Genomic DNA, 41,447 nt, shown 5'->3' with positions numbered 1-41,447 from the left:
TCCAGATTCTCAGTATCCTGGTCGGTAGAAAATTTTATTATTTGGGAATTATTCTTTCCGTTGCTAATTTCAAAATCCTGTAACGGGCCGTTATAAATTATGCCGCCTTCATTATTATGACCACCGCCAGAAAAACGTTCACCAAAAAATGGCAGAAATAAATTCACAGAATCTTTTTTAAAGCGTATAAAATTAGGATTTCCTATCAGGTTAATTCTACCACCAGACATCGGGTTGAGCCAATCGTGCTCAATTTCAAATTCCATACTTTCAATTAAAACTTTGGTTTCTGCAATTTTAGTAGTATTAGCACTACTACCGCAGCTTTGCAGTAATATTATCGTAAGAATGATTGTTAAATATTTGATTGTAAGGTTCATAACCAACTTTATAAGATTCTTAGCTTAAGATACAATCTTTAACTTTTTATTACTCTTAAAAGACTTTTAAATTCGTAGTTCACGAATTTTTCCAAGCCATTTTATTGATAAATATAGATCTAATTTATCTTCAACTAAAAAATAAGTTTATGCACTTAAAAATATTCTTAAACCTTTGCTAAGAATCACTTAATTGATTTGGGTACTTAGAGAATTATGGGTTTATTGGTACTACTAAAATAAACTTATTTATGGAAGCAATATATCAGTTCGTAAAACTCGATAAAAGCGAATCACTACAGGAGTTCGCTCAAAAAAAATTAGATAAACTGGAGACAAAATATGACTGGATCGTGAAAGCCCAGGTGTATTTTAAAAAGGAAGAAGCCCAGGATCCTAAAGGTTATATTTGTAATATTAAATTGAGTGCTCCCGGGCCTCAAATTTTTGCCGAATCTAACGAAAACTCTTTTGAAGCTGCAACCTCTGAAACTATTAGAGATTTGGAACGGCAGTTATCAAAAAGAAAAGGCCAAATGAAAACACATTCAAACTAAGAATATTTTCAGTTTAATTCATAAAAAACCCTGATGTAACTCACATCAGGGTTTTTTTTATCCTACACTTGTTTTAAAAACCAGGTAGATAATAATCAGAATATGGATCCCGAAGTGAATTCGGGATAAAAATTATTTCTCCCGAAGCTTCGAGAATATCAATTTTTATTTTGTTTCGGCTTCTTCAGCATCTTTGGCTTGATCTTCACCAAGTTCGTTTGCTTCAATACGTTCTTTAAACTCATTAATAATTCCACCTTTTAGTAAAATATTAATTTGCCTGTCGCTCATACTGTGTTTTGTTTCAAACTCCAGTTTATCACCATTTGCTTTTCTAACAATTACCTTAATATTATTTCGGTTTATGATGTCTTCCCGCAGGTTTCTAAAAATTATTTGATCGTCCTGATCTATTTTATCATAATCTGCGATATCTAAAAATTCCAACGGAAGAATACCAAAATTCACCAGGTTTTGCCAGGCAATTCTTGCATAACTATTTGCAATTACCGCCACCTGTCCTAAATATTTTGGTGCAATTGCAGCGTGCTCCCTACTGGAACCTTGCGCATAATTATCTTTAGCAACTACAATATGGCCGCCGTGTTCTCCTTTAGCTTTCATTGCACGATCATAAAAACTTTCGTCAATGACTGTGTAAGAAAATTTACTAATTTCTGGCAGGTTACTTCTAAATGGTAGTACCTCTGCTCCTGCTTTTAAAATTTCATCGGTAGAAATATTATCACCCATTTTCAGCATAACCGGAACGCTGTATTTATCCTGCATAGGCTCAATATATGGGAGCGATTTAATGTTTGGGCCTTTTTGAAGTTCAACTTTAGAACCATCTTCTGGAGGAGCAACCAACATATCTTCTTTAATAATCTGAAATTCGGGATATTCAAATTTAGGATACTTCATATTATAAAGCTTTTCCATATCCCTTGGATCGGTAATTTTTCCTGTTAAAGCTGAAGCTGCTGCAGTTTCAGGGCTACATAAATGTACCTGGTCATCTTTTGTACCGGAACGATCGGGGAAGTTTCTGGGCATAGTACGCAAACTAATAGTACCAGATGCCGGTGCCTGTCCCATTCCTATACAACCCATACATCCTGACTGGTGAAAACGCGCTCCTGCCTTGATTAAATTGGCAAAAGCTCTATTCTCTATCATATTCTGAATAATTTGCCTTGAAGTTGGGTTAATATCAAAAGAAACATCACTACTAACCGATTTATCTTCTACTATAGCACCTGCCACCCAGAAATCTCTTAAACCGGGATTGGCAGAAGAACCAATAACTACCTGGCTAATTGATTTTCCTGCAACCTCACTCACTGGAACAACATTTCCAGGACTGGTTGGTAAGGCAATTAAGGGAACCAGTTCATCTAAAATTATTTCTTCGTGAAGATCGTATTCACAACCTTCATCGGCTACCAATTCTCTCCAATCGTCTTCACGTTCTTGAGATTTTAGGAATCTTTTTGTTTCGTTATCACTTGGGAAAACGGTGGTGGTAGCACCAAGTTCAGCACCCATATTGGCAATCACGTGACGATCCATAGCACTTAAATTCTTAAGTCCGTCGCCATAATATTCTATTACTTTCCCAACTCCGCCTTTTACATCGTGGCGGCGCAACATTTCAAGAATAACATCTTTAGCACTTACCCAGTCTGGTAAATTTCCGGTAAGTTTTACACCCCAAACCTTTGGCATTTTTACAAAATATGGTTGCCCTGCAATCGCTGCCGCAACGTCAAGTCCGCCAGTACCAATGGCCAGCATTCCTAAAGAACCTGCAGCCGGAGTGTGGCTATCTGAACCTACCATAGTTTTCCCCGGTTTCCCAAAGCGTTCCATATGTACAGGGTGGCTCACCCCGTTACCTGGCCTACTATACCAAAGCCCGAATTTTTGCGCTGCCGAAAGTAAAAACAAGTGGTCATCGGCATTTTTAAAATCGGTTTGTAGCAGGTTGTGATCTACATATTGCACCCCTACCTCGGTTTGAGCTTTTTCGAGGCCCATAGCTTCAAGCTCTAATTGTACCAGTGTTCCCGTAGCATCTTGCAGTAATGCCTGATCTATTTTTATTCCTATTTCCTTTCCGGGAATCATTTCTCCCTTGAGCAAATGTTCTTTAATTAATTTTTGAGTTACGTTTAATTTAGACATAGTTGGTTATTTTTAAGCTTTAAAATATTACAATTTATAGGAACAAAGGGTGCGTTTAACAATATCTTATATCTTCTACCCTACCCTAACTACTTAATGTTTAGCGGATATTGAAAACTTTAAACATTAAAAAAGCCACAAATAGAGAAGGTTCTCTTCTTTATTTATGGCTTCAAAAAAAGCTGTTTGAAAAATAGCTGTTGTAATATTCTGAACCTAAGTTGTAAATATTCAACGGGCTACTTTCGAAACAGCTTAATTATATTTTTAACTTCTGCTTAAAGCGTTTAAAATATCGTTTTGCTGGCCTTCTTCAATGTTGAAACCGGGTTTTCCTTTTCTTGGGAATAAATAGGCAAATTCTTCATCAAAAGCACTCCAGCTTCCTGCCAATCCAAAATCGTCGTTAGATTTATCCATTTTTGGCCTTTTAAAGGTATTCAAATCTGAATTGTATGGAGAGCCTTCGGCATCTTCACCCGGGAATAACATTCCATCGTTTACTTCAGAATAAATAACTACTGAAGCGCCACCGTTTCCGGGAAGATCAAAAACTTTTAGACCAAAATCCTTTAAAACTCCTTTGCGTTCAGTTATATCTTTGGTTTTAAAACTGTCTTTAAAATTGTTGCGTGGATGTGCAAAAATTGGTGCGCCACCGGCATCTTCAGAAATTGTCTTTAGATCGGCATAAGCATCTTTTAAAATAGCATCGCAGGTAATTAAAATACCTTTTATTTTATACCCATCGGTTACCAGCTTTTTTATCGCATCTTTAGAAGATTTTTCAACTACATCAATAAGCAGTATATCCTGCCTGTTTATATGTCTAATAGCGTAACCCTGGTTAAAAACGCCATCTTTTTCTTCACCTTTAATAATAAATGTGTCTGGGATTAACTTTAAAAATTTACCGGTTTCACCTTTTTCAACAAATTCGGCACTTTGGCTGTGCAGCACTTCCATCTTATCAACAGTCTTCATAATCAAAATCGTTTTAAATTAGTTGTTTCAAGATACAAATAAGGCTATGTTTTCACAATGCTGAAATCGGGTTTTAGGACAGATTTAACGAGACAGCGTAAGCTGAAAAATTACCGTGGTGGGAAAGGCTAAACGGAATTTGCAGATTATCACCCCCGTAGCTCACAAATGGCACTCCCTGCTGGTCTTTACTTATGTTAAGGGATTCTAATGGAATTCCTCTCTGCTCAGCAATTTTTTGAAGCAACCTGAGCCTGGAATTTTTATTTTCTGAAATAAGGGAAAACTCGGTGTTTCCGGTCACGGTATGAATCATATTTGGAAAAAGAATCGAATTTATTACAAAAACATCTTCTTTATAGCACACCACTCCCCTTGCCTTACCAGGATTAATTTTAACCTGTTCGCAAACAAATTGCTTCGGATTATAAAATCGCTTCAACTGATATTTACGTTGAATCGCTTTATAAACTGCCTCTTTCATACTCCATAATAGCCAAACATTCAATTCAGGATCTTCTGAATTCTGAATAAAAGTTTGTTCTTCTTCCGAAAATAATTTCTGAAGAAAGCCTTCTCTTTGCCAGTTACTTTGAGCCCGAATCAGGTTTAAGTCTATGATATCATTTCCAATCACGCTGAAGCCAGTTTTTGCTCGATAATATTTTTAGCATCGCCTACGGTAAGCATTCCTTCCATAGATTCGTTGTCTATTTCAATATTAAACTCGTCTTCCACGTCTAAAATAACATCTACCAGGTTAGCCGAATTTACTTCCAGGTCTTTAATAAAATCGGTTTCTTCATTAAAGTTTTCCAAACCTTTGAGTCTTTGTGTATAGGGAGTTACAATCTTTTTTATAGCTTCCAGAATATCTTTTTCTTTCATTTTTTGTAATAAATAGCTTTATAATTTTTTAAAAATAACTACGGAATTTACATCCCCAAATCCAAAACTGGATTTTGCCAGAATATTAATTGGTATCTCTAAAGTTTTCCTTGGAATTTTCTCTTCTGAAACCAGATTTACTATTTCAGGGTTCAGGTCTTCGCAATTCACATTTCCGAAGATAAAGTTTTTATCCATTTGCAACACACTTGCAACACATTCTATACTTCCCGAAGCGGCCAGACAATGCCCGGTCATTCCTTTTAAAGAATTTATATACGGGAAATCACTTCTTTTCAATGCTTTCTTCCAATTCTCAATCTCCAGCGCATCTTTAGTGGTTGCGGTAAGATGCCCATTAATCACGTCAATTTCTTCAGTTGAAATGTTCGAAAAATGAATAGCTTCCTTAATACAACGAATAACTGCGTCGCTATTAGCAGCCGTCATACTGCCACCACCGCGCTGGCCACCACTATTGACTGCACCACCCAAAACTTCGGCGTAAATTTTCGCGCCACGCTCTTTAGCCGATTCGTATTCTTCCAGAACCACGGCCCCTGCTCCACTTCCCGGCACAAAACCTGCTGCCGAAGCGCTCATTGGCCTGGAAGCTTCAGTAGGATTTTCGTTATATTTTGAAGGTAAAATACGCATCGCATCAAAACCGCCCCAAATATAAGGGCCGTGATCGCTGCAGCTTCCAACTAACATTCGCTTTGTTTTTCCGGCAGCAATTCTTTCAAATCCCATTAGTAAAGCTTCGGTGCCCGTGGTGCAAGCCGAAGAGTTTGTAGTTACCTGGTTTCCGCAACCTAAAATACCACCCAAATAAGCGCTAATTCCACTGGCCATAGTTTGCATAACGCTGGTACTTCCCAACCTTCTGGTTTTCCCGGCATCTATTAAATGAATCGCTTCCCGAAATTTATCTACACCCAGAATCCCGGTGCCAAAAACAATTCCGCTGTCCCAATCTGGTTGATCGTTGTCTTCAATTTTAAGTCCTGCATCCTGCCAGGCATCGGTTCCGGCAATTACCCCGTAAACAATCCCGCTGGAATTTAGTCCGCGTAGTTGTAAAGGCGTAAAATATTCAGCTATTTTTTCTTCGGAAAGTTGTGGTTTTCCGGCAATCTGGCAACTAAATTTTAAACGTTCCAGTTCCTCTTCAAACCTAATCCCACTTTCGCCTTTTCTAATTGCATCTTCAAAATTAGCCAGCCCTACACCATTTGGTGCAACCACATCCATTCCTGTAATGACCACGCGTTTTTTCATTTAAATAAATTTCTAAACAGGTTCGTTTTTAATCATTCCGGCAATCTTTCCGTGGCAAATTAGCTTATTTTCCTTGCTATACATTCTTACTTCACATTTCAATTTATTAAACCTATAAAACAATTTTTCTGAAACTACTTTTACCGTTTCCCCGGGAAAAACCGGGAGGTAAAAATCTACTTCAGAAGAACTCAAAGCAAGTTTTATATTTTTAGAAGTTTCCTTGCTGTTTTCAAGAAGGAAAATCCCGAGGCATACCACGCCAATTTGCGCCATACATTCGGTTAAAATTACGCCGGGTGTTACCGGGTTATTTTTAAAATGGCCTTTATAAAAAAAAGAATCTTCGGAAAAAGTATAAATCCCTTCGGCAGATTTTTCGTTGATTTTTAGCAATTCATCTACAAAAAGGAATGGCGATGAATAAGGTAGTTTTTCGAGTATATTTTTATAATCCAACCGCCGTTTATTTTAAATGTTCCCCACCATTTACCGGAATAATAGTCCCCGTAATCCAACCGGCTTCGTCTTTACTTAATAAATAAACCACATTCGCCACATCGTTTGGAACAGTAAGCCTTTTAAACGGATTATGTTTTAGGGCGTGCATGCGTAAAGTTTCATTCCCGGGAATCATTTGGAAAGAGCGAGTCACGGTAACACCCGCCTGAATACAATTAGCTCGAATACCGTGCGGCGCAAATTCTAGCGCAATATTTCGGGTTATAGATTCTAAGGCTACTTTTGCTGCAGAAACCGCGGCGTAATTGGCCCAGGCTTTTTTATTGCCTTCACTGGTAAAAGAAATTATACGGGCATCTTTTGCAAAAAGATTAGCTTTGAAAATAGCTTTTGTCCAATCGTAAAGGCTAATAGCCATCGCATCTATAGTAATTTGAAAATCTACATTATCTAAAGTAGGTTCATCACCAGTCATTGGTTTTAGGTTTCCCTTTGCAATACTATGTACCAAACTTCTAATTTTACCTTCTTTTCCTAATATCTTAGCAATTTCTTCAATTAAATTTGCTCGCTTTTCAGCGTTTGTAGCATCAATATTAAAGCTTTCAAACTTAACATCCTGTTCTCTAATATCTTCAAAAGCTTCTTCTATTTCGGCTATATCGGTTCTTCTATCCCGGTGTACTATAATTATATTCATCCCGTGATGGGCGAGTTTTCTGGCGGTGGCAAAGCCAAGGCCTGTACTTCCGCCTAAAATAATTGCCCAGTAATTACGATCTTTAAACTCTGTTACCATTCCAATAAAATTCTTTGTGCCGAAAAGCCGGGACCAAAGCTTAACATTAAGCCCTGTTCGCCAGGTTTTGGCTGATTTTTCATAAATTCTTCTAACACATACAACACCGTAGCACTGCTCATGTTCCCGTATTGCCTAAGCACTTCCCGGGTTTCGTCTATATTCTTCCCTAAGTTACCAAAAAGATCTTCAACTGTTTGTACAATTTTCTTTCCCCCGGGATGAAATATAAGATGATCTACCTTTTCAATATTAGAATTAAATTTCTTTAAAAATGGATGAACAATTTCTGGGAAATGAGATGCTATGGTTTGTGGCACGCTTTCATCTAAAATCATTTTGAGTCCGTGGTTGGTGAGATCAAAACCCATTAAATGTGTAGCTTCATAAAAATGATACATTTCCTCACCTAAAATTTTAGGACCCGAAGCGTTTTCTTCTGAAGAAAGCAATACACAAGCGGCGCCATCCCCAAAAATAGCTGCACTTACCATATTGGCCATAGAAAAATCGTTTAACTGGAAAGTAGCCGTGGGACTTTCTACTGCGATTACCGCGGCACGTTTCCCGGGATTGGCTTTTAGGAAATTTGCTGCATAGATTATTCCTGAAATTCCCGCCGCACAGCCCATTTCGGTAACCGGCAGCCGGGTAATATTCTGTCGCAATTCCAATTCATTTATAAGATAAGCATCTAAAGAAGGAATCATTATGCCGGTACAACTCACGGTAATTATAAAATCAATTGAATCTGCTTCCCAGCTATTATTTTGTAAAGCTTTTTGTAGCACATTTTTACCAAGCTTCTTAACCTCCCGCACATAAATATCGTTTTTATCTTCAAAAGAAGTCGCGGTAAAAACTTCTTCAGGATCCATAATAGAATAACGCTTATCTACCCCGGCGCCTTCAAAGATTTTAAGAACCTTTCTCCAGTAGCGATCTTCCTGACCTTCAAGCCAGGTTTCTACCAGTGGTAAAATATCCCGGGTTTCCCGTGAATACTTAGGTAATTCTTTCTCTACACCTACAATTTTTATACTCATATTTTTTCTTTCTGAATAATCCACTGATAGCGAAATGCCCACTTCCAGCTAATTTGATGATAGGTTTGGGGAATTTTTTCGGCAAAACCTTTTAATTCTTCTCTTTTGAATCCTCTTAAAATAGATATTAAACCATCTTTCCGGGCAATTTCATTATTGATAAAAACAGCACAAAATGCCTGAAACAACCTATAAGCAATTTTTGAGCGATGTAAATCGTTAATAATCACACCCAGCCTGGATTGTTGATTAAACAGATTTAGTAAAGCAGAAATTTGAACGTTTTTAAAATGGTGTAATGTTAAAGTACACAAGATTATGTCGCAATGAAAATTTTTAAATTCTTCACTAAAAATATCTAAAGATTTAAAATCAATTTCCGGGAAATCTAAAGACATTTTTTCAGCGATTTTGATGGCGTGTGTGTTGGCATCAATACCGGTAAGTTTGAATTTATAGCCATTTTTTCTTTCCCATCTGGCGATTTCCCGAAGAACGGCACCATTGCCACAACCTACATCTGCAATATGGATTTCTTTTGTTTTTGGTTGCTTTCGTACAATGTTCTTTACTCCTTCTAAGGTAATTTTATTCCCACCCAGCCATTTATTGATAATGTCAAGATCACGTAAAGTTTTATCGAGTTCCTGGCCTTTTAGGTCAAAATCGTCCATAATTTCAACCGCGTTGGTTCTTTTAGAGGTATCTATGCTCATACTATAGGTTGCCCGTGGGTTTTACTTATGATCTTCTCTAACAAGTACGGAAATTTTTTAACGAGTTGCTGTGAAGTCGAAGCCAAAAAAGGATTGATTAATATTTTTTGAAGAATTCGCCCGGTTTTTAATCGATTTTTAAAATGTGTATTCCAGTTCCCCCGGTATTGATTTTCCAGATTTTTACGGTCTAAATTTTTTCCTTTGAAATTATTTAAAATTGCTTTTGAAGCAATTTTTCCCGAATGAATAGCCATTGCCATTCCATTTCCGCAAAGCGGATGAATTAGCCCTGCAGCATCTCCCAGCATCAAAATATGATTATTGATAACCGATTTTTCCTGGAATGAAATTTGGGCAATACTCAAATCTTTCTCAAATAAAGGTTTAGCATTCTTAAAGAAGCCTTTTAAATATGTGTTTTGAAATAAAACTTTTTGCTTGAATTCTTCGGTATTTCGGTATTTTTTGAAGCTTTTATAGGAAACCATAAAACAAGCATTTACCGCCCCGGTTTCCGTTTTTGATAATCCGCAATAGCCGCCTTCAAAATTATGTAGCGCCACTAAATCTTCAGGAAATTCTGGCTTTTCATGATGTGATTTTACAGCGAGCCAGGAAGATTTTTCCTGGATAAATTCCCGTCCCAGGCTTTTATCAAGATTAGCTCTTTTTCCAAAAGCGCCTAATACTATTGGGGCTTTTAGTTGTTTTCCGGAGGAAAGTTTCAGGGTAAATTCATCATTTTCAAAATTTATATTTTCAACTGATTCAATTAGAGTTTCTGCTCCATTTTCTTCAGCTTTTTTAAAAAGAAAATCATCTAAAGCATAACGGCTTAAGCCCATCCCGCCCAGGCTTAAAGAAGTTTCTATAGATTTTGCATTTTGAGTGCTGTAAAGGAGTTTATGAATTTTTACCGGGTTTAAATCTTTTTCGAGATCTATATCCAGAGAATGGAGATATGGAATTACTTCGTTAGAAAGGTATTCCCCGCAGACTTTATGTCTGGGATATGCTTTTTTCTCTATAAGCAAGACACGTTTTCCTGCTCGGGAAAGATGAATGGCAGCAGTTAATCCCGCCAGGCCTGCACCTACTATAATTACTTGAAAATCTGCCATTGGTTGAAGATAAATAAATACATAAAAAAATCCCGGAAATTTCCGGGATTTAATATTTGTTTGAAGAAATAGAACCTAGTTCTTCTGTTCAGCCTGTTTTCTGGCTTCTTCTTTTAATTCTTCGTTTGCAACAATAGCGAGCTCTACCCTACGGTTTTTAGCACGACCTTCCGCAGTTTCGTTATCATATTTTGGTTGGGATTCTCCATACCATTTAGTTTCAAACCTTCCGCTGCTCAACCCCTGGTTGGTTAAGTAATTAGTTACAGCCTGTGCTCTGTTTTTGGATAAAGTAAGGTTGTATGTTTCACTTCCGGTATCATCGGTATGTCCTTCAACTAAAATATTAGAATCTGGATACTCTTTAAAAATATCGGCAAGCTTATTCAGGGTTTGTTGTGATTTAGCGTTAATATTATACTTTTCAGTATCAAAATATACACCGCTGCTTTCATCAAAAGTCACGTTAATTCCTTCGCCTACTCTTTCAACTTCAGCGCCTGGAATTTCCTGTTCAATTTCCTTGGCTTGCTCGTCCATACGGTTACCAATAATTGCTCCGGCTGCTCCACCTACAACTCCGCCAATAATGGCGCCAAGTGCAGTATTCCCGTCTCCGGTATTGTTTCCAACAACCCCACCAATTACGGCTCCACCGGCAGATCCAATTACAGCTCCTTTTTGTTTATTATTCGCATTCTTAGTGGCTTCACAACTAAAAAGAAGTGTGGCAGCAAAAAGAATGGCAAACATTCTGTTTATAGTAGTCTTCATAGTAAATTAATTTAATTAAAGTTTAGAAAAATTCATTCTTATCACAAATGGAGAACCCTCAAGCATTACAGATTGTTCCCAAACCATTTGAGTTCCAGAAAGTGATTTTAAATTCATTCGGAAACCTTGATTTCCCGTTGTAGAGTTATAATCTTCATCGGTTGGTTTCAATAGAAAATCGAAAATTCCTTCTGGAGTATTTTCTTCATCTATAGACCAAACAAAATACCGCTGCCCTGCACTGCAATTAGGTCCCTGTACAGTATATGCGCCTCTGTTATTATTAGAGACAAAATTCCACGTACTGTTTTCAAAACAGGATGCATTGGCATCATTTAGTAGGGTAACATCAAACTCACCAGAACTGTTTGGGTAAGTTACACTGGTAAGCGTCCAGTTTCCATTAAAGGTTTTTCTGGCTTCTTTAGCGGTTTTGCTGGGTCCGCAAGCGGCAAGTAGTAACGCTACAAAGCCAAGTATAAATATTTTTTTCATTAGTTAGTTGTTTGGGTTATACATAAAAATCCAATGCTTGCCGATTGGTACCTGGCGCAATACATTGGATTTTATTCTTTATTTATTTGTTTTTATCTTCTAAATAATCTGCTCACTAAAGAAATTACTAATAGTACCAGGAAAATGTAAAAGATTATTTTAGCAATGTCTGCAAAACCTTCGGCGATTCCACCAAAGCCGAAAATAGCAGCTACCAAAGCAATGATTAAGAAAATAACGATTAGACGTATCATAATAAAAGATTTTTGATTAGTTGTAATCTAAATTACGGTAGGTGTAGAACGGAGACAAAAGATTATTAATACTTTAACAGCAGAACTGTTAAGGAATCTTAAAATATGAAATACTTGGGCTTCTTATTATTAATAGTCTATTAATTGCTGTAATTTTTCCTTCAATTTTTTCTTCGGAAGATATCCTTCTTCAAGTGCAGCGGCAAACGGAATTGGAGTTTCCCCACTGCCAAGTCGCATTACCGGTGCGTCTAAAAATTCAAAACATTCTTCTGAAATAATTGCTGAAATTTCTGAGGCTAAACTTCCAAAAAGCGAGTCTTCGGTAAGTATAAGTGCTTTTCCGGTCTTTTTAACCGAATTAATAATGGTCTCTTTATCTAAAGGTTGCAGGCTACGAAGATCTATTAATTCAATGTTTTCTAATTCTGCTCCCTCTAAGGTATCTAAAGCCCAGTGAACGGCTGCACCATAGGTGATAATTGTAAGTTTTTCCCCTTCTTTTAATATTGAAGCTTTTCCAAATGGTAAGGTGTAATAATCTACGGGAACTTCCTGCCGAATACTGCGGTATAAAGCCTTGTGTTCAAAGAACAACACAGGATTTGGGTCGTTAAAAGCTGTATTCAGCAAGCCTTTTGCTTCATATGGAAAAGCTGGGTAAACAACTTTTAAGCCTGGAATCTTGGTAAACCATGCCTCATTGGTTTGACTATGAAAAGGTCCTGCACCTACCCCGGCCCCGCAAGGCATTCTTATAACCACATCGGCATTTTGATTCCATCGGTAATTGCTTTTAGCGAGATAATTTACAATGGGATTAAAACCGGAACTCACAAAATCTCCAAACTGCATTTCTACCATAGCCTTCATTCCATTTATAGAAAGTCCCATTGCAGTTCCCACAATAGCCGACTCACAAATTGGAGTGTTTCTAACTCTTTCTTTACCAAATTCTTCCAGTAATCCTTCAGTAATTTTAAAAACCCCACCGTATTCTGCAATATCCTGTCCCATTAACACTAGGGAATTATGTCTTTGCATAGATTGTTTTACCGCTTGAGAAATAGCGTCAATAAATCTTATAGTTTCAGTTTCTGAATTTGTTTTAATCTCTTGATATATAAACTCCTGGTAAACATCATTTAATTCATTAATTTCAATGTATTCTGAAACCGGTTCTTCATTAGCTGCTTTTAAATTTTCATCAATTTCAGCTTTAATTTCATTTTTAAAGTGAACATCCTGCTCTTCAGAAAGTATATTTTCTTCTATGAGAAAACGTTTAAAATTCTCTACGGGATCTTTTTGTTGCCAGAAATTCATTAAATCTTCTGGAACGTATTTTGTTCCACTGGCTTCCTCGTGGCCGCGCATTCTAAAAGTTTTGAACTCCAGTAAAACCGGTCGGGGATTTTGTCTAATACTTTCAGCAACCTCAGAAACTTTAGAGTATACTTCAATTATATTATTTCCGTCTATAATATGAGATTCCATTCCGTAGCCCTGGGCCCGGTCGGCAAGATCTTTACATCTATATTGTTCATTTGTTGGAGTTGAAAGTCCGTAGCCATTGTTTTCTATGCAAAACAAAACCGGTAAATCCCAGACTGATGCAATATTTAGCGCTTCGTGAAAATCGCCTTCACTGGTGCCTCCCTCTCCGGTAAAAACCGCGGTAAGCTTATTTTCATTTTTCAATTTATGCGCTAAAGCAATCCCATCGGCCACGCCAAGCTGTGGGCCTAAATGAGAAATCATTCCAACAATTTTATACTCCTGGGTACCAAAATGAAAACTGCGGTCACGACCTTTTGTGAAACCGTTTTGTTTTCCCTGCCACTGGGAGAAAAGTCGGTTTAAAGGGACGTTTCTAGAAGTAAATACTCCTAAATTACGGTGCATTGGTAAAATATACTCATCGGCGTTAAGCGCTTTCGTAACTCCAATGGAAATAGCTTCCTGGCCTATCCCACTAAACCATTTAGAAATTTTGCCCTGTCTTAGCAAGATGAGCATTTTTTCTTCTATTAAACGTGGCTTTAATAAAGATGCATATAAGTCTAATAACTGGGTTGAGGAGAGATTTTTCTTCTCAAATTTTATAGCAGGCGGCTGGGAAGAATTTGGTTGCATAGTGTGTATTTGTTTACCAAATGTAACCAAAATTATAAATGCTAAGAAATTTAAAAAGCCTCGTTAGCTCCCGTATTTTTCTTTAACTTTGTGTGTTAAATTCTCAAAAAACTAAGCATATTATGGCAATGAATAATATTCCAAGCGTAGATCTTGCCGATTTTCTATCTGATGATCCAAACAGAAAACAAAAATTTGTTGAAGAGATTGGCAAAGCTTACGAAGAGATTGGTTTTGTAGCTTTAAAAAATCATTTTCTTGATAATGAGCTGGAAGAAAACCTATATAAAGAAGTAAAAAGTTTTTTTGCGCTTCCTTTAGAAATAAAGAAAAAATATGAAATTGAAGGTCTTGCAGGTCAGCGGGGCTATATTTCCTTCGGAAAAGAACACGCAAAAGGTAAAAAAGAAGGTGATTTAAAAGAATTTTGGCATTTTGGTCAGGAACCGGCTGAAGATGCTAATCTTACTGAAGAATACCCCGAAAATGTGCAGGTTTCTGAACTTAAAGATTTTAATAAGGTAGGTATGGAAGCTTACCGGATGCTGGAAAAAACCGGTATTTATGTATTACGGGCACTAGCTTTATACATTGGTTTGGAAGAACATTATTTTGATCACTGGGCCAGCAACGGAAATAGTATTTTAAGACCTATCCATTACCCTCCTATTACCGAAGAACCTAAAGGTGCGGTTAGAGCCGGCGCTCATGGAGATATAAATCTTATTACTTTACTTATGGGAGCCTCTACAGGAGGTTTACAGGTATTGCGAAAAGATGGTGAGTGGATAGATGCGGTACCCCAGGAAGATGAATTGGTAATTAATGTGGGAGATATGTTAGAGAGACATACCAATAATAAATTACGCTCTACAATTCACCGTGTGATCAACCCACCAAAGGAGCAATGGGATAAACCAAGATATTCAATTCCTTTCTTTATGCACCCCAGAAGTGAAATGCGCTTAGATTGTCTGGAAGAATGTATAGATGAAGAGAATCCAAAACAGTATGAAGATATAACTGCCGGCGAATTTTTACACCAGCGCCTGGTAGAAATTGGACTCCTAAAAAAGTAAGTTATGGCGAAGAAAAAACTCGGACTAGAAGATTTAGGCGGTTTTGTTTTTTCTACAAATGATGATTTTGAAGGAAACGAGCACGAAGAAACCGAAGAAACCTTAGCACCAGCAGATCAGCAACTGGAAGCGCATTTTAGCAGTAAAGGTCGCGGTGGAAAAACCGTTACTATAATTAAAGGCTTTGAAGGAACTAATGACGATTTAGTAATTCTTGGAAAGAAGCTAAAGAAAAAATGTGGAGTTGGCGGTTCGGCTAAAGATGGTGAGATTATTATCCAGGGTGACGACAGGGAAAAGATTATGGAACTGCTTAGAAAAGATGGTTATAATGTAAAACGGGTTGGCGGTTAATTTCCACCAACCTTTAAATTCTCCCAATGGAAAAAAAGGCCCTGCATATTGTTAATGGTGATAGCTTAACCGAACAGGTTGAAGAACTGGATCTACCCGGGCAAATTATTGTTTGGCGGGAATTGCTATGCGAAGGGCCGTGTGTTAAAGAAGTCGGTTCTTTGAAATTCATTAGAAAAAGAGAGAAATTTTTAAAAGAAGCCTACAATATTTCTTCTGAAGAATATAAAGAGCGTTTTGTATCCCAGCTTAAAAAACTGAAAAAAGCCAAAGATTATGACCACGTGGTACTCTGGTTTGAATTCGATCTTTTTTGCCATATAAATATGCTGGCGGCCATAAGTTTTTACAGGGAACACCAGCCAAAAGTTCCTTTTTACCTGGTATGTAGTAAACGCCAAAAAGGAGAGGATGAATTTCTACCGCTTTCCAGGCTGCCGCAAAAACATTTATTAAATCATTTTAATAAAAAAATCCAGTTAGAAGAAGAAGACCTGGAGATTGCTAATTTGGTTTGGGAGCTGTATTGCAGCAACGACCCCATGAAACTCAAGAAACAAATAAAAAAGACTTCAAATTTTGAATATCTTTCCAGTTGCATTAGGGCGCATATAGAACGTTTTCCCAATAGTAAAACCGGTATTAATTCGCTGGAGAGAAATGTACTTAAACTGGTAGAAAATCAGCAAATAACTTCATTTAACCAATTGTTGGGTTACGCCCTGCAGTACCAGGGCTATTATGGCTATAGTGATTCTCAAATGGAAAGGGTTCTCAGTAAATTATCTATTTTCTATACGCTGGAAGATAATCGCGTGGTGTTAACCTCAAAAGGTGAGGATGCCTTAAACCAGAAGAAAAATTTTTACCAGGAACTTAAAAACGAAGAATGTTTGGGAGGTGCAAGAGTTTTTGATTTTCTCTATGATGCCGACTCCCATAAAGTTTTAAAATTATAATATGCCAATAGAAGCTTCAGAATTTATACAAAACAGTGATGGTAGCGTTTACCATTTAAATTTATTGCCAAAACATCTCGCTAAGACTGTGATTTTAGTGGGCGATCCTAATCGGGTTGAGAGAATTACCAGGCATTTTGATAAAGTTGAATTCAAATTAAAAAAACGGGAATTTTATACTCAAACCGGTTATTATAAAGGAAAACGCATCAGTGTGATTTCTACGGGTATTGGCCCCGATAATATTGATATTGTACTTAACGAACTTGATGCGCTTGTAAATATAGATTTTGAAACCAGGGAGCTTAAAAAAGAAATTACGAGTTTAGATATTATAAGAATTGGAACTTCGGGCTCTATTCAAAAGGAAGTTCCGGTAGATTCCTTTTTAATTAGCGAAAGCGCAATTGGCTTTGACGGACTTTTACACTTCTATGAAAGCGAGCATATTCAAAATTCAGAATTTGCTGATGCTTTTAGTAAACACTTAGACTGGTTTAAAAAGAAAGCCGCACCCTATGTAGTAGATGGGAGTGAAAACCTAATATCCCGTATGGAGTCTCCTCGTGTACATAAAGGTGTTACCGCTACAAATATTGGATTTTATGGCCCACAGGGAAGGATTTTGCGCTTAGCGCTTCAGGATGATAAAATGAACGATAATCTGGCTTCATTTTCATTTAACCATAAAAAAATCACCAATCTTGAAATGGAAACATCGGCAATTTATGGCTTGTCTAAATTACTTGGGCATAATGCGATTTCTATGAATGCAATAATAGCCAACAGAGCCGCGGGAACCTTTTCAAAAGATCCTAAAAAAACCGTAGATGAGCTTATTCAATACAGTTTAGAGCAATTGGCAAAGTAATCTTATTACAAAATTATAGAAGCCTTAAAATCTTTCTAACTGCGCATTTAACAGAAAATTAAAAGCAAACCTCTGCCCTTATTTGTATTTTTGGTCAAACCACTAATCAATAATGCAGGAACCACAAGAAATTCCATTAAGGCATCGTGACCTTAACTGGCTGAGCTTTAACGCTAGAGTCTTACAGGAGGCAGAAGATAAACTCAATCCGCTTTACGAGCGGATTCGTTTTTTAGCTATTTTCTCTTCTAATTTAGATGAATACTTTAGGGTAAGGGTTGCGCAGCTTCGCCAAATGAAACGTGTGGAGAAAAGCATTCGTAAAAAACTCGCCTTAAAACCTACTAAAACTACCAAGGAAATCCTGGAGGAAGTAAAACGGCAGCAGCACAAATTTGGCGAGATTTACCAAAAACAAATTTTACCCGAGCTTGCTAAAAACGATATTCTTATTATAGATGCCGAGCATTTTGATACAGCCCAAAATGAATTTGCATCCAACTATTTTCAGCAAAAGGTAAAATCGCATATTAAGCCCGAGGTTATTGATCTTGAGGAAGAAAATGAACTTTTTCTTCAAAACGCCGAATTATATTTTGTGGTGAGCTTTACCGATAAAGAAAAACTTGGGATCGTAAATATTCCTGTGGATGCCTGCGGAAGATTTGTTAATCTTGAAGGCGATGGCGAAGATAATTCCATAACCTATTTAGATGAAATTATTAGAAGTCAGGTAAGTTCTATTTTTAAAGATCATAAGATTGAGGGCGTTTATGAAATTAAACTTTCCCGTGATGCCGAGCTTTATATTGAAGATATTTATGAAGGAGTTCTGGCTGAAAAGATCTACGATTCACTCGCTCAAAGAACGGATGGGCAGCCAACACGACTATTATATGATGCAGAAATGCCAAATTTTCTTCATAAAAGAATTAGAAAACTGCTGAAACTGGGAAAAATAGATATGATGCCCGGTGGGAAATATCATAATTTCAATGATTTCTTTTCCTTCCCCGATCCTACAAATAATCCAGATCTTCATTATAAAAAACTTCCTGCAATAGCGCATAAAGTACTCTCGGGATCAAAAAACTATTTTGAAACAATCTCAAAGAAAGACCAGGCAGTGCATTTTCCCTATATGTCTTTTGCTTATGTAGAGAATTTCCTGGAGCAGGCAGTGGACGATAAAGATGTAACCGCAATAAAGATTTCTTTATACCGCGTTGCAGATGAATCAAGATTAACAAGCCTTCTTTTAAAGGCTCTGGAAAACGGAAAACAGGTTACGGTATTTGTAGAAGCCAAAGCCAGGTTTGATGAAGAAAATAATATAATTTGGGGCCGAAAATTTGAGGAAAAAGGCGCCAATGTAATTTACTCCTATCCTAAGATCAAAGTACATTCCAAAATAATGCTGGTACAGCGTATGGAAGGGGACGATTTAGTCAACTATTCCTATATAGGTACGGGGAATTTTAATAGTGAAACTTCAGAAATATATTGCGATCACGCTATTTTTACTTCAAATAAACAAATAGCTAAAGAATTATCGCGTTTGTTTAAAGTTCTTGAAGGAGAATTAATTATTCCGCGGGAAAAAAACTTATTGATCTCTCCATTTTCTACACGACAGGAATTTATTAAACTTATCTACAACGAAATTGATAACGCACGGGAAGGAAAAAAGGCAAAAATCACCGCTAAAATGAACAGCCTTGAAGATCCCGAAATAATCGAGTTGCTTTATAAAGCCAGTAGTGCCGGTGTAGAAATAAGACTGCTGGTTCGCGGTTTTACCTGCCTAATTCCAGGAGTTAAAGGTTTAAGTGAAAATATTTATATTACCAGTATTGTAGATAGATATTTAGAACACGGGCGTATTTATATTTTTGAAAACGGTGGAGATGAAAAGATCTATTACGGTAGTGCCGACTGGATGGCGCGTAACCTTTCCCGCCGAATTGAAGTGCTCTCCCCTATTCTGGATAAAGATGTAGCACAGGAATTCAAAGAAATCCTTGAAATTCAACTAAACGATAATGTAAAAGCGAGAATTCAGGATGCTGATGAGAAAAATGAGTATGTTAAGAGAGCAAACGGTGAGCAGCCCGTGAGATCGCAATACGAAATCTATAATTATTTAAAAGAAAAACATAGCAAATGAAAACTATAAAAGTAGGTGGAGTTCCCGAGCATTTTAACCTTCCGTGGCATTTATGTATAGAAGAAAAATTATTTGAAACGCGTGGCATTAATGTTATTTGGAAAGATTTTCCAGGTGGAACCGGTGCTATGAACAAAGCCTTACGATCTGGAGAAATTGATGTCGCAGTAATTTTAACTGAAGGAATTTTAAAAGATATAATTTCGGGAAATGAAAGTAAGATTATTCAAACTTACATAGGTTCTCCTTTGGTTTGGGGAATTCACGTAGCGGCGGGTTCTAAGTATAAATCGGTTGAAGAACTTAAACACACGAAAGCGGCAATTAGCAGAAAAGGTAGCGGTTCACATCTTATGGCCTATGTTAATGCACAAAACCACGAATGGAATACTGAAGAATTACAGTTTGAAATAGTAAGAGACCTGGATGGAGCTGTAGAAGCGCTAAAAGAAGATAAAGCCCAGTATTTTATGTGGGAGCATTTTACCACCAAACCTTTGGTAGATAACCATACCTTTAGAAGACTTGCAGATTGCCCTACGCCCTGGCCATGTTTTGTGATTGCTGCCAGAAATGAGAGTTTAAAAAATGAACCAGAACGCCTTAAAACGATGTTGGAAATTTTAAACAGGGAGACTCAACGCTTTAAAAAACTACCAAAAATCGCCGAAAAATTAGCCGAAAGATACGATCAGCGCCTGGAAGATATTGAAAAATGGCTTGATATTACACATTGGAGTGCAGAGCAAATAGCTGAAGCTGAGGTAGAAAAAGTGCAGGAGAAATTATTGGAACTAAACTTAATTTCAAAAAAACAGCGATCATCCGAATTTATTCATAATTTGTAGCCGAATTAATCATCAATCATAACTCATCAATTTTACTTTAATGAAAAAACTATTACTACTATTTTTAGTACTTATTTCATCAGTTACTTTCGCGCAAGACTCGCAAAATACCCAAACTACCGAACCCGATAAAAGGGATATTACTCAAAATGAATTAAGTATTGGTGCGCTTAACCTCGTTGCCTTTGGCGCTTTAGATCTCACATACGAACGCATTATCGATAAGAATTCCAGTTGGGCAATTGAAGGTTTTTTAAAAGCTTTAGATCGCGACAACGAGAATATAGACGATGCATTCTATAAAGATTTTTCGCTAACCGGGAAATATAAATATTTCTTTGGCGACCGTTACGCTCGTGGCTTCTACGTTCACGGTTTCGGAATGCTTTCCAGTGGAGAATATGACGATAATTATGTTGTGGGACCAGACGGCTATGGTTATTACGAATATGAAAATTACACAGATTTTGCGCTTGGCTTTGGTGTTGGTGGCAAATTCGTTTCTACGGGAGGATTCTTTTTAGACCTCGGGGCAGGAATTGGTAGAAACCTACTTAGCGAAAACTCTCCAACTATCGTGGGTCAGTTTAACGTAAATCTTGGATTTAGATTTTAAGCTTACCAGTCTATTGGTTGTTTCCCGTTTTCTTTTAAGTAAGCATTTGCTTTGCTGAAATGCTTATTACCAAACCAGTAACCACGGTTTGCGCTTAAAGGAGATGGATGCCCACTGGTTAATATAAGATGTTTAGAGGAGTCAATTTTGGCTCCTTTCTTTTTTGCATAACCTCCCCAAAGTAAGAAAACTACATTTTCTTTTTCCTTAGAAATGAGCTCTATTACTCTATCGGTAAATTGTTCCCAGCCTTTCTTTTGGTGCGAACCTGCCTGGTGCGCTCTAACCGTTAATGTGGCATTCAGTAATAAGACACCCTGATCTGCCCAGCGTTCTAAATTTCCGGAATCTGGTACCGGTTTACCCAAATCATCTTTAATCTCTCTGAAAATATTTTGAAGCGATGGTGGTGATTGAATTCCATCATTAACTGAAAAACAGAGTCCATTAGCCTGTCCCGGCCCGTGGTATGGATCCTGGCCTAAAATTACAACTTTGGTATTGGGAAATGTAGCGTGTTCAAAAGCTGAGAAAATATCTTTGCCTTTTGGAAAGCATGTATGTTCGGTATATTCGGTTTTTACAAATTCTGTCAGGCTTCTAAAATAATCTTTTTCAAATTCTTCGGCCAGTTCTTTTTTCCAGCTGGGGTGTATATCTACCTTCATTTTAATTAAGTAAATTTGCAGAACCTCAAAAGTAGGGAAATTTATTTATGATTAAAATTGCACCAAAAAGCCTTATAGACCTCGAATTCCCTGTTGTTTGCCAGCAAATTTCAGATTTATGCATTACAGGACCGGGAAAAGAAAAAGCTTTAAAACTTCAGCCATATAAAACTGGAAAAAAGACACTCTTCGGACTTCATCAAACCAATGAGTATGTAAGTTCAAAAACCCGGGAAAGCCGCATTCCAAATCACGGCTTTGATGCTATTAAAAATGAATTACGTACTCTGGAAATTGAAGATTCTATTCTTGAAATTGGAAGTTTCAGAAAAATCGCCAGCCTTTCAGAAACCGTAAATACACACATCAAATTTTTTAGAAAATTCGAGGAGTATTACCCGAGTTTGTTTGAAACAACTTCTGAAGTAGAATATACTACCGAAATTGTAGATAGCATTGGCGCGGTAATCAACAAATTTGGCGAGTTAAAAGATGACGCCACGCCGCATTTACAACAAATTAGGCGATCAATTAACCAGGTAAAAGGTCAAATTAACTCCAGTTTTGCTAAAGCGCTTACCACTTATCATTCTTACGGTTATTTAGATGAAATTCGTGAAAGTGTGGTTGAAAACGTTAGGGTTTTAGCCGTTACCGCTATGCACCGCCGTAAGGTGAAAGGCGGAATTTTAGGAAACTCGAAAACCGGAAGTATTGTTTATATTCAGCCGGAAGCGACTTACCAGTATACTCGTGAGCTTAACAATCTTGAGTATGAAGAAAAAGAGGAAATTAAACGTATTTTAAAGGAGCTGACCAATAGAATAAAGCCGTTTAAACCACTTTTAATAGATTATCAGAATTTGCTTTGTGAAATAGATGTTATTGCGGCAAAAGCCAAATATGCCGAAATGACCAATGGGTTGCTGCCAAAAATTACGAAAGAGCGCGAGCTTCAGCTTAAAGATGCTTACCACCCACTACTCTATTTAAGCAATAAGAAAAAAGGCGATAAAACCTATCCGCAAAGTATTGAACTAGCAAAAGACAACAGAATTATTGTAATCTCCGGGCCTAATGCCGGCGGAAAAAGTATTACCTTAAAGACCGTAGGATTATTACAGTTAATGCTACAAAGTGGAATTTTAGTACCTGTTCATGAGTATAGCAGGATGTGCTTGTTTGAAAAAATTCTAACCGATATTGGCGATAATCAATCAATAGAAAATCACTTGAGTACCTATAGCTACCGCCTCAAGAATATGAATTATTTTCTGCGGAAATGCGATGATAAAACGCTCTTCTTAATTGATGAATTTGGAACAGGAAGTGATCCAGAACTTGGCGGCGCTTTAGCTGAAACTTTTTTAGAAGTTTTTTATGAAAAAGAATCATTTGGTATTTTAACCACGCATTATGCGAATTTAAAAAAGCTGGCCAACGAAATGCCTAATATGAGCAATGCCAATATGCTTTTTGATTCTAAAAGCCTGGAACCAATTTATAAGCTTCAGGTTGGGGAAGCCGGAAGCTCATTTACTTTTGAAGTTGCCCAAAAAAATGGAATTCCTTATAGCCTTATTAATCGGTCCAGAAAGAAAGTTGAAAAAGGAAAAATTAGGTTTGACAGGAGTATTGCAAAACTTCAGCAAGAACGTTCTAAACTTCAAAAAACTACCGATTCTCTAAAAACTAAGGAACAAAAGGCAGCTCTTGAAAAAGACAAATTGGAGGAAACCAATACCAGGATTCAGCAAAAGCTGGAAAGCTACCAGGAGTTGTACGATAGCAACCAGCGCCTCATTTATATGGGACAAAAGGTGAATGAGCTGAGTGAGAAATATTTTCAGAATAAAAAGAAAAAGGAGCTTATTGGGGAATTCCTGAAGTTTGTAGAAATTGAAAATTCCAAGCGAAAGAAAGAGTCGGCTAAACAGCGAAAAATTCAGAAAGAAAAGGAGAAAAAAGTTCAGCAGGAAGTTAAAAAGAAGGTTGAAGTAATTCGAAAAAAGAAGAAAGAAGAAAAGGATAAAACTACTGAGAAAGAACGCCAGGAAGCGAATAAGCCTAAGATTCCGCCTAAAATTGGAGACAGGGTGAGATTAGAAGACAGCCGATCTGTTGGTACTTTAGATAAAATTGAAAAAGGAAAAGCAACCGTAAACTACGGAATGTTCACCACACAGGTTGATGTGGAAAAACTGGAACTGGTGCAGGCAATGAAAAAGAAATAATATGAAACTTCCAAAAGATAAAAAAATCGTTCTTTTTGATGGCGTTTGCAACCTCTGTAATAGCGCTGTTACTTTTATAATTGAACACGATAAAAAAGATGTATTTCGATTTGCCTCTTTACAAAGCGAAATTGGCCGAAAACTGGTTGAAGAACGCGGTATGGATCCTGAAGAATTGGATTCTATTGTTTTAATAGATCCAGGAGTTGCTTATTACCGAAAATCTACCGCTGCACTGGAAATTTCCAGAGAACTTTCCGGCGGTTATTCTTTGCTGAAAAACTTCCTATTTATTCCCGAAAGTCTGCGGGATGGCATTTATAATTTTATAGCTAACAAACGTTATAAGTGGTACGGTAAAAAAGAAAGTTGTATGATCTCTACACCAGAATTAAAATCTAAATTCCTGGACTAAGCTTTCTCTTTTTTCTCCAGTTCAGTTTCTTCAACATCACTGTCAGGGTGGTAATCATCATCCCATTCTTTTACATTGGGTGGTCCCATCTTGTCTACAGATTTTGCAACCATTAGTGAAACTGCGGCATCACCGGTAACGTTTACCATAGTTCTACACATATCTAAAGGTCTGTCTACCGCAAAAATAAGAGCTAAACCGGCTTCTGGAATACCGGCCTGGGCCAGTACAATAACGAGCATCACCATTCCCGCACCGGGCACAGCAGCAGAACCAATAGAGGCTAAAGTAGCAGTAGCGATAATTCCCAGTTGGGCACCAATACTAAGGTCCATTCCAAAGGCCTGGGCAATAAAAACTGCCGCTACGGCCTGGTATAGACTGGTCCCATCCATATTAATAGTGGCTCCAATTGGCAATACAAAACTGGAAACTTCCCGGCTCACGCCCATATGTTCCTCTACCCTCTCCATAGTAACGGGTAAAGTAGCAGCGCTGGAACTTGTTGAAAATGCCAGTAATTGTGCCGGAGCAATTCCGTTTACAAAGAAAGAAGGTTTGTTTTTAGTTACAACCCAAACCAAAAGAATATAAAACCCTATCATTAAGGCAAGGCCAATTAGAACGGTTACTCCGTACATGGCAAGTGCTGCAAAAAGATCGGTGCTGGGAGATTCTACCACCAGGGCGGCAAGAAGTGCAAATACACCATATGGCGCCGTAAGCATAATTAAATCTATCATTTTTAGGATCACTTCATTGAATCCGTCAAAGAAATCTTTTACCGGTTTTGCTGTTTTTTCAGGAATAAGAATAAGCCCAATTCCAAAGAAAATAGCGAAGAAAATTACCTGAAGCATATTGGCATTATCGCCAGCAGCAGCAAAAATATTTTCGGGAACTATATCCTCTAAAGCCTGTAAAGGCCCAGATTCCCTTTGTTTATCGGCATTGGCTTTAATCCCGGATGCGTCTCCCTCATAACTTGCAATAAGATCTTGCTGGGTTTCTGCGGTAATTGCGTTCCCAGGTTTTATAAGGTTAACCATTCCAAGCCCTATACTTACCGCTACAATAGTAGTGAAAATGTAGATCCCTATGGTTCTCGCTCCCATTTTTGAAAGCTTCGAAATATCTTTAAGGTCGGAAATTCCTTTTACCAAAGATGCCAGAATAAGAGGCACTGCAATAAGTTTCAAGGCATTGATAAAAATGTTCCCAAAAGGTTTTATCCAATCTGCAATAAATTCTGATCCCCAGCTAAAATTTGTAAGAATTAAGGCAAAAATAACCCCGGCAGCCATTCCAAGTAAAATCTGCCAGTGCAGTGCAAGTTTTTTCATGCTAAGTAAATTTCAGGATTTAAATCAATTAAATTTTTGAACTTTTATTCTGAAGTAAATAATCGGCGATCACTAGGGCGGCCATTGCCTCAACTATTGGGACAGCACGAGGTACTACACAAGGGTCGTGTCTTCCTTTTCCCTGCATTTCAACATTTTCGCCCTGTTTATTTATGGTTTCCTGTTTTTGCATAATTGTAGCTACAGGTTTAAAAGCTACATTAAAATAAATATCCATTCCGTTAGAAATACCACCCTGTATACCACCGCTTAAATTGGTTTTAGTGGAGCCGTCTTCATTAAAAAGGTCGTTATGTTCGCTACCTTTCATTTTAGTTCCTTCAAAACCACTACCGTATTCAAAACCTTTTACGGCATTTATAGAAAGCATAGCTTTACCCAATTCGGCGTGAAGTTTATCAAAAACCGGTTCTCCAAGGCCTTTTGGCATATTTCTAATTACACATTGCACGGTTCCACCCACGGTATCCCCTTCTTTTCTAATTTGCTTTATGTAATCTTCCATTTTTCCTGCGGAAGCTGGATCAGGACAACGTACTGCATTGGTTTCAATTAAACTAAAGTCAAGTTCTTTGATATTTTTATCCAGTTCAATTTTTCCAACTGAAGCTGTATAGGCATTAAACTGAATATCCTTTAGAAATTGTTTTGCGACCGCACCGGCTACTACCCTGCAGGCAGTTTCACGGGCAGAAGACCTACCGCCGCCGCGATAATCGCGCACACCATATTTTTCATCGTACGTATAATCGGCGTGGCTGGGACGATACGTGTCTTTTATATGCGAATAATCTTTGGATTTCTGGTTGGCATTTTTAATTACAAACCCAATAGGAGTTCCCGTAGTTTCTCCTTCAAAAATTCCTGAATAAAACTCTACGGTATCAGGTTCCTTTCGTTGAGTAACAATCGATGATTGACCGGGTTTTCTACGGTTGAGTTCGGTTTGAATTTTTTCAAGATCCAACTTTATTCCGGCCGGGCAACCGTCTATAATTCCTCCAATGGCCTGCCCGTGGGATTCTCCAAAAGTGGTTAGTTTAAAAAGTTTTCCGAAGGAATTTCCTGCCATTTTATTGATTTTGAACAAATGTAATTTTTTCAGTCAATATTTGAAAATGTAAGTTGATTTAATATTCCGTTAACAAATGGAAATGAATTTAATGATTTGATAAATATTCAATAAGGCAGATTAAAGGTTTTAATTCTGCTGATTTCTGTTATTTGTAATGAAAAGAAATTCAAGCATTTGACAAGTAAGAGAAAGCCGGAAATAGTTGTTATTTCAGATATTCATTTAGGCACATTTGGCGCTCACACTAAAGAACTTCTGGAATATTTGGAGAGTATTCAGCCCAAAAAACTGGTGTTGAATGGAGATATTATTGATATTTGGCAGTTTAGAAAAAGTTATTTCCCAAAATCTCATCTTGAAGTTATTAAAAAGATCATTGATCTTAGTACTACTGGAACCGAAGTAATTTATATTACCGGAAACCACGATGAATTCCTTAGAAAATTTAGCGATACCCAACTAGGTGATTTAACAATTACCAATAAATTAGTGCTAGAGCTGGATGGCAAAAAAGCCTGGTTCTTTCACGGGGATGTATTTGATGTTGGAATTCACAAAGCGAAGTGGATCGCTAAACTGGGCGGTTGGGGTTACGATGTGTTGATCCTCATTAATCGTCTACTCAACCAAATACTGGTTAAAATGGGAAGAAACAAATATTCGTTTTCTAAAAAGATAAAAAACAGTGTAAAAAATGCCGGGAAATTTATCTCGGCATTTGAAAAAACCGTTTCAGATCTTGCTATAGAAAGGGGCTATAAATATGTGATTTGTGGCCATATTCACCAGCCCAAAATGATAAGAAAAACCAATAAAAAAGGAACCTGTTTATATTTAAATTCTGGAGATTGGGTAGAAAACCTGAGCGCACTGGAGTATGAAGATAAAAAGTGGAACATCACTTATTACCATCAACTTCAAAAACAACCTGAAAAAGGCCTGCTTGCAGCTATAACCGTAATAAAATAAAGATTAGTCTGGCAATTCTTCAGCATAAAAACCTTTTTCAGCAATTAGATTAATAATAGCTTCCCGGCAAATTTCATTATTAAAAGATTCAATTCTCAGGATATTATCACAATCTTCTAAATCAAAATTAGCTATATAATTGCTGAAATTTAAGTGAATAGAATCTACAAATTCTTCTGCCAGGGCTGTATCTGTAATATTGGTTTTAAATACTCTAACCATTTTTTTTCATTTTTTGGTTAAGGATTTTTTATCAAACTTATTTTAAGTTTCCAGTTAGTAGCAGTCTACTTAATAAGTTACAGAACCTAAGGTTAATTTATAGTTAACAAATTAGGTGGTTCTATTCCGGAAAATCTTCTGAAGCTTTTACCTCTTCAATCTGTAACGTATGTCTACCGGTATGGCCGGCGATAAATAGCATAGATTGATAGGCATCTACTGCGCCAAAAGGGGAATCACTAATATGATTTCTGAAAGTTTCTACCGGCGTTTTCTCTATAAAATCCAGGATTATTTGCCGTTGTTCATTAAAAGCTGCCATAGCTGTTTCAGGATTGTTGTACTGTCCATCCCCCGTTAATTCATCAGTGGCCTGGGCTTTTTTACTTCTGTCTTTTATTCCTTCAATTAAATCTTCGTCTTTAAATTTCACTTCTCCTTTTCGTTCCGGATTTTCGGGTTTTTTTAGCTCGCTTTTAGCCATTTCAAACAGCATTTTTTCAGTTAAAATAATGTGTTCTATACATTGACTAATTGACCATTCATTTTCAGAAGGTTTAAAATGCATTTGTTCTTCTGAAAGTCCGGAGATTTCGTCTTGCAGGTTCTCTGTGGTTTCTTCAAAATAATTTAAAAGAAACTCATTGTTGTTTGTATTTTGCTGTGCTGTAATTGGCAAACCTGCTATAAAGAACAAGATGCCTAAAATTGAATTTTTCATAATTGAATTTTATATTGATTGTTTTTGATGGTATAAATTTTATTTTTCTATTGGATAATTCAGATTCCATTTGATTCCGAATTTATCTGTAAAACTCGCAAAAAGATCACCCCAGAACATTTCTTCCAGCGGCATTTCTACATCTCCGCCAGCCGAAAGTTCTATGAAAAGTCGGCGGGTTTCTTCTTCACTTGCGGGAGTTACCGAAATATAATTACTGCTTCCAAAAACAGCTTTCTGCCCAAAGGCTTCAATACAATCAGATCCCATTAAAACGCTGTCACCAATTGGTAGAGAAACATGCAGAATTTGATTTTCATATTCCTTCGGAATTTTATCTGCACCTTCTTCTCCCGGAGGCATATCTGTAAAACGCATCAACTGTGAGAAATCACTTTTAAACACCGATTTATAGAAGTTAAAAGCTTCTTCGGTATTGCCGTTAAAATTTAAATAAGGATTTAGTGTTGTCATTGTTTTTGAATTTAATTAATTATAGTTTTTGTTTTATAATGATTCAAATGAGACCCTGAAACAAGTTCAGGGTGACGAAGATTTCTAAGCCTGGTAACTTCATTTTAAATTTTCCGCATACTTTTTAAAATTATTCAAAATGGCCTGCCAGCCTTCTTGCTGCATTTGGCGACTGTTTTGGTTTTCAGCTTCAAAGCTTTCTTTTATAAGAGTATTGTTATCTTTTTCATTAAAAATTACACTGACTCTCCTCCCATCAGAAAGTTTATAGCTAAGAGATTTGTTAGGTTTTACTTCGCTATAAATACCTTCAAAATCAAAACCGGTACTACCGTCTTTAGCTTCCATACGGTAAGATAATTTGCCGCCTTTTTTTAAATTATTTTTAGCCGAAGTTGTATGCCAGTCATCTGAAGCCGCATTTCAGTTTTCAATATGTTCCGGTGTGTTCCATACCTCCCAAACCTTTTCAACAGGAGCATTAACTATAGCAGAAATTGTTATCGGGTTTTTCATCTGGCTATCGTTTTCAGCTATTTCTTTTAATTTCTCCAATGCTTTAGGCCAGGTTTTTAAAAAATAATCCTTGTATTCAGCTTTTAAATCCATAGTTACGGTGAGATTGGTCTTTCCGTTTTTATCTTTTAACCGGTAATTTTCCATCAGCCCGGCCCAGGATTTCACTTTTTCACTTTCATAATCTTCCTTGCCGTTTTTATCAACCATCCCAATATGCTTAAAATTCATAATTTCGGGATCTTTACGTTTATCGATTAGTGCAACCATACCTTCTCCATCGGCATTTATGAAATATACTTTACTACCTTCCTTCCAGTCAGATTTTGCCCGGGAGCCTTCGCTAAACGGCGCTGTCCACTTTGGGTAGGTTTCATCGCTCCATAATGCCTCCCAAACCTTTTCTCTAGATGCATTAATTGTGCTTGTAAATTCTTTTCGTTCCATAATTTTATTTTTTATTATTAAGCTAAGAGTTCAGTTGAATTATAGAATTAGCTTTTTAAGCTTTTAAATCATTAAAATCCATCCATGTAAAATACATTGAACTTATGACCGTCTGGATCAGAAAACACAAAACCGTAATATCCTTCCCCAAATTCATGAGGTTTGGAAACAATGGTGCCTCCTGCATTTTTAACTTCTAATTCCCACTGGTTTACTTCATCTACACTTGAAGCTGCCAGGGTGAATAAAACTTCATTACCCTTCTTTAAATTAGCTAATTCACCATTTGATGCGGTTTTAAGCTTACTTTCTATAAAAAAGTGAATCACAAAATTATTATCTCCCACCATGAAACTCATAAGCTCTTTTGAGGGACAGGAATTATTGGATTTAAAACCTAAATTGGTATAAAAACTTGTTGTTCGCTCTAAATCTTTTACAGCTAAATTTGCCCATATTTGCTTTGTATTCATAAGCTTTAGATTTAAGTTTTTTACTCGATAATGTAGATTTAAATACTTTGAGGTAGTTTACTAGCCTTCAAAATCCTTCTTTAATTGCTGAATATCGAATTTCTTCATTTGCATAAAGGAAGCGATGGCGCGTTCTCTTTTTTCATTATCAGGATCCTGCAGCATTTTATTAAGTAAAGTGGATGGTACCACCTGCCAGGAAATTCCAAACTTATCTTTTAGCCACCCACATTGCTCTGCTTCGGGTATTGTAGAAAGCTTGTTCCAGTAATAATCTATTTCTTTTTGGGTTTGGCAATCAATGATAAATGAAATGGCTTCATTAAATGGAAAATCGTTTTCTACCCCGCTAGCCATTGCCATAAAAGTTTGTCCTTCCAGCTGAAACTGGCCGTGTTTAACCGTGCCAAAAGCGTAATCGTTTTTATCTTCTTTGGTATATTTTAAAATGCCTTCAATCTGGGAATTTTTAAAAACCGAAGTATAGAAATTTATCGCCTCTTCTGCCCTACCGTGGCTATTACCGGTAAAAAAGAACGAGGGCACAATTTTTTCTTTTGTGTTTTGAGATTCTTCCAGCATTAATTGCCAGTTAACTCCAAACTTATCCTCAACCCATCCATATTTTGGACTCCATTCATAGTTATCTAAGGGTATTAAGACTTTTCCATTTTTCTTCAATTTAGCCCAAAAATCTTCAATTTCTTTTTCTGCATTACAAAGCACGAAAAATGAGACTGAAGGATTTAGTTGAAAATAATCCCCGCCATTTAAGCCTACGAATTCATAATTTTCAATAGAGAAATTCACAGTCAATACACTACCTGGCTTTTGCTTATGAATTTCCTGACCTGCTTTCCCATAGCGGGAAATATTTTTAATTTCAACGTTTTTAAAAACTGTTTTATAGAACTCCACCACTTTCTCCACCGATTTTTTTTCGTTGTCGAACCACAGGTGGGGTATAATTTTTTGTGTTTTCATTTTTCTAATCATTTGAATTTATAGGTCATTTTAAAACAGTTCAGAGACTATTTATTTAAAACTATTCTTCCTTCAGCGGAATTACATACGAAGTCATTTTCTTCACTTTCGCATTTTTAAATCCGTTGAATTCATAGAGGTCACAAAATCCATATCCCTTTTCTTTACCGTTTTTCTTTAACCTAAAAGTACCATTTGAGGCGGCAGATTTTCCGTGGGTAATGATTTTATCAACCTTCATTTCCAGCATTTTAATATCTTCCATGGCAGCCATTTCTTTTTCAATTTCTACTTTGCCACGGCTGGTGTTTCCTCCAATCATTTCCCAAACAATATCTTCAGTCATACAATTTAGAATATATGGAATATCTCCTTTCGCAAATGCATCGTTAAGCTCCCGGATAAACTTTTCTTTTTCTGTCATAATTTCGTTCTTAATAAAACCTGTGAGGTTATGTTTTAATTCATTCCTGCAAAATCGAGATATTATTTCCAGCCGGGTCTTTAAACCAGGCTATATCTGGACCTTTTCCATCGCTTCTACATACTCCTTTTTCATCGGTGGTGATTTCTCCTTCATATTGTTCAAACTGAACTCCTTTTTTAACCAGGTGGTTTACAGCTTTATCAATATTTTCTACCGGGATATTTAATACGGTAAAAACAGCCGGTTGGTGATCTGGTTTTGGATAGATTATAATGTTATTATTATCAGGAATATCTAATTCAATATGTCCCATAGTATTACTCTTCACTGAAAACTCCAGGATATTGCTATAAAACCTTTCTGCTTTATCTATATCGTTTACCGAAAAGCCGCTAAATACTGATGAATACTTAAACATTTCACATTAATTTATTGGTTATCATAAAATTACAGGGTTTTTAGTAAAAACAGCTGGGGGAAATACGCCAAATTTTAGGGGAGTTTGCGTCAAAAAAGTTTTAGAGTTATTAAATTAGTTCCTTGATTTTCAGAATAAATCAATAATAAATTCGTTTTAGAAACAAGAGTAAGACAGATGAAAAAGCATATTTCCATACTAATTCCCAGGGGCCATACCAGTTTGGTAAATATTGTTGGTTCACACCAAATTTTTAATCAGGTGAACGGCTTTTTAGAACAGCGCGCTAAGAAACCGCTCTTTGAAGTGGAGCTCGTAGGCGTTTCTAATCCTACCGAGCAAACCAACGGACTTTTTTCAGTTAAACCCGAAAAAATGATTGAGGAGATCACTAAAACCGATCTTATAATTATTCCCGCCATTCACGATGAACCGGAAGTTGCTTTGGAAAAAAATAAAGATTTTATACCCTGGTTAAAGAAACGCTATGAAGATGGAACCGAAATTGCCAGTTTATGCGTGGCAGCCTTTTTCCTGGCTGAAACGGGACTTTTAAACGGGAAACAGTGCTCAACCCATTGGATTCACGCTGATAATTTTAAATCTCGTTATCCTGAAGCCAATTTGGTAGCCGATAAAATTTTGACTGAAGATTCGGGTATTTATACCAGTGGTGGGGCTTATTCTTATTTAAATATACTTTTGTATTTAGTTGAAAAATATGCGGGTCGTGAAATGGCTATTCTTACTTCTAAAGCTTTTATGATAGATATGGATAAAGCGGAGCAATCGGCATTTAGAATATTTGAAGGTCAAAAAAGTCATGAAGATCAAACCGTAAAAAAAGTTCAGGAATATATTGAAGCTCATTTTCCGGAAAAAATTACTGTAGATAATCTGGCTAATAAATTCGCTCTTAGCCGCCGCAGCCTGGAACGCCGATTTAAAAAAGCAACACATAATACCATAAGCCAGTACACACAACGCGTAAAAGTTGAAGCCGCCAAGCGTAGCCTGGAAACTTCCCGTGAAAATGTGGGCGAAGTAATGTTTGAAGTCGGTTATTCTGATGAAAAAGCCTTTAGAAACACTTTCAAAAAAATAACCGGGATTTCCCCGGTTCAATACCGAAATAAATACAATCGCGCAAGGGCGAGCACTTAATTAAACCAAAGCTTCCCTTAAAATACTCACAGGATGCAGTGCGTTGCGTTTTGTTCCATCAAAAATCTGGTGGCGACAACTTGTACCATTTGCTGAAATAAGCGTTTCTTCAGTTGCTTTTCTAACTGCAGGGAACAAAGTTTGCTCGCCAATATTCATACTCACCTCGTAATGTTCTTTTTCGTAACCAAAAGAACCCGCCATCCCGCAACAACCTGATGGAATAATACTTACTTTAAAGTTCTTTGGAAGATTAAGGATATCAAAAGTCACCACCGTATTTGAAAGTGCTTTTTGATGGCAATGTCCATGAATCTTAATGTTCTTTTCTTCTGAAGTAAATTGTTCCGGGTTTATATTACCAAGTGCGATTTCCTTTTTTAGAAATTCTTCTATGATAAATGAGTTTTTTGCCAGTTTTTCAGCTTCCTTCTTATTATCGCCTAAACGTAAATATTCATCTCTAAAAGTTAAAATAGCCGATGGTTCCAGGCCAATTAAAGGTGTTTCTTCAGAAATTAAATCTTTAAAAACAGTTATGTTTTTATTAGCAAAAACCTTTGCTTCCTCAAGGAAACCTTTAGATATATGACTTCTACCGCTTTCCTCATGTTTTACAATTTTTACCCGATAATTGAGTTGATACAATAATTCCAGCGCATCAATTCCAATATCTGAATCGAGGAAATTAGTGAATTCATCGTTGAAAAAGTAAACTGTTTTGATAGGATTTTCAAGTTGAAAACGCTTCTTATTTTTCTTATAATAGTTAGCCAGGGTTCGCTTTGCTAAAATTGGTAAACTCCTTTCGGGTGCTACGCCCATCATCTTTTTAGCAATGCTGGAAGTGAAAGAATTTTTAAAGAAAAAATTGGCGATTCCAGGAGTTTTAGAAGCCAGGCCGTTCATTCTGCCATTGTTCGCAAATGCCTTACTTCTTAAGCTTTTCCCGTTTTCCTTTTGATATTGATACTGGAATTCGGCTTTTAAAGCAGCTACATCAACACTGGAAGGGCATTCGCTTTTACAGCCTTTACAACTAATACAAAGATCAAAGGCCTCCTTTATTTCTTCGTGGTTAAACCTATTACTTTTATCTGAATTTGTTAAAAACTCCCGTAAAGTATTTGCCCGGGCGCGAGTAGTATCCTTTTCGTCTTTTGTGGCCCGATAACTTGGGCACATTGTGCCACCGGCTTCAGCCGATTTTCTACAATCTCCACTCCCGTTACATTTTTCGGCAAGTTTTAGAATTCCTTCAGATTCTGAAAAATCCATTAAAGTAGAAATCTCAGGTTCTTTTCTGTCTACTTCATAACGAAGGGAAGTATCCATTGGAGCGGTATCGGTGATCTTACCGGGATTAAAAATATTATCGGGATCAAAAGTGAATTTAAGATCTCTTAGAATTTGATAATTTTTAGGACCAATCATCATTTCAATGAACTCAGCCCTTACCCTACCGTCCCCGTGCTCGCCGCTCAAAGAACCATTGTATTTTTTTACGAGTTTGGCGACATCAGTAGTAATACTTCTAAAGAGTTTTACGTCTTCAGATTTCTTTAAATTCAGGATTGGGCGTAAATGAATTTCCCCGGCACCGGCGTGTGCATAATACACGGCATCCTGGCCGTAATTTTTCATTATTTCGGCAAATTCAGCAATATAATCGGCTAAATAGGGAATCGCTACCGCGGTGTCTTCTATACAGGCTACGGCTTTTTTATCACCAATAATATTTCCTAAAAGTCCGAGGCCGGCTTTTCTCAGCTCCATTGCCAGCTCTATTTGTTCGCCCATTAAAACCGGAAAAGCATAGCTTAAATTAGATTCTCTTAAAGTTTCTAATACACGTTTGCTCTGTTCCTGGACTTCGGCAGCGGTATTTGCCCTAATTTCCAGCATTAAAATCGCTTTGGGATCTCCTTCAATAAAGAAGCGATTTTCTTTATATTTCAGGTTTTGTTTGGTGCAATCCAGGATGGTTTTATCCATCATTTCGCAGGTATACAGTGAATGCTTCATCACCGGTACCACGGCTTGCATGCAGCTTTCTATACTATCAAAATGAGCGGCGATCATAGCGGCTTCCGGAGGTTGTAAATCGTCCAGTTTCAGCGTTATCTCTGTAGTAAAAGCCAAAGTACCTTCACTTCCGCTAAGTAATTTACACAGGTTTAATGGCTCGGTAGAATCTTCAGAAAAAACTTCAGCATAGAGCAATTCATCTATAGCGTAACCGGTATTTCTTCGGTGTAAACGTTTAGGTGGATATTTCTCAATTAGCTCTTTTTTGTTTTCTTCAGAAGATAAGTGCTTATGGATATTTCGATAAATCTCACCTTCCAGGTTTTCCAGCTTTAGCTTTTGCTGAAATTCTTCTGCAGAAATATCTTTAAATTCGGCTTCACTCCCATCGCTAAGAATGGTTTTTAAAGAAACCAGTTTTTCCCGGGTTGTACCGTATTTAATAGAAGTGGTTCCGCTGGAATTATTTCCTACCATTCCACCAATCATACACCTATTGGAAGTTGAAGTATTGGGGCCAAAAAATAAACCAAATTCATTTAAAACCCGGTTAAGGTCGTCACGAATTACACCGGGCTGTAAAGTCACGGTCTTCGCTTCCTCATCTATTTTTATGATTTTTGTAAAATGCTTAGAAACGTCTACCACAATCCCATCGCCTACACACTGGCCGGCCAGCGAGGTTCCTGCGGTTCTTGGGATTAAAGAAGTTTTATTTGTTTTTGCAAATTTTATAAGTTTCTTTAAGTCGTTTACACTTTTTGGATAACAGACTGCCAAAGGCATTTCGCGATAAACGGAAGCATCTGTAGCAAAGATTGATCGCCATAACTTATCGTCATATAACTGGCCGTCAATTTGCTGGGATAGTTGGTTAAGTTTTTCTTTCATAATTATGGGTTAAAAATAGAAAATTTCCCCTAAAGCGCTTAACAGATTTTTAAACAATATTAACAATAGATTGGCTTACCAGAAGTTTTCGGAGCGGTTTTAACATTTAAATTTGCCAACAAATCTAAAAATGCTAACTATGAAGAAATTAGTTTTACTTGCCGTTTTTACAATCGGCGCTACGTTTTATAACCAGGCTGAAGCTCAGACTATTTCAGACAATGCCATTGGACTAAGATTTGGTGGTGGAGATGGTGTTGGTGCTGAAGTTTCTTATCAAAGAGCAGTAGGAACCAATAATAATCGTTTAGAATTTGACCTTGGATGGCGTGATAATAGCGATTATGATGCATTTAAACTTACCGGACTATACCAATGGGTTTGGAATATTGAAGGCGGATTTAACTGGTACGCAGGTGCGGGAGCTGGAATCTTAGGTGTGGATGCTAACCGGGAATTTCGTGATGAGGATGACGGTACTTATTTATTCCTTGCAGGTGATATAGGTATTGAATATAACTTTGATATCCCGTTATTGCTTTCTTTAGACTTTAGACCAGAATTTGGATTCTTTAGCGATAATAATGTACTGAATGAATTTTCTCCTGATATAGCTCTTGGAGTAAGATACCAATTCTAGATAATAACAGATAAGGTTAAAGAAAAAGAGGCTGATTCAAAATCAGCCTCTTTTTTTATACGGTAATTTGTAAAGCTCTTTTATAAATATCTTCATAAAGCGGCATTACATTTTTAATGTCAAATTTTTCAGCAACACTCCTGGCGTTGTTTTTAAATTTCTCCAGGGTTTCATCGTTTTCCAGGATTTTTAAAGCATTAGCTGCCATTTCCTGAACATCACCTACATTACTTAAATACCCAGAAATTCCATGTTGGTTAACTTCCGGAAGCCCGCCGGTATTTGTAGAAATTATGGCGACTCCATTGACCATCGCTTCCAATGCCGAAAGACCAAAACTCTCTTTTTCTGAAGGCAGTAAGAATAAATCAGAGAAGCAGAGAATCTTATCTATTTCGTGACTTTGCCCCAGGAACATTACTTTATCTGCAATATTGAGTTCATCTACCAGGTCTTCTGCCATTTCTTTTTCAGGGCCTTCTCCAACCATCATTAATTTCGCATCTATTTTCTTCTGAATTTCATAAAAGATTTTAATCACATCATCTATGCGCTTTACTTTTCTGAAATTACTAATATGCGTAATAATTCTCTCTTTATTTTCGGCCATCATTTCGCGCTGGCAGTCGGTAAAGGCTTTATTATCGTATTTGCTGCAATCTATAAAATTGGGTATTACTTCAATTTCATTCCTAATTTTGAAGAATTTTAGGGTGTCTTCTTTTAAACTTTTAGAGACCGAGGTCACTATATCGCTGTTATTAATACTAAAAGTCACCGCCGGTTTGTAAAAAGGATGATTGCCAACCAAAGTAATATCGGTCCCGTGAAGTGTAGTTACCATGGGTAGGTTAATTCCTTCTTCAGCAAGCATTTTTTTAGCCATATAACCGGCATAAGCGTGCGGAATTGCATAATGAACATGCAACATTTCAATATCAAACTGTTTTACAACATTTACCAATTTACTACTAAGCGCAAGCTCGTATGGTTGATAGTGAAATAGCGGATATTCCGGAACGTGTACTTCGTGAAAACGTACATTGCTTGAAAGTTGATCTAAACGTACAGGTTGACTGTAGGTTACAAAATGTATTTCGTGACCACGTTTTGCAAGGGCCAGCCCCAGCTCTGTGGCTACTACTCCACTACCTCCAAAGGTAGGATAACATACAATGGCTATTTTCATTAAGCTCGATTTACTCACCTTAGCGAGAATTTTAATAACACGGCCAAAGACCGAATTCTTAGTTTTTAAATGAAGTTTTGCAAATAAGTTCTCCCAATATTCTAAAAATCTATAGATTCGTAGATAACTTCCTGTATTCTAGATCTTACATCTTCCCTAATTAACTTCCTATTGGTAGAATCGGGGAAAGTTCTATTAGACAAAAATACATAAACAATTTCTTCTTCGGGGTCTGCCCAGGCAAAGGTGCCCGTAAAACCGCTATGGCCAAAACTTTCCATAGATAAACAGTTACAGGTTGGACCCGAGCTTCCCAGTTGGGGTTTGTCGAAACCAACGCCACGTCTTACATTTTTTTCGCAATAATAACAGGTATTAAATTTAGAAATGGTTTCTTCTTTTAAATACCTTTTACCACCGTAGACCCCATTATTAAGGTAAACATGCATTATTTTAGCCACATCGGTAGCGGTGCTAAAAAGCCCGGCGTGCCCTCCAATACCTCCCTGCAAAGCTGCACCCTGATCATGCACCACCCCGTGAATAAGTTGCCTACGCCAAAGTTTATCAATTTCGGTAGGAACAATTTGTGCTAAGGGAAATCTTGAAGCTGGTATATAACCTGTATGGGTTGCTCCCAAAGGTTTATAAATTTTCTCCTGGGTAAGATTATGCAAAGTTTGGCCATAATAGCCTTCCAGGTAATATTTTAAAATGTAGAACGGTAAATCACTGTATTTATAATCTAATCTTCGTTCTAAGTCGCTATCTCTAATAATACTGATAATTGTATCTTTCATGTCATTTCTAAGATACATCTCATTGGCAACTTTAGTATTAAATTCAGCTGAAGGCGTTTTCTGAAAATAATCTTTAGAAGGTAACCTTGTTTTTCTGTCTATAGTATTAATATGAAAAGGAATCCAGGATTTTAACCGGGCATAATGCATAAGCATATCCTGTAGCCTAATATTCGCTTTATTCGAATTTTGAAAAACAGGCATCATTTCTCCCAACTTTGAATCAAAACTTACAATCCCTTCTTCTTCCTGCTCCATAATAAGCGGTAAAGTTGCCAGAATTTTGGTTAATGATGCCAAATCGTAAACCGATGTATCTGAAACGGGAATTTGTTTATCGTAGGTATGATAGCCAAAATTCTTGTTGTAAACTATTTTCCCTTTTCTCGCTATTAAAATTTGGGCGCCGGGGGTCATTTCTTTGTCAATAGCTTCAGTAATAATGCTATCAATTCGGTTTAATTTATAGGAATTTAGACCCACACTTTCCGGTAACCCATATGCCAACCTATCTATATTTCTGGTTTGGTAGCCGGTACCTTCGGGAAAATTATTTCCTATGCTTACCGGGAGTTTTCCCCTGGCTTCAACAGCACCAAAAATTAATTGTGCAGCTTTTTCCTGGGCTACGGGATGGTTTTGGTAATTAACTAAAATACCTTCCAATTCACTGATTCCCCGAAGTTCCCTTAACGCATACGGACTCGAAAAAAGACTTAGAACGGTTTTATTTTCTATGGCAATTTGATTGATCCAGTGTAATTCTCCCGAGGAAAATTTATATGAGCCCCAGGGGCTGCTATTAGATTTATGATAACCTAAAATTACGAGATCGTATTCTTCTAATTTCTTTTGTAAATCGTTTAAATGCGTTGCTGAAACCCAATCTATATGGGCATATCGTTTTAATTCGTTTAAAAAGGTACTCCCGTCATCATCTCCAAAATTCACATAAGCAATCCTGGTGTTGGCAATATCTTTAACCGGGAGTACGGCTCTGTTATTTTTAATTAAGGTAAGTGCGTTTTCAAAAAGTTCTTCCAGTAGAACTTTATCGCGAACAGAATTGAGTTCTTCAAATATAAAATTCTCCTGGATGCTTTGTTGCTGGTGCAGGCCTACTTTATATTTCGCCTTCAATATTTTTTTTACTGAATGTGCCAGTCTACCTGGACTTATAATATTATTCTTATAAGCATTGATTAATACTTCAGAAGCAACTTCAACTTTTTCAGGCATTAATAATACATCATTTCCTGCTAAAAATGCTCTCAACTCGGCATCACCGGGCTCTGCGTTGTTGGTGAGACCTTTCATATTAAGGGCATCGGTAAAAATAAGCCCTTCAAAATTCATTTTTTCTTTTAAAAGGTCTGTAATTACCGCTTTTGAAAGTGAAGATGGCGTATTAGGATTTTCCTGAAGCGCAGGAACATTTAAATGAGCAACCATTACGCTGGAAAGTCCGTGGGCAATTAAGGGGTAATATGGATATAATTCTAAACTATCCAACCTTTCTTTAGAAAAAGGAATGGTGGGTAAGGTTTTATGGGAATCGGTATCTGTATCACCGTGACCCGGAAAATGCTTTGCACTGGATAATGTACCTGCCCGGTGCATACCACGCATAAACGCAAGAGATTTTTCGGCTACATTAATTTTATTCTCGCCAAAACTTCTATTTCCAATAATGGGATTATTAGGATTGGTATTAATATCTACTACTGGAGCAAAATTAATATGTACACCAAGTCTTTTGGAATGCCTGGAAATTGCCGCCCCGGCCTCTTCAATTAAATTATTATCCTGAATGGCACCCAACGTCATATTCCAGGGTAGCGCAAAGGTAGAATCAAGACGCATTGCCAGGCCCCATTCAGCATCCATACCAATAAGTAGTGGAGTTCTGGAAAGTTTCTGGAACTCATTGGTTAATTTAGCCTGTCTAACCGGGCCTCCTTTAGAGAAAATTACTCCTCCAATATATTCTTCTGAAATTTGCTTTTTTGCTTTTTCAATATAAGCGTTCCCACTTTCTGAAGAAACACTAATCATAAGCAATTGCCCTATTTTTTCTTTAAGGCTCATTGCATTATAGGTACTATCTACCCATTCTTTTTGTGCAACCGTATCTTCTGCTAGCAAAGGATCATTTTGTGCAGAAAGATTAGAGCAAACAATAAGAAAACAGGCTAAGACAAAGATTTTCGGAGCGAAAGTGAATTTCATTAACTAATAAAACGCTTATGCCAACTTTCAGAAGCAGGAACCTCCCAATCTGAAAGAAATTCAGCTTTATTATTTACAAGATTATTAAATACAATGGTTTTAGAAGAAACAGCTTTTTCTTT

42 protein-coding genes and 2 pseudogenes are annotated in these 41,447 nt (G+C 37.0%); 13 read left to right on the top strand and 31 right to left on the bottom strand.

What is annotated here, in order from left to right; translation table 11 throughout:
• Positions 1–380, bottom strand: a 380-nt coding sequence (locus AACZ30_RS03330) for a DUF4251 domain-containing protein (RefSeq protein ID WP_339647783.1), incomplete at its 3' end; no start/stop codon positions are given.
• 251 nt (positions 381–631) lie between these two features.
• Between AACZ30_RS03330 and raiA the strand changes: the two genes are divergently transcribed.
• Entirely contained in the window at positions 632–937 is a 306-nt protein-coding gene (gene raiA / locus AACZ30_RS03325) for a ribosome-associated translation inhibitor RaiA (protein ID WP_208225443.1), read from the top strand.
• Positions 938–1,102: 165 nt separating this feature from the next.
• On the opposite strand, the gene AACZ30_RS03320 is transcribed toward raiA, so the two are convergent.
• The 14 genes from AACZ30_RS03320 to AACZ30_RS03255 form a co-directional block, all read right to left on the bottom strand.
• Positions 1,103–3,124, bottom strand: a complete 2,022-nt coding sequence (locus AACZ30_RS03320) for an aconitate hydratase (protein WP_339647782.1) — start codon at positions 3,122–3,124, stop codon at positions 1,103–1,105.
• 267 nt (positions 3,125–3,391) lie between these two features.
• Positions 3,392–4,108 carry a hypothetical protein gene (locus AACZ30_RS03315; protein ID WP_339647781.1) on the bottom strand — a complete coding sequence of 239 codons (717 nt, stop codon included), beginning with the start codon at positions 4,106–4,108 and terminating at the stop codon, positions 3,392–3,394.
• 73 nt (positions 4,109–4,181) lie between these two features.
• Entirely contained in the window at positions 4,182–4,745 is a 564-nt protein-coding gene (locus AACZ30_RS03310) for a 4'-phosphopantetheinyl transferase superfamily protein (protein ID WP_339647780.1), read from the bottom strand.
• Positions 4,742–4,996: a phosphopantetheine-binding protein gene (locus AACZ30_RS03305; RefSeq protein WP_339647779.1), complete on the bottom strand. Its 255-nt coding sequence runs from the start codon at positions 4,994–4,996 to the stop codon at positions 4,742–4,744. The genes AACZ30_RS03310 and AACZ30_RS03305 overlap by 4 nt, the downstream gene beginning before the upstream one ends.
• Before the next feature lie 18 nt (positions 4,997–5,014).
• Positions 5,015–6,277 carry a beta-ketoacyl-[acyl-carrier-protein] synthase family protein gene (locus tag AACZ30_RS03300; RefSeq protein WP_339647778.1) on the bottom strand — a complete coding sequence of 421 codons (1,263 nt, stop codon included), beginning with the start codon at positions 6,275–6,277 and terminating at the stop codon, positions 5,015–5,017.
• A gap of 12 nt (positions 6,278–6,289) precedes the next feature.
• Positions 6,290–6,736, bottom strand: coding sequence for a hydroxymyristoyl-ACP dehydratase (locus AACZ30_RS03295; RefSeq protein WP_339647777.1), 447 nt, complete (start codon positions 6,734–6,736; stop codon positions 6,290–6,292).
• Positions 6,737–6,743: 7 nt separating this feature from the next.
• Positions 6,744–7,538 carry an SDR family oxidoreductase gene (locus AACZ30_RS03290; RefSeq protein ID WP_339647776.1) on the bottom strand — a complete coding sequence of 265 codons (795 nt, stop codon included), beginning with the start codon at positions 7,536–7,538 and terminating at the stop codon, positions 6,744–6,746.
• Positions 7,532–8,584, bottom strand: a complete 1,053-nt coding sequence (locus AACZ30_RS03285; protein ID WP_339647775.1) for a type III polyketide synthase — start codon at positions 8,582–8,584, stop codon at positions 7,532–7,534. The genes AACZ30_RS03290 and AACZ30_RS03285 overlap by 7 nt, the downstream gene beginning before the upstream one ends.
• The gene (locus AACZ30_RS03280; protein WP_339647774.1) at positions 8,581–9,300 is read right to left on the bottom strand and encodes a methyltransferase domain-containing protein; all 720 of its coding nucleotides are present in this window, start codon (positions 9,298–9,300) and stop codon (positions 8,581–8,583) included. The genes AACZ30_RS03285 and AACZ30_RS03280 overlap by 4 nt, the downstream gene beginning before the upstream one ends.
• A complete protein-coding gene (locus AACZ30_RS03275) occupies positions 9,297–10,424 on the bottom strand; it encodes an NAD(P)/FAD-dependent oxidoreductase (protein ID WP_339647773.1) in 1,128 nt (375 codons plus the stop codon). The genes AACZ30_RS03280 and AACZ30_RS03275 overlap by 4 nt, the downstream gene beginning before the upstream one ends.
• 75 nt (positions 10,425–10,499) lie before the next feature.
• Positions 10,500–11,198: an OmpA family protein gene (locus AACZ30_RS03270; protein WP_339647772.1), complete on the bottom strand. Its 699-nt coding sequence runs from the start codon at positions 11,196–11,198 to the stop codon at positions 10,500–10,502.
• Positions 11,199–11,213: 15 nt separating this feature from the next.
• On the bottom strand, positions 11,214–11,693 hold the full coding sequence (locus AACZ30_RS03265) for a lipocalin family protein (RefSeq protein ID WP_339647771.1): 480 nt from the start codon (positions 11,691–11,693) through the stop codon (positions 11,214–11,216).
• 92 nt (positions 11,694–11,785) lie between these two features.
• Positions 11,786–11,947 (bottom strand): DUF1328 domain-containing protein, encoded by a 162-nt coding sequence (locus tag AACZ30_RS03260; RefSeq protein ID WP_070055250.1) that lies wholly within the window; start codon positions 11,945–11,947, stop codon positions 11,786–11,788.
• 129 nt (positions 11,948–12,076) lie between these two features.
• Positions 12,077–14,083 carry a dehydrogenase E1 component subunit alpha/beta gene (locus AACZ30_RS03255; RefSeq protein ID WP_339647770.1) on the bottom strand — a complete coding sequence of 669 codons (2,007 nt, stop codon included), beginning with the start codon at positions 14,081–14,083 and terminating at the stop codon, positions 12,077–12,079.
• A 128-nt stretch (positions 14,084–14,211) separates the two neighbouring features.
• Here AACZ30_RS03255 and AACZ30_RS03250 point away from each other — a divergent pair, with 128 nt between their 5' ends.
• The 7 genes from AACZ30_RS03250 to AACZ30_RS03220 all read left to right on the top strand — a co-directional run bounded on the left by AACZ30_RS03250 (position 14,212) and on the right by AACZ30_RS03220 (position 20,977).
• On the top strand, positions 14,212–15,162 hold the full coding sequence (locus tag AACZ30_RS03250) for a 2-oxoglutarate and iron-dependent oxygenase domain-containing protein (RefSeq protein ID WP_286761583.1): 951 nt from the start codon (positions 14,212–14,214) through the stop codon (positions 15,160–15,162).
• Between the two features lie 3 nt (positions 15,163–15,165).
• On the top strand, positions 15,166–15,516 hold the full coding sequence (locus AACZ30_RS03245) for a translation initiation factor (protein ID WP_339647769.1): 351 nt from the start codon (positions 15,166–15,168) through the stop codon (positions 15,514–15,516).
• A gap of 26 nt (positions 15,517–15,542) precedes the next feature.
• Positions 15,543–16,475, top strand: a complete 933-nt coding sequence (locus tag AACZ30_RS03240; RefSeq protein ID WP_208225470.1) for a DUF1835 domain-containing protein — start codon at positions 15,543–15,545, stop codon at positions 16,473–16,475.
• A 1-nt stretch (position 16,476) separates the two neighbouring features.
• A complete protein-coding gene (locus AACZ30_RS03235; RefSeq protein WP_339647768.1) occupies positions 16,477–17,346 on the top strand; it encodes a nucleoside phosphorylase in 870 nt (289 codons plus the stop codon).
• Between the two features lie 112 nt (positions 17,347–17,458).
• Positions 17,459–19,513, top strand: a complete 2,055-nt coding sequence (gene ppk1 / locus AACZ30_RS03230) for a polyphosphate kinase 1 (protein WP_339647767.1) — start codon at positions 17,459–17,461, stop codon at positions 19,511–19,513.
• Positions 19,510–20,361: a substrate-binding domain-containing protein gene (locus AACZ30_RS03225; RefSeq protein ID WP_339647766.1), complete on the top strand. Its 852-nt coding sequence runs from the start codon at positions 19,510–19,512 to the stop codon at positions 20,359–20,361. Before ppk1 ends, AACZ30_RS03225 begins: the two co-directional genes overlap by 4 nt.
• Before the next feature lie 40 nt (positions 20,362–20,401).
• Positions 20,402–20,977: a hypothetical protein gene (locus AACZ30_RS03220; protein WP_339647765.1), complete on the top strand. Its 576-nt coding sequence runs from the start codon at positions 20,402–20,404 to the stop codon at positions 20,975–20,977.
• A 2-nt stretch (positions 20,978–20,979) separates the two neighbouring features.
• On the opposite strand, the gene AACZ30_RS03215 is transcribed toward AACZ30_RS03220, so the two are convergent.
• Positions 20,980–21,645, bottom strand: a complete 666-nt coding sequence (locus AACZ30_RS03215; protein ID WP_339647764.1) for a uracil-DNA glycosylase — start codon at positions 21,643–21,645, stop codon at positions 20,980–20,982.
• Between the two features lie 47 nt (positions 21,646–21,692).
• Here AACZ30_RS03215 and AACZ30_RS03210 point away from each other — a divergent pair, with 47 nt between their 5' ends.
• Entirely contained in the window at positions 21,693–23,879 is a 2,187-nt protein-coding gene (locus AACZ30_RS03210) for a DNA mismatch repair protein MutS (protein ID WP_339647763.1), read from the top strand.
• A 1-nt stretch (position 23,880) separates the two neighbouring features.
• Positions 23,881–24,294 (top strand): thiol-disulfide oxidoreductase DCC family protein, encoded by a 414-nt coding sequence (locus AACZ30_RS03205; protein ID WP_339647762.1) that lies wholly within the window; start codon positions 23,881–23,883, stop codon positions 24,292–24,294.
• Here AACZ30_RS03205 and AACZ30_RS03200 read toward each other — a convergent pair.
• Both AACZ30_RS03200 and aroC read right to left on the bottom strand, forming a co-directional pair.
• Positions 24,291–25,637 (bottom strand): dicarboxylate/amino acid:cation symporter, encoded by a 1,347-nt coding sequence (locus AACZ30_RS03200; RefSeq protein WP_339647761.1) that lies wholly within the window; start codon positions 25,635–25,637, stop codon positions 24,291–24,293. The two genes, AACZ30_RS03205 and AACZ30_RS03200, sit on opposite strands and share 4 nt — an antisense overlap.
• 28 nt (positions 25,638–25,665) lie before the next feature.
• Complete coding sequence (gene aroC, locus AACZ30_RS03195) at positions 25,666–26,730, bottom strand: chorismate synthase (protein WP_208225493.1); 1,065 nt, start codon at positions 26,728–26,730, stop codon at positions 25,666–25,668.
• A gap of 177 nt (positions 26,731–26,907) precedes the next feature.
• Here aroC and AACZ30_RS03190 point away from each other — a divergent pair, with 177 nt between their 5' ends.
• A complete protein-coding gene (locus AACZ30_RS03190; RefSeq protein WP_208225495.1) occupies positions 26,908–27,702 on the top strand; it encodes a UDP-2,3-diacylglucosamine diphosphatase in 795 nt (264 codons plus the stop codon).
• Between the two features lie 3 nt (positions 27,703–27,705).
• Here the strand turns inward: AACZ30_RS03190 and AACZ30_RS03185 are convergent, their stop codons facing one another.
• The 9 genes and pseudogenes from AACZ30_RS03185 to AACZ30_RS03145 form a co-directional block, all read right to left on the bottom strand.
• Positions 27,706–27,924 (bottom strand): hypothetical protein, encoded by a 219-nt coding sequence (locus AACZ30_RS03185; protein WP_075326865.1) that lies wholly within the window; start codon positions 27,922–27,924, stop codon positions 27,706–27,708.
• Positions 27,925–28,045: 121 nt separating this feature from the next.
• Complete coding sequence (locus AACZ30_RS03180) at positions 28,046–28,645, bottom strand: DinB family protein (RefSeq protein ID WP_339647760.1); 600 nt, start codon at positions 28,643–28,645, stop codon at positions 28,046–28,048.
• A 39-nt stretch (positions 28,646–28,684) separates the two neighbouring features.
• Positions 28,685–29,119, bottom strand: a complete 435-nt coding sequence (locus tag AACZ30_RS03175) for a VOC family protein (protein ID WP_339647759.1) — start codon at positions 29,117–29,119, stop codon at positions 28,685–28,687.
• A gap of 99 nt (positions 29,120–29,218) precedes the next feature.
• Positions 29,219–29,515, bottom strand: a pseudogene (locus AACZ30_RS03170) (SRPBCC domain-containing protein); the annotation flags it as partial.
• 27 nt (positions 29,516–29,542) lie between these two features.
• On the bottom strand, positions 29,543–30,082 hold the full coding sequence (locus AACZ30_RS03165; protein ID WP_339647758.1) for an SRPBCC family protein: 540 nt from the start codon (positions 30,080–30,082) through the stop codon (positions 29,543–29,545).
• A gap of 71 nt (positions 30,083–30,153) precedes the next feature.
• Positions 30,154–30,555, bottom strand: a complete 402-nt coding sequence (locus AACZ30_RS03160; RefSeq protein ID WP_208225503.1) for a VOC family protein — start codon at positions 30,553–30,555, stop codon at positions 30,154–30,156.
• A 60-nt stretch (positions 30,556–30,615) separates the two neighbouring features.
• Positions 30,616–31,539 (bottom strand): VOC family protein, encoded by a 924-nt coding sequence (locus tag AACZ30_RS03155; RefSeq protein WP_339647757.1) that lies wholly within the window; start codon positions 31,537–31,539, stop codon positions 30,616–30,618.
• A gap of 61 nt (positions 31,540–31,600) precedes the next feature.
• Positions 31,601–31,963 (bottom strand): nuclear transport factor 2 family protein, encoded by a 363-nt coding sequence (locus AACZ30_RS03150; protein WP_339647756.1) that lies wholly within the window; start codon positions 31,961–31,963, stop codon positions 31,601–31,603.
• A 40-nt stretch (positions 31,964–32,003) separates the two neighbouring features.
• A complete protein-coding gene (locus AACZ30_RS03145) occupies positions 32,004–32,384 on the bottom strand; it encodes a VOC family protein (protein WP_339647755.1) in 381 nt (126 codons plus the stop codon).
• A 177-nt stretch (positions 32,385–32,561) separates the two neighbouring features.
• On the opposite strand from AACZ30_RS03145, the gene AACZ30_RS03140 reads away from it, so the two are divergent.
• Entirely contained in the window at positions 32,562–33,548 is a 987-nt protein-coding gene (locus AACZ30_RS03140) for a helix-turn-helix domain-containing protein (RefSeq protein ID WP_339647754.1), read from the top strand.
• On the opposite strand, the gene AACZ30_RS03135 is transcribed toward AACZ30_RS03140, so the two are convergent.
• A complete protein-coding gene (locus tag AACZ30_RS03135) occupies positions 33,549–36,467 on the bottom strand; it encodes an FAD-linked oxidase C-terminal domain-containing protein (RefSeq protein WP_339647753.1) in 2,919 nt (972 codons plus the stop codon).
• Between the two features lie 139 nt (positions 36,468–36,606).
• Between AACZ30_RS03135 and AACZ30_RS03130 the strand changes: the two genes are divergently transcribed.
• Positions 36,607–37,107 (top strand): hypothetical protein, encoded by a 501-nt coding sequence (locus tag AACZ30_RS03130; RefSeq protein ID WP_075326873.1) that lies wholly within the window; start codon positions 36,607–36,609, stop codon positions 37,105–37,107.
• A gap of 55 nt (positions 37,108–37,162) precedes the next feature.
• On the opposite strand, the gene bshA is transcribed toward AACZ30_RS03130, so the two are convergent.
• From bshA to AACZ30_RS03115, 3 genes and pseudogenes are all read right to left on the bottom strand, one after another.
• Complete coding sequence (bshA, locus tag AACZ30_RS03125; RefSeq protein ID WP_208225513.1) at positions 37,163–38,296, bottom strand: N-acetyl-alpha-D-glucosaminyl L-malate synthase BshA; 1,134 nt, start codon at positions 38,294–38,296, stop codon at positions 37,163–37,165.
• 101 nt (positions 38,297–38,397) lie between these two features.
• Positions 38,398–41,241, bottom strand: coding sequence for a glycoside hydrolase family 3 N-terminal domain-containing protein (locus AACZ30_RS03120; RefSeq protein ID WP_339647752.1), 2,844 nt, complete (start codon positions 41,239–41,241; stop codon positions 38,398–38,400).
• Between the two features lie 83 nt (positions 41,242–41,324).
• Positions 41,325–41,447: pseudogene (locus AACZ30_RS03115) on the bottom strand (ABC transporter ATPase); the annotation flags it as partial.

This window comes from uncultured Salegentibacter sp., from assembly GCF_963972535.1.
Taxonomy (GTDB): domain Bacteria; phylum Bacteroidota; class Bacteroidia; order Flavobacteriales; family Flavobacteriaceae; genus Salegentibacter.
The sequence above is the reverse complement of the archived record's forward strand: the minus strand, read 5'-3'. Positions and strand labels throughout refer to the sequence as shown.

Coding starts and splice junctions, on each gene's coding strand:
- AACZ30_RS03175 (WP_339647759.1), bottom strand. CDS start 29,119: ATGACAACACTAAATCCTTATTTAAATTTTAACGGCAATACCGAAGAA.
- bshA (WP_208225513.1), bottom strand. CDS start 38,296: ATGAAAATAGCCATTGTATGTTATCCTACCTTTGGAGGTAGTGGAGTA.
- AACZ30_RS03185 (WP_075326865.1), bottom strand. CDS start 27,924: ATGGTTAGAGTATTTAAAACCAATATTACAGATACAGCCCTGGCAGAA.
- AACZ30_RS03165 (WP_339647758.1), bottom strand. CDS start 30,082: ATGGAACGAAAAGAATTTACAAGCACAATTAATGCATCTAGAGAAAAG.
- AACZ30_RS03205 (WP_339647762.1), top strand. CDS start 23,881: ATGAAACTTCCAAAAGATAAAAAAATCGTTCTTTTTGATGGCGTTTGC.
- AACZ30_RS03180 (WP_339647760.1), bottom strand. CDS start 28,645: ATGAAAAATTCAATTTTAGGCATCTTGTTCTTTATAGCAGGTTTGCCA.
- AACZ30_RS03270 (WP_339647772.1), bottom strand. CDS start 11,198: ATGAAGACTACTATAAACAGAATGTTTGCCATTCTTTTTGCTGCCACA.
- AACZ30_RS03130 (WP_075326873.1), top strand. CDS start 36,607: ATGAAGAAATTAGTTTTACTTGCCGTTTTTACAATCGGCGCTACGTTT.
- AACZ30_RS03160 (WP_208225503.1), bottom strand. CDS start 30,555: ATGAATACAAAGCAAATATGGGCAAATTTAGCTGTAAAAGATTTAGAG.
- AACZ30_RS03300 (WP_339647778.1), bottom strand. CDS start 6,277: ATGAAAAAACGCGTGGTCATTACAGGAATGGATGTGGTTGCACCAAAT.
- AACZ30_RS03280 (WP_339647774.1), bottom strand. CDS start 9,300: ATGAGCATAGATACCTCTAAAAGAACCAACGCGGTTGAAATTATGGAC.
- AACZ30_RS03320 (WP_339647782.1), bottom strand. CDS start 3,124: ATGTCTAAATTAAACGTAACTCAAAAATTAATTAAAGAACATTTGCTC.
- AACZ30_RS03135 (WP_339647753.1), bottom strand. CDS start 36,467: ATGAAAGAAAAACTTAACCAACTATCCCAGCAAATTGACGGCCAGTTA.
- AACZ30_RS03315 (WP_339647781.1), bottom strand. CDS start 4,108: ATGAAGACTGTTGATAAGATGGAAGTGCTGCACAGCCAAAGTGCCGAA.
- AACZ30_RS03225 (WP_339647766.1), top strand. CDS start 19,510: ATGAAAACTATAAAAGTAGGTGGAGTTCCCGAGCATTTTAACCTTCCG.
- AACZ30_RS03245 (WP_339647769.1), top strand. CDS start 15,166: ATGGCGAAGAAAAAACTCGGACTAGAAGATTTAGGCGGTTTTGTTTTT.
- AACZ30_RS03265 (WP_339647771.1), bottom strand. CDS start 11,693: ATGAAAAAAATATTTATACTTGGCTTTGTAGCGTTACTACTTGCCGCT.
- AACZ30_RS03210 (WP_339647763.1), top strand. CDS start 21,693: ATGATTAAAATTGCACCAAAAAGCCTTATAGACCTCGAATTCCCTGTT.
- AACZ30_RS03155 (WP_339647757.1), bottom strand. CDS start 31,539: ATGAAAACACAAAAAATTATACCCCACCTGTGGTTCGACAACGAAAAA.
- AACZ30_RS03200 (WP_339647761.1), bottom strand. CDS start 25,637: ATGAAAAAACTTGCACTGCACTGGCAGATTTTACTTGGAATGGCTGCC.
- AACZ30_RS03240 (WP_208225470.1), top strand. CDS start 15,543: ATGGAAAAAAAGGCCCTGCATATTGTTAATGGTGATAGCTTAACCGAA.
- AACZ30_RS03285 (WP_339647775.1), bottom strand. CDS start 8,584: ATGAGTATAAAAATTGTAGGTGTAGAGAAAGAATTACCTAAGTATTCA.
- AACZ30_RS03275 (WP_339647773.1), bottom strand. CDS start 10,424: ATGGCAGATTTTCAAGTAATTATAGTAGGTGCAGGCCTGGCGGGATTA.
- raiA (WP_208225443.1), top strand. CDS start 632: ATGGAAGCAATATATCAGTTCGTAAAACTCGATAAAAGCGAATCACTA.
- AACZ30_RS03145 (WP_339647755.1), bottom strand. CDS start 32,384: ATGTTTAAGTATTCATCAGTATTTAGCGGCTTTTCGGTAAACGATATA.
- aroC (WP_208225493.1), bottom strand. CDS start 26,730: ATGGCAGGAAATTCCTTCGGAAAACTTTTTAAACTAACCACTTTTGGA.
- ppk1 (WP_339647767.1), top strand. CDS start 17,459: ATGCAGGAACCACAAGAAATTCCATTAAGGCATCGTGACCTTAACTGG.
- AACZ30_RS03305 (WP_339647779.1), bottom strand. CDS start 4,996: ATGAAAGAAAAAGATATTCTGGAAGCTATAAAAAAGATTGTAACTCCC.
- AACZ30_RS03150 (WP_339647756.1), bottom strand. CDS start 31,963: ATGACAGAAAAAGAAAAGTTTATCCGGGAGCTTAACGATGCATTTGCG.
- AACZ30_RS03140 (WP_339647754.1), top strand. CDS start 32,562: ATGAAAAAGCATATTTCCATACTAATTCCCAGGGGCCATACCAGTTTG.
- AACZ30_RS03290 (WP_339647776.1), bottom strand. CDS start 7,538: ATGGTAACAGAGTTTAAAGATCGTAATTACTGGGCAATTATTTTAGGC.
- AACZ30_RS03215 (WP_339647764.1), bottom strand. CDS start 21,645: ATGAAGGTAGATATACACCCCAGCTGGAAAAAAGAACTGGCCGAAGAA.
- AACZ30_RS03235 (WP_339647768.1), top strand. CDS start 16,477: ATGCCAATAGAAGCTTCAGAATTTATACAAAACAGTGATGGTAGCGTT.
- AACZ30_RS03250 (WP_286761583.1), top strand. CDS start 14,212: ATGAATAATATTCCAAGCGTAGATCTTGCCGATTTTCTATCTGATGAT.
- AACZ30_RS03260 (WP_070055250.1), bottom strand. CDS start 11,947: ATGATACGTCTAATCGTTATTTTCTTAATCATTGCTTTGGTAGCTGCT.
- AACZ30_RS03255 (WP_339647770.1), bottom strand. CDS start 14,083: ATGCAACCAAATTCTTCCCAGCCGCCTGCTATAAAATTTGAGAAGAAA.
- AACZ30_RS03220 (WP_339647765.1), top strand. CDS start 20,402: ATGAAAAAACTATTACTACTATTTTTAGTACTTATTTCATCAGTTACT.